Source organism: Actinocrinis puniceicyclus (assembly GCF_018283645.1).
GTDB lineage: Bacteria > Actinomycetota > Actinomycetes > Streptomycetales > Catenulisporaceae > Actinocrinis > Actinocrinis puniceicyclus.
In genome coordinates this window covers 1-45308 of the sequence record NZ_JAGSXH010000046.1, presented here as the reverse complement: position 1 = coordinate 45308, position 45308 = coordinate 1, and the positions used below count along the sequence as shown (strand labels likewise).

At 71.4% G+C, this 45308-nt stretch carries 39 protein-coding genes; 20 read left to right on the top strand and 19 right to left on the bottom strand.

Features of this window, described 5'->3' with window-relative positions; genetic code table 11:
* Positions 1–197: hypothetical protein (locus KGA66_RS14650; protein WP_211468661.1), on the top strand; the 197-nt coding region annotated here is incomplete at its 5' end.
* A gap of 26 nt (positions 198–223) precedes the next feature.
* Here KGA66_RS14650 and KGA66_RS14645 read toward each other — a convergent pair.
* Positions 224–1864: a recombinase family protein gene (locus KGA66_RS14645; protein ID WP_211468660.1), complete on the bottom strand. Its 1641-nt coding sequence runs from the start codon at positions 1862–1864 to the stop codon at positions 224–226.
* A 141-nt stretch (positions 1865–2005) separates the two neighbouring features.
* Between KGA66_RS14645 and KGA66_RS14640 the strand changes: the two genes are divergently transcribed.
* The 3 genes from KGA66_RS14640 to KGA66_RS14630 all read left to right on the top strand — a co-directional run bounded on the left by KGA66_RS14640 (position 2006) and on the right by KGA66_RS14630 (position 7167).
* Entirely contained in the window at positions 2006–4093 is a 2088-nt protein-coding gene (locus KGA66_RS14640) for a tetratricopeptide repeat protein (protein ID WP_211468659.1), read from the top strand.
* Positions 4094–4380: 287 nt separating this feature from the next.
* Complete coding sequence (locus tag KGA66_RS14635) at positions 4381–4581, top strand: DUF397 domain-containing protein (RefSeq protein WP_211468658.1); 201 nt, start codon at positions 4381–4383, stop codon at positions 4579–4581.
* A gap of 186 nt (positions 4582–4767) precedes the next feature.
* Positions 4768–7167 carry a tetratricopeptide repeat protein gene (locus tag KGA66_RS14630; RefSeq protein WP_211468657.1) on the top strand — a complete coding sequence of 800 codons (2400 nt, stop codon included), beginning with the start codon at positions 4768–4770 and terminating at the stop codon, positions 7165–7167.
* Here KGA66_RS14630 and KGA66_RS14625 read toward each other — a convergent pair.
* Entirely contained in the window at positions 7144–7467 is a 324-nt protein-coding gene (locus KGA66_RS14625; RefSeq protein WP_211468656.1) for a hypothetical protein, read from the bottom strand. The two genes, KGA66_RS14630 and KGA66_RS14625, sit on opposite strands and share 24 nt — an antisense overlap.
* A gap of 47 nt (positions 7468–7514) precedes the next feature.
* On the opposite strand from KGA66_RS14625, the gene KGA66_RS14620 reads away from it, so the two are divergent.
* Entirely contained in the window at positions 7515–8519 is a 1005-nt protein-coding gene (locus KGA66_RS14620; protein WP_211468655.1) for an ATP-binding cassette domain-containing protein, read from the top strand.
* Positions 8516–9304, top strand: coding sequence for an ABC transporter permease (locus KGA66_RS14615; RefSeq protein ID WP_211468654.1), 789 nt, complete (start codon positions 8516–8518; stop codon positions 9302–9304). The genes KGA66_RS14620 and KGA66_RS14615 overlap by 4 nt, the downstream gene beginning before the upstream one ends.
* Here KGA66_RS14615 and KGA66_RS14610 read toward each other — a convergent pair.
* Positions 9282–12512, bottom strand: a complete 3231-nt coding sequence (locus KGA66_RS14610) for an ATP-binding protein (RefSeq protein ID WP_211468653.1) — start codon at positions 12510–12512, stop codon at positions 9282–9284. The two genes, KGA66_RS14615 and KGA66_RS14610, sit on opposite strands and share 23 nt — an antisense overlap.
* Positions 12513–12676: 164 nt before the next feature.
* Between KGA66_RS14610 and KGA66_RS14605 the strand changes: the two genes are divergently transcribed.
* The 6 genes from KGA66_RS14605 to KGA66_RS14580 all read left to right on the top strand — a co-directional run bounded on the left by KGA66_RS14605 (position 12677) and on the right by KGA66_RS14580 (position 18272).
* Positions 12677–13681, top strand: coding sequence for an RNA polymerase subunit sigma-70 (locus KGA66_RS14605; RefSeq protein WP_211468652.1), 1005 nt, complete (start codon positions 12677–12679; stop codon positions 13679–13681).
* Positions 13678–13941, top strand: coding sequence for a hypothetical protein (locus KGA66_RS14600; RefSeq protein ID WP_211468651.1), 264 nt, complete (start codon positions 13678–13680; stop codon positions 13939–13941). The genes KGA66_RS14605 and KGA66_RS14600 overlap by 4 nt, the downstream gene beginning before the upstream one ends.
* A gap of 73 nt (positions 13942–14014) precedes the next feature.
* Positions 14015–15487 (top strand): DHA2 family efflux MFS transporter permease subunit, encoded by a 1473-nt coding sequence (locus tag KGA66_RS14595; protein ID WP_211468650.1) that lies wholly within the window; start codon positions 14015–14017, stop codon positions 15485–15487.
* Positions 15488–15650: 163 nt separating this feature from the next.
* The gene (locus KGA66_RS14590) at positions 15651–16403 is read left to right on the top strand and encodes an SDR family NAD(P)-dependent oxidoreductase (protein ID WP_211468649.1); all 753 of its coding nucleotides are present in this window, start codon (positions 15651–15653) and stop codon (positions 16401–16403) included.
* A gap of 159 nt (positions 16404–16562) precedes the next feature.
* The gene (locus KGA66_RS14585) at positions 16563–17300 is read left to right on the top strand and encodes an SDR family oxidoreductase (RefSeq protein WP_211468662.1); all 738 of its coding nucleotides are present in this window, start codon (positions 16563–16565) and stop codon (positions 17298–17300) included.
* A 225-nt stretch (positions 17301–17525) separates the two neighbouring features.
* On the top strand, positions 17526–18272 hold the full coding sequence (locus KGA66_RS14580; RefSeq protein ID WP_211468648.1) for an SDR family NAD(P)-dependent oxidoreductase: 747 nt from the start codon (positions 17526–17528) through the stop codon (positions 18270–18272).
* 85 nt (positions 18273–18357) lie between these two features.
* On the opposite strand, the gene KGA66_RS14575 is transcribed toward KGA66_RS14580, so the two are convergent.
* Positions 18358–19011 carry a DUF6461 domain-containing protein gene (locus KGA66_RS14575; protein ID WP_211468647.1) on the bottom strand — a complete coding sequence of 218 codons (654 nt, stop codon included), beginning with the start codon at positions 19009–19011 and terminating at the stop codon, positions 18358–18360.
* A gap of 110 nt (positions 19012–19121) precedes the next feature.
* Here KGA66_RS14575 and KGA66_RS14570 point away from each other — a divergent pair, with 110 nt between their 5' ends.
* Complete coding sequence (locus KGA66_RS14570; RefSeq protein WP_211468646.1) at positions 19122–20114, top strand: MerR family transcriptional regulator; 993 nt, start codon at positions 19122–19124, stop codon at positions 20112–20114.
* Between the two features lie 759 nt (positions 20115–20873).
* Entirely contained in the window at positions 20874–22949 is a 2076-nt protein-coding gene (locus tag KGA66_RS14565; protein ID WP_211468645.1) for an alpha-L-arabinofuranosidase family protein, read from the top strand.
* 21 nt (positions 22950–22970) lie between these two features.
* Here the strand turns inward: KGA66_RS14565 and KGA66_RS14560 are convergent, their stop codons facing one another.
* From KGA66_RS14560 to KGA66_RS14515, 10 genes are all read right to left on the bottom strand, one after another.
* Positions 22971–24518, bottom strand: a complete 1548-nt coding sequence (locus KGA66_RS14560) for a hydrogenase large subunit (RefSeq protein WP_211468644.1) — start codon at positions 24516–24518, stop codon at positions 22971–22973.
* Positions 24518–25999, bottom strand: coding sequence for a proton-conducting transporter transmembrane domain-containing protein (locus KGA66_RS14555; RefSeq protein WP_211468643.1), 1482 nt, complete (start codon positions 25997–25999; stop codon positions 24518–24520). Before KGA66_RS14555 ends, KGA66_RS14560 begins: the two co-directional genes overlap by 1 nt.
* Entirely contained in the window at positions 25999–26652 is a 654-nt protein-coding gene (locus KGA66_RS14550; protein ID WP_211468642.1) for a hypothetical protein, read from the bottom strand. The genes KGA66_RS14555 and KGA66_RS14550 overlap by 1 nt, the downstream gene beginning before the upstream one ends.
* 28 nt (positions 26653–26680) lie before the next feature.
* On the bottom strand, positions 26681–27625 hold the full coding sequence (locus KGA66_RS14545; protein WP_211468641.1) for a respiratory chain complex I subunit 1 family protein: 945 nt from the start codon (positions 27623–27625) through the stop codon (positions 26681–26683).
* On the bottom strand, positions 27622–29649 hold the full coding sequence (locus KGA66_RS14540; RefSeq protein ID WP_211468640.1) for a proton-conducting transporter transmembrane domain-containing protein: 2028 nt from the start codon (positions 29647–29649) through the stop codon (positions 27622–27624). Before KGA66_RS14540 ends, KGA66_RS14545 begins: the two co-directional genes overlap by 4 nt.
* Entirely contained in the window at positions 29646–30140 is a 495-nt protein-coding gene (locus tag KGA66_RS14535; RefSeq protein ID WP_369015873.1) for an NADH-quinone oxidoreductase subunit B family protein, read from the bottom strand. The genes KGA66_RS14540 and KGA66_RS14535 overlap by 4 nt, the downstream gene beginning before the upstream one ends.
* A gap of 73 nt (positions 30141–30213) precedes the next feature.
* Entirely contained in the window at positions 30214–30549 is a 336-nt protein-coding gene (locus tag KGA66_RS14530) for an ArsR/SmtB family transcription factor (protein WP_211468638.1), read from the bottom strand.
* A 5-nt stretch (positions 30550–30554) separates the two neighbouring features.
* On the bottom strand, positions 30555–30770 hold the full coding sequence (locus KGA66_RS14525; RefSeq protein ID WP_211468637.1) for a hypothetical protein: 216 nt from the start codon (positions 30768–30770) through the stop codon (positions 30555–30557).
* A gap of 184 nt (positions 30771–30954) precedes the next feature.
* Entirely contained in the window at positions 30955–32145 is a 1191-nt protein-coding gene (locus tag KGA66_RS14520; protein ID WP_211468636.1) for an RNA polymerase sigma factor, read from the bottom strand.
* Positions 32135–32476 (bottom strand): YciI family protein, encoded by a 342-nt coding sequence (locus KGA66_RS14515; protein ID WP_211468635.1) that lies wholly within the window; start codon positions 32474–32476, stop codon positions 32135–32137. The genes KGA66_RS14520 and KGA66_RS14515 overlap by 11 nt, the downstream gene beginning before the upstream one ends.
* Before the next feature lie 224 nt (positions 32477–32700).
* On the opposite strand from KGA66_RS14515, the gene KGA66_RS14510 reads away from it, so the two are divergent.
* The 4 genes from KGA66_RS14510 to KGA66_RS14495 all read left to right on the top strand — a co-directional run bounded on the left by KGA66_RS14510 (position 32701) and on the right by KGA66_RS14495 (position 38394).
* Entirely contained in the window at positions 32701–34131 is a 1431-nt protein-coding gene (locus tag KGA66_RS14510) for an MFS transporter (RefSeq protein ID WP_211468634.1), read from the top strand.
* A gap of 25 nt (positions 34132–34156) precedes the next feature.
* Positions 34157–34606, top strand: a complete 450-nt coding sequence (locus KGA66_RS14505; protein WP_211468633.1) for an SRPBCC family protein — start codon at positions 34157–34159, stop codon at positions 34604–34606.
* 431 nt (positions 34607–35037) lie between these two features.
* Complete coding sequence (locus KGA66_RS14500) at positions 35038–36078, top strand: dihydroorotate dehydrogenase-like protein (RefSeq protein ID WP_211468632.1); 1041 nt, start codon at positions 35038–35040, stop codon at positions 36076–36078.
* A 267-nt stretch (positions 36079–36345) separates the two neighbouring features.
* Positions 36346–38394, top strand: coding sequence for a phosphocholine-specific phospholipase C (locus KGA66_RS14495; RefSeq protein WP_211468631.1), 2049 nt, complete (start codon positions 36346–36348; stop codon positions 38392–38394).
* Positions 38395–38574: 180 nt separating this feature from the next.
* On the opposite strand, the gene KGA66_RS14490 is transcribed toward KGA66_RS14495, so the two are convergent.
* The 3 genes from KGA66_RS14490 to KGA66_RS14480 all read right to left on the bottom strand — a co-directional run bounded on the left by KGA66_RS14490 (position 38575) and on the right by KGA66_RS14480 (position 42197).
* Entirely contained in the window at positions 38575–39873 is a 1299-nt protein-coding gene (locus KGA66_RS14490; protein ID WP_211468630.1) for a citrate synthase, read from the bottom strand.
* Between the two features lie 152 nt (positions 39874–40025).
* Positions 40026–41393, bottom strand: coding sequence for an outer membrane protein assembly factor BamB family protein (locus KGA66_RS14485; protein ID WP_211468629.1), 1368 nt, complete (start codon positions 41391–41393; stop codon positions 40026–40028).
* A gap of 366 nt (positions 41394–41759) precedes the next feature.
* The gene (locus KGA66_RS14480; RefSeq protein ID WP_211468628.1) at positions 41760–42197 is read right to left on the bottom strand and encodes a hypothetical protein; all 438 of its coding nucleotides are present in this window, start codon (positions 42195–42197) and stop codon (positions 41760–41762) included.
* A 253-nt stretch (positions 42198–42450) separates the two neighbouring features.
* Here KGA66_RS14480 and KGA66_RS14475 point away from each other — a divergent pair, with 253 nt between their 5' ends.
* A complete protein-coding gene (locus tag KGA66_RS14475; RefSeq protein WP_211468627.1) occupies positions 42451–43635 on the top strand; it encodes an aminotransferase class V-fold PLP-dependent enzyme in 1185 nt (394 codons plus the stop codon).
* 77 nt (positions 43636–43712) lie between these two features.
* Here KGA66_RS14475 and KGA66_RS14470 read toward each other — a convergent pair whose 3' ends face one another.
* The gene (locus tag KGA66_RS14470) at positions 43713–44303 is read right to left on the bottom strand and encodes a hypothetical protein (RefSeq protein ID WP_211468626.1); all 591 of its coding nucleotides are present in this window, start codon (positions 44301–44303) and stop codon (positions 43713–43715) included.
* Positions 44304–44489: 186 nt separating this feature from the next.
* Between KGA66_RS14470 and KGA66_RS14465 the strand changes: the two genes are divergently transcribed.
* Positions 44490–44930, top strand: a complete 441-nt coding sequence (locus KGA66_RS14465; protein WP_211468625.1) for an SRPBCC family protein — start codon at positions 44490–44492, stop codon at positions 44928–44930.
* A gap of 191 nt (positions 44931–45121) precedes the next feature.
* Here the strand turns inward: KGA66_RS14465 and KGA66_RS14460 are convergent.
* Positions 45122–45308: hypothetical protein (locus KGA66_RS14460; protein ID WP_211468624.1), on the bottom strand; the 187-nt coding region annotated here is incomplete at its 5' end.

Sequence of the window (45308 nt, the reverse complement as noted above, 5' to 3'; positions counted from 1 at the left end):
AGCCTGAAGCAGTCCCCGATGATCTTGACGGCGGCGGGGACGTGGATGAGGTGCGGGCGTGGGCGCGGGAGTGGGCGAAGCGGTTGCCGCACTGGTCGGATGAGCAGTGGCGCAGCATCAATGCGGGGCTGGGCTACCGGGTGCGTACCCGCAAGACGGCCAAGGGTAAGAGGCCTGACACCCGCCCGCCCCGGTAGCTCGGCGGGCGGGGTCCGGCCTGCTGTCAGCCGCGCTGTGCGGGCACGGGGGTGAGCCGGTGGTGTGTGGGCACTCCCCGGCGGCCGTTGGTCGGGGCGACGATCACGGCGGAGAACGCGCGTTCCAGATAGACGCGCTGCTCGGTGAGCGACAGGTTCCCGCCCGTCCAGTCCTCTTCCAAGGTCACCGGCACGTCGGCGGCCACCTGGGCGGCCTTGATCGTGGCGTTCTTCTCTTTGAGCAGTGCGCGTTCCGCTGCTTCCTGCTCGGCCAGATCGGCGTAGTAGCGCTCTGCGGTGATCTTCCCGGCCTTGCGGGCGGCCTTGGCGGCGGCCATGTCCTCACGCACCATCGTCAGCTCGCCTTCGCGCTGCCACGGCTCGGGTTCGGCGCTGGCCTCGCGCTCGGCGGCCTGCTCCTGGTACATCTCGATCGCAAGCCACATCAGAGCCTCGTCGGTCTCCCACCCGTTGACCTTCACCCCGCCGCACCCGCCCTGGCCCTTGGACAGGCAGGTGTACCAGAAGAACCCTTCCGGCTTGTGCGCGCTGGGCGGGGCCTTGGTCGCGCGGAGCGGGGTGTCGCAGTCGCCTTTGCCACACCGCAGCGTGCCCGTGGCCAGATGCGACCGGGTGTTGTTGCCGTCGCCGCGCTGCGGGGTCTCCCCGATGATCGCAATCAGCTTGTCCCAATCCGCCGGGGAGATCATCCGCTCCCACTGGCCCATGACGGGGTTACCGTCCTCGTCCTTGAGGGTGATCACGTGGCGGGAGAGCGTTTCCCCGTTGTCCTCGTCGGCGTTGGCGATGGTGACCATGCGGTATCCGGCCATGCGCGGGTTGCGCAGTACGGCTTTGAGGTTCACCGCGCGCCACAGCTTCCCGCGCGCCGTGGGGATCCCGCGCCGGTTCCAGTCGGCGGCGACCGCCGTGACCGCCCGGCCGTTCAAGATCTCCGCTACGGCGGTGCGCAACAGCGGGGCTTCGACCGGATGCAGGGTGCGCTTGTCGTCCTGCCACCCGAACGGGCGGTGTCCCCCGGTCGGGATGCCCTCGCGCTGGAGCGCCTTGTGTTTGCGGCCCACCCGTCGTCCCGTATCAGCGCTCTGCGCGTTCTTGAACGCGGTGATCACCCGCGCGTTGGTCTGTCCGTTCTGGGTGTTCAGGTCCAGCGCGCCGGACAGGTCGATGATCGGGCGGTGGTGGTGCACCACGGTATCGATCGAGTCCTCAAGATCCCGGTTGTCCCGGGTGAGCCGGTCAAGGTCCGGGCAGATCGCCCCGTCCAGGCGCTCCCCGTTCGGGGCCTTGCCCTTCGCGAGATCCCTGAGCATGGCCGCGTACACGGGCCGTATCACGCGGTAGATGACGCTGCCGTCGCTCTGCCTGATCTTGCGGCGCTTGTAGGCGGAGGTGTGCTCCTCGTCGTAGATGTGAACGATCCGCCCGCCGCGCGACTCGACGTATTGCCTGCAATCGGTCACCTGCTCGTCGCGGTTGTTGATGTCCATCCCGGTGCGGGGCCGCGCCTTCGGGTCCACCCCCGCCGCTTCCTGGTCCTTCAGGTGCCGCCGCCGCTTGGACTCGTTCGACAGCCGGTCCAGAATCGCGAAGTTCAGGCCGGTCAAGTCGCCTGTCATGGTCTGTCGTACCGGATCAATGCTCATACATCTAGGATACATCTGCGAAAGCTCTGCCTGGCGGTTCACGCCGCACACCGCCTGCGCGCGAACTGCCCGGACGGCGCCCTGCAAATCAGCCTTCGCACCCATCACCCCCACCAACCGGCGGTCGATCCGCGCGAGGCGTTGACGCAACTGCTGGAGGCCGTCTCGACACCCGCCGGCGAACTCGGACGCGCCGGCTCCCTCGACGCCCTGGCAGCGCTGTGGCGCCGGCGCAACAGCGGGCGGCGGTTGCTGGTCCTGCTCGACGACGTCCTGGACGCGGAACAGATCGCGCCCCTGCTGCCCACCACTCCCGGCAGCGTCGTCCTGCTCACCTCCCGCCGCCGGATATCCGGCCTCGTCGGCGCCCGGCAGCACACGGTGCGGCCGCTGACGGACGCCGCGGCCAGCGCCCTGCTCACCCAGATCACCGGCCGCGACTTCACAGCCGACCGCGACCAGCTTGCGCGGTTCACGCGCCACTGCGGGGGCCTGCCCCTGGCGATCGCGGTCGCGGCCGCCTATCTGCGCTCGCGGCCGACATGGCGACTGAACGACATAGTCGAGCGCCTGACCATGGCCGTCGCATCCGCCGTCGACGACAGCCTGACCAGCCCCATCCGGGCGGCCTTCGCGATGTCGTACCGCGCCCTGGCCCCGGCCCATCGCACGCTCCTGCGACGGCTCGCCGCGCACCCGGGCGACGACATCGGCTTGCAGGCTGCGGCGGTGTTAGCCGCGATGCCCGTCGGCCAGGCCGATCTCGCGCTCGACGTGCTGGTGGAGCACCACTTGATCGAGGAGACCGCGCGCCACCGCTATCGCCTGCACGACCTGCTGCGTGCATATGCTCTGATTCAGATCCAGCTCGAACTGGACACCGGCGCGTCGGACGACGCCGTGGGCCGCGTGCTCGAGTTCTACCTCGCCTGCGCCGCGCACGCCGAAAGCATCCTGCGCCCCTACCGGCGCACCCTCGGCGAGCCGACGGCGATATCCGCGTGGGGCGCGGCCACACTCGGCTCGCCTGCCAAGGCGCAAGCCTGGATGGACGAGGAGTCCGCCAACCTCATGGCGGCCGCGGCCTACGCCCACGAGCGCGGCTGGAGCCGGCACACCAGCCGTCTGCCCTTCGTCCTGGCACAGCATCTGGACCGGCGCGGCCACTGGAGCCAAGCCGTGCAGATGCTGCGCAAGGCTCTCGACGCCGCCCGCGCGCAGCAAGGCGAAACCCGTAACGACACCGTATCGGGCCAACTCATGACCGACCTCGCCGCGGCACACGTCCGTACCGGTGATCTCGATGAGGCGCTGGACGCCGCCGAGCAGGCGCTGGACGCCTGGAGTGGCTGCGGCGACGAGCGCGGACAGGGCGACGCGCTCATCGAACTCGGACGGGTCCACTGGCACGCCCGCCGTCCCACCGTCGCCGCGCAGGCGTTCGGCCGGGCCGTGGCCATCTTCGGCCGGATCGAGGACCGGCGCGGCCAAGCGGTCGCGGGATACCACAAGGGCATCGTCCTGTTCGAACTCGGCGAAAGTGAAGCAGCGCTGGTACAGACTCGCGAGGCGCTGAAGATGGCGCGGCAGTTGAACGATCCGGTACTGCAATGCGACGTGCTGGCCAACCTCGGCGAGATGTACCGGCTCATCGAAGACCACGACAAGGCGCTGCACTACTTCCGGCAGGCGCAGAAACTCGCCGACCGCCAGGGCAACCCGCACAACATCGCCATCCTCGCCAGCAACATCGGTGCCGTCCACGACCACACCGGCGACCACGAATCCGCGCTGGCGTCGTTCCGCACCGCGCTGCGGCTCTTCCAGGCCGTCGGAGACCGGCGCAACGAGGTCGACGTCCTGGTCCACCTCGCCCGCGCGCACACCCGCCTGGGCGACTACGAGTCCTCACTCGTCAGCATCGAGCGCGCCACCGAACTGGCCGAGCAGATCCGAGATCCGCTCCGGCACGCCCGGGTCTGCCTCGAGACCGGACGCATCCGCCAGGCGCAAGCCAGATATCCGGCCGCGGTGCATCTCTACCGCGCCTCACTCGGATATGCGCGGCAAGCGGCCGCGCCACTCGACCAGGCCCATGCGCACCAGGCACTCGGTGACGCACTGCTCGCGCTGAACGAGCCGTCAGCCGCCCGGGAGCACTGGAACCAGGCGCTGGACCTGTACCGGCAACTGGGCTACCGCGACGCCGATCCCATTACCGCGCAATGACGTCGCGAACGTGAGCCCCGTAGCGCGCCGCCGTGCACTCCCGCATGCTCACGAACCCGTTCCCGCCGCCCGGTGTGAAAGCGCCGTGTCAAACGTCGTGTAAGCGCCGTGAAGGCGACCGCGGAATTTCTCTGATGGAGGGGACGAATAGAAGTCCCGCGGTGGCGATGGCGACTCGGCCGCACGGATCCCCGCTCACCTGCGCCCAGCACGGGTATCAGTGCGCAGCGACGCATCGGGGAACGGCGGCGCGACGAGCCGGAGCCGGAATTTCACGGAGGAAGGCGATGAACCCGCAGGAACGGGGTTGGTTCAAGAGCAGCTTCAGCGACGACAACGGCGGCTGCGTGCAGGTGCGTTTCACCCAGGGATGGGCGCAGGTTCGCGACAGCAAGGACGTCACCGGCCCGGTGCTGGTGTTCAACCAGGGCGAGTGGGAGGCGTTCCTGCTCGGGGCGTTCAACGGCGAATTCGAAATGCCGCTGTAGGTTCGCGCGAGCGAACGCTGAGCGGTGATCGGGTGGCGTCGCGCCGACGAACCGGCGCGGCGCCACTTTCGCGTCCCGCGCCGTCCTGGCAGGCCACGGCCCGAAGGCCGGGGTGGGCAACCACGGAATGCATCATTAGAGTGCTGAGAAAGAGGGTGGGTCGAAGACACCGAGGGGATTCGCGCCATGCGGCAGTCAGCCGGTGATCCGTCGCGGCCGGAAGGAGTGTCCTCGACACTGGCGGGAGCGGCGCATGACGTCGTGCAGGCCCGCGACATCGCCGGCGGGGTGCACTTTTACACCGCGCAGCGAACCGAAAACGCCTCGGCGGTACCGCATCAGCTCCCTGCCGACCTACGTGGATTCGTCGGGCGGCGCGGCGAACTCGACAAGCTCGAAGCCTTACTTTCCGGCGGCGACGAGCCGGTGACGCTGGTCGTCGTGGCGGGCACGGCCGGGGTCGGTAAGACATCCCTGGCCGTCCACTTCGCGCACCTGGTGCGCTCCCGGTTTCCGGACGGGCAGTTGTTCGTGAACCTGCGCGGCTACGATCCGGGCACGCCGCTGACCTCCGCAGGCGCGCTGGAGCGGTTTCTGCGGGCGCTGGGTGTGGCGCCCGGCTCGATTCCCGCGGGCGTGGAAGAACGCGCGGCGCTGTACCGGACCCTCCTGGCCGGGCGCCGTGTGCTCGTCGTACTCGACAACGCGGCGACCGCCGGGCAGGTGCGCCCGCTGCTGCCCGGCGAGGCCGGTTCGCTGGCGGTGGTCACCTGCCGGGGCCGGCTGTCCGGGCTCTCGGCCCGCGACGGCGCCCGCCGGATCACCGTGGGCCTGCTGACCGAGACCGAATCGGTCGCTCTGGTGAACACGGTTACCACCGGTTATCGGGCCGGGGACGATCCGGCGCAGGTCGCCCAGCTGGCCCGGCTGTGCGCCCGGCTGCCGCTGGCGCTGCGCATCGCCGCCGAACGCGCGGCGGCCCGCCCGCTCATGCCGCTTCGAGAACTGATCGCGGACCTGCGCGACGAGTCCTCGTTGTGGGACGCCCTGTCCATCGAGGACGACGCCGACGCGGACGCGGTGCGCACGGTTTTCGCGTGGTCTTACCGCGCGCTGCCTCCGGCCGCGGCGCGCGCGTTCCGGCTGCTCGGACTGCACCCGGGCACCGACTTCAGCCTCGCCGCGGCAGCCGCCCTGCTCGATGAGACTCCTGAACGGACCCGGGCGCTGCTCGACGTGCTCACGGGCGCGCATCTGCTCGAACAGACCGGCAGCGCGCGCCACCAGTTTCACGACCTGCTGCGCGCCTACGCCGCAGACCTCGCGGCCAGCCAGGAGGAGGAGGCCGCCCAGCGCGCGGCCCTGCTGCGAGCGGCGCACTGGTATCTGCGCACGGCGGACACCGCGATGCGTGCGACGCAGAGCCTGCGCCCCAGCGTGCTGACCGGCAGCCCCGGTGCTTATCCGCCGCCCTTCGGCCCGGATGACCGGACGGCGGCCAACGACTGGTACGTCGCCGAACGCGCGAACCTGCTCGCGCTCGCCCACGCGGCGGCGCAGGCCCGGCTCGACGAGATCGCCTGGCAGCTGTCGGCGTCCGTGCAGACGCTGCAAGCAGCGCACGGCGATACCGACGACCGCCTGGAAATGGGACAGCTCGGCCTTCAGGCGGCGCGGCGGCTCGGCGACCGGCGGGCCGAGGCCAGGGTGCTGCAAGGACTGGGTTTCGCCTGGAAGGCGGCCGGCCAGGGCGAACGTGCGCTCAGCCACCATCTCGCCGCGCTGGAGATCTTCACCGTTCAGCGCGATCGCCTCGGGGTCATCGAGGCGCACAACAGCATAGGTCTGATCCACCTGCGTCACCGGGAACTCGATGACGCGGCCGACCGCTTCGAGCAGACGGTACGCCTGGCCGAGGCGGACGGTCACCGCGCCTGGCACGCGGTCGCGCTCGACAACCTCGCGCGCACCCGGCTCGAACAGGGACGGCTCGCCCAGGTGGTCGAGTTGGCCGACAGGGCGATGCGGGTACACCGCGAGATCCGCACCGAGGGAGCGCCGCTGCTGGAAACCCTCATCACCCTGATCCGCGCGCACCGGGAGAGCGGGCGCCTGGACCGGGCGCAGGAGTGCACCGTCAGCGCCGAGCGGATCCTCGAAGGCGGCACGCGATACGCAGCCCTCGAAGTCGACATCGCCCTCGAACGCGCGGCGATCACGCTTGAGAGCGGCGACGCCGGCGGCGCCTCGGAAATGTACCTCAACTGCCTGCGCCTGCAACGCCGGCTGAACGATCCCGCCCGGGAGGCCGCGACCTATTGCGGGATCGGCACGGCCCTGCGCAGCCAGGGCCGCGTCGAAGAGGCGATCGACTTCCACCGCAGGGCCGTCGCCGCGCGACGCGCTCTTCCGGACGCCTACCGGCTCGCTGTCGAACTCGGACTCCTGGCGCAGTGCCTCGACGCGGCCGGCCAGACGGAGCAGGCGCGGCCGTTCCGGGCGGAAGCGCGGGAACTGGCAGGCGCGTTCACCGACCCGCGCGCCGCCGCACTGCATGCCCGCTTATCCGCGCTCGCCGACCCGTGACAGCGCGAACCCGCGGCGGTGAATGCGTGCGGCATCGACGACGCCGCGGCCCGTCGCCGGCGGTCCGAGAAGGCTGATTCGGCTGTGTGCACACGGAACCGCTGCGACGTTGTTGATCGAGAATATCCGCTCACGCGGCTGCGTGCGATCGAACGCGTATACCGCGCACTCGTCCCAGCGCCGCGCCCACTTCTCCTCCAGGCCGTCCACGGTGGGATCGGCCGGAATGTCGACTCTTCGCTGAATCTTGCGCGTGGCGCGAAAGCGCCGTGAAACAGCGGTGAATCCGCCGGCCCGCATCCTTACCGCAGGTGCGGCCCCCGGGCCGCGGACACGGAAGGAGAGGCATGACTCCCACTGCCGCCGCGCCCGGCCCGGCGATCACGGCGACCGGGCTGCGCAAGTCCTTCGGGCAGAAAGTCGTGCTCGACGGCGTCGATCTGAGCGTCGCCGAGGGAACGGTCTTCTGCCTGCTCGGCCCGAACGGGGCGGGCAAGACCACCACGGTCCAGATCCTGGCCACCCTGATACGCGCCGACGGCGGCCAGGCGCGGGTCACGGGCCGGGACCCGGCCCGTGAACCTGACGCGGTACGCCGTGCGATCGGCGTGACAGGTCAGTTCTCCGCGGTGGACGGCCTGCTCACCGGCCGGGAAAACCTGCGGCTGATGGCCGACCTGCACCACCTGCCCCGCGCCGAGGGACGCCGCCGCGCCGCCGACCTGCTGGGCCGCTTCGAGCTGCTCGACGCGGCCGACAGGAGGGCCGCGACCTACTCCGGCGGCATGCGCCGGCGGCTCGACCTGGCGATGACGCTGATCGGCGAGCCGCGCGTCATCTTCCTCGACGAGCCCACCACTGGCCTGGACCCGCGCAGCCGCCGCACGATGTGGCAGATCGTGCGGGACCTGGCGGCCCGCGGCGTCACGATCTTCCTGACGACCCAGGACCTCGACGAGGCCGACGAGCTGGCCGACCGGATCGCGGTACTCGACCAGGGCAGGATCGTGGCCGCGGGCACCCCCGCCGAGCTCAAGCGCCGCGTCCCCGGCGGCCACGTGAGCCTCCAGTTCGCCGATGATGCGCGATTGACGGCGGCCGCCGGCATCCTCGACGGCGCGTCCCGCGCGGACGACCTCTCGCTGCACGTGCCGGGCGACCGCGGTGTCAGTGCGCTGCGGACGCTGCTCAACCGGCTCGACGAGGCCGCGATCGAGGTCGACTCGCTCTCCGTGCACACCCCGGACCTCGACGACGTCTTCTTCGCGCTCACCGGCCACCCGCCCACTGAGAACAAGACCTCTGACAACACCGCCGCACCGCGCCCGGCCCGGGAGGAGCCCGTCCGATGAACACCCTTACTTACGCCGCACGCGATTCGGCGACGATGCTGCGGCGCAATCTGCGGCACACGGTGCGCTATCCCGCGACGATCATCGTCTCCCTGGCGGTGCCGGCCCTGTTGCTGCTGCTGTTCGTCGGGGTCTTCGGCGGTGCGTTGGGCGCCGGCTTGGCAGCCACGCCCTCCGGCGGCAGGTACGTCGACTACGCCGTGCCCGGCATCCTGCTGATGACCGTCGGCTACGGGGCTTCCTCCACGACGCTGGCGGTGAACCGGGACATGACTGAAGGCATCATCGGGCGCTTCCGCACCATGGCGGTCTCCCGAGGTTCGGTGCTCGCCGGGCACGTCGCCGCCGCCCTGATCCGCACGCTGGTCAGCGCCGCCCTGCTCGTCGCGGTCGCCCTGCTCATGGGCTTTCGCTCCGGCGCGGGCGCCGCCGGGTGGCTCGCGGCGGCGGCCCTGGTCGCGCTACTCAGCCTCGCCCTGAGCTGGCTCGCGGTCGCGGTCGGCCTGGCCGCCGGGAACGCCGAGGGCACCAGCGGCTTCACGCTCATCGTGCAGTTGCTGCCGTTCGTCAGCAGCGCCTTCGTCCCGACCGGCACGATGTCCGGGCCGGTGCGGTGGTTCGCGCACAACCAGCCGTTCACCCCGGTCATCGACACCCTGCGCGGGCTGTTGACGGGCGCGGCGATCGGACACAGCTGGGTGCCGGCCGTCGCCTGGTGCGCCGGACTGACAGTGCTCGGATACACCTGGGCGGGAGCGCTGTTCAGGCGGGGTTCGGTTCGGTGAACCGGTCGCGGCCCAGCACGGCCGCGGCCGCGGCGGCGCGCAGCGCGTCCGCGCCGAGGCCGGCGTATGCCGACACCGCCTCCGTGTACGCCTGCATGTCCGCTTGCTCGGCGAGGCGGGCGACCCGGGCGGCGGACATCGTCGGCTGGAAGCCGCAGTTGAAACGGAAGCGACCGGCCAAGGCGATCATGCGCGCGCCGGACCTGGCGGCGCGCGCGTCGCCGGTGCGCCGCCCCCGGTCGAGATCCAGCACGGCCAGGGCCACCAGCAGCGTGCCCACGATCGGGAAGTCCTCGTATGACATCGACGAGCCGTTGACCTTGGCCGTGATCAGCGTGGAGGCGGTTCGCGGCATGCGGCCCGCGAGCCGCCCGACCAAGGCGAGCCGGTCGTGCTGCGCGTGGGCGATCAGAGCCATCGCCTCGACTTGCAGACTCCAGGTCTGCGTGTGGAGCATCAGTTCTCCCGCGCGGGCGCGGCCGACCGGTTCGCTCAGCGCGTCGGCAGCCTGTCGCCACAGCCGCAACCCGGCCTCGACCTCGCCGCGCGCCAGCAGGATCTCCGCGCGCGCCGCGAGATCGAACATCGGCAGCCCGCAGCTGTCTTCCCCGTCCTCGCGCAGCATCGTCTCCAGCCAATGCTCGGCCTCGTCGACGGCGCCGCGCTGCAGATCGGCCAGGACCATCGCGCACCGCACCCGGGCCGCGCTGGATCCGCTCTCGAACCCGTTGAGCCCCGGCATCGCCTCCAGGAGCGAGAGCGTCGCCGCGAAGTGCTCGTGCGCCTCGTCGCCGCGGCCCAGTTCCAGGCACAGTTCACCGATCCGGCTGTGCGTGACGACCCGGAACCACGGCAGCCGCCGCTCGTGCCCGTCGAAGGCCGCGAGGGTGCGCCGCGCCGCCTTCAGCGCGCTGTCCGGGTCGTTGACGCTCTGCCACACGAAGCCGGCCACGGTGTTGGCCATGGCGGCCAGCAGCGGCTCCTGGCTTTCGCACAGCAACCGCAGCGTCGGGAGCTGCTCGGCGCGGGCCTCGGCAAGGACGGACAGCACGACCGCGGTCGCCCGCGCCGGGGTGTCGGGCGGGGCCGGAGGCAGCCGGCGCAGGCAGACCAGGGCGCGCGCGGCGGCGGGATGCCGCAGGATCAGCGCGCTGACGGCCGCCAGCACCGCGGCTGTCCTGACCACCTCGATGAAGACCGGTTCGGTCCGCACGTGTGACAGCACGGACGCGCTCTGCCCGACCAGAGACGCCATGCGCGCGAAGTCGGCCTCGAACATCCACAGGCCGCCGAGCACGGCGCTCGTGGCCGCGACGCAGACGCCGTCGCCGCGCTCGATCCCGAGGCGCAGCGCCGAGAGCAGGTTCTCCTGCTCCTGCCTGGTTCGCGCCGCGGAGGTGACCAGGTCCGGCCCGAACAGCGATTCGTGATGCGCCAGGCCGAACTCCCGCGCCCACTCGAGGAACCGGCCGGTGACCCGGTCGTCCTCACCGGCCTCGCGGCGGCGCGCCGCGCTGAACTCGCGCACGGTCTCCAGCATCCGGAAACGCGTGCCCGATCCGGCCTCGGCCGTCTGAAGCAGCGACTGGCCGACCAGCTGCTCAAGGATCTGCAACACGTCCCCTTCGTCTTCCCCGAGCAGGTGCCGCGCGGCCCCGGCGGTGAAGCCGCCGGGAAAGACCGACAGGGCGCGCATCGCGGCCTGCTCGTGCGGCGCCAGCAGGTTCCAGCTCCAGTCGATGACGGCGTGCAGGGTGCGGTGCCGCGGCGGCGCATCGCGAGGCGCCCCGCGCAGCAGGGCGAATCGGTCGTCCAGGCGCCGGACGATCTCGGCGACCGACAGCACCCGCACCCGCGCGGCCGCCAGCTCCACCGCGAGCGGCAGTCCATCGAGGCGGCCGCACAGCTCCCGCACCGCGTCCGGCGGTATCTCGACTCCCGGCCGGGCCGCGTTCGCCCGCTGCCGGAACAGTTCGCCGCTGGTCGCCGCGCTCAGCGCCGGCAGAAGGTATACGGACTCTGACGAGAGGGCGAGCGGGGCGCGGCTGGTGGTCAGCACCCGCAGATCCTCGCTCTTCGCCACCAGGTCGCGTACCAACTCGACCACGCCGCGGATGACGTGCTCGCAGTTGTCTAATACGAGCAGCGACGGGCTGTGGCCCAGGACGTCCGCGATCCCTGTGACCACGTCCGTCGGGGCGGCGCGGCCGACCGGCGCGTTCCCGCGCTGCGCGAGGCTGAGTGCGGACGCCACTTCCGCGACCACGTCGGCGTCGCGGGTGGCCCCGGCGAGGGCGACCAGATGAACCAGGCGCTGCTGCGCGCCGCGGGCGACGGCGTGCGCCAGCCTGGTCTTGCCCAGACCGCCCGAGCCGATGATCGAGACCACCCGGGAGGTGCGCAGCAGTTCGATCACCGCGGCGACGTCGTCGTCCCGGCCGAGCAGCGCGTTGGGCTCGTGCGGGACACCGCGCCGGACGACCGGCGTTCCGTGCTGCATTAGCTGCTCGTGCACCCGCTGCAACAACGGCCCCGGATCGCTGCCCAACCGCTCGCGCAATCCGCGCCGGTACGCCTCGTACCTCGTCAGCGCCGCGGACGGTCCGAGCGCCGCGGACTCGTGTAGCAGAAGTTGCGCCAGGACCTCCTCATCGCGCGGATGCCCGCGGATCAGTTCCCTGAGTGTCCCGGCGGCCTCGGCGCGCCGCCCGAGATGGCACAGCGCCAACGCGCGGGTGCGTGTCAGTGCTCGATACGTCGATGCCCGGGCGGCGCGAAGCTCGCAGAGCGGGTCGGCGGACTCGGCCTGTCCGCTCGGCGCGCCGTCCCACAGCTCCAGACCCGCCGCGGCCTGCGCGAGCGCCTGCGCGTGATCGCCGTCGTGCGAACATCGGGCGCTGGCCGCCGCGAATGTCAGTACCGCGGCGGCGTCGACCTGCTCGTCGTCGAGGGCAAGCCGGTAACCGATGGATGTCGCGGCGATAGTTTCGGCGCCCAGCTGTGCCCGCGCGCGCGAGACCAGCACCTGAAGCGCCCGGGTGGGGTGCTGCGGCCGCTCGTCCGGCCACAGCCCCTCGACCAGGCGCATCGTGCCACAGCCGCGGTGCAGGTCGCTGGCCAGCAACGCGAGCAGGCCGCCCATCCGCGCCCCGGCGATCTCCCGCCCGCGAAAGGCCACCCTCGGCAACAGGACCAGCTCAACACCCATCGCAGCAGGTTAACCCTTCGCTCGCGCGGCCGTGCGGCGACCGCACGCGGCCCGCGGTGGCGAGGTGACCGGGTGGCGAGGTGACCGGGTGGCGAGGCGGCTGTGACAAGGCTGCCGGGGCCGAGAGACCGATGACTTTGCGGGGTGCGGCGCGTCAAAGGTACATGGACCAAGTCGTGGAGGCGGCGCGCCCCGGGGACGAGGCGGCGTTCGCGCAGGTGATCGAGCCGTTGCGGCACGAGCTGCAGATCCACTGCTATCGCATGCTCGGCTCGATCGAGGACGCCGAGGACGCGGTGCAGGAGACGTTCCTGCGGGCGTGGACCCGCCGTGATTCGTACGCGGGCCGCGCACCGTTTCGGGCGTGGTTGTACGGCATCGCGACGCACGCGTGTCTCGACGCACTGCGACGCAAGAAGGCGCGCATGTGGCCGACGGACCTGGCCGGTCCGGCCGACCCGCGCAACTACGCGTTGGCGGCGCTGGACGTGCCGTGGCTTCAGCCGTATCCCGACCGGCTTCTCGACGCCGCGGCGGCCGCCCGGGACGAGCCGGAGGCCGTCGTCACGGCGAAGGAGACGATCGAGCTCGCGTTCCTGGCCGCGATCCAGCGGCTGCCCGCACGGCAGCGCGCTGTGCTGGTGCTGCGCGACACACTGGACTGGTCGGTCAGGGACACCGCGGCCGCTTTGAACGTGACCCAGGCGGCCGTCAACAGCGCTTTGCAGCGGGCGCACGCGACGCTGGCCGCGCACCTGCCTCAGCGCAGGGCCGAGTGGCGCTCGGATCCCACCGTGTCGGAACGCAGGGCGCTGGAACGGCTGATCGCCGCGTGGGAACGCGGCGACGCCGCGGCCCTGGTCGAGCTGCTCAGCGACGACGCCAAGCTGATCATGCCGCCCGGTAGCACCTGGTTCGCCGGGCGCCGGGACATCGCGACGTTCCTCGCAGAGCACGTATTCGGGCAGATGAGCGCCGGCTGGCGGTTGCTGCCCACGGCGGCCAACCGGCAGCCGGCGTTCGGGCTGTACTGGCGCCGACCGGGCGATGACGTGTTCCGCGCGTTCGCCATCGGGGTGCTGCGGGTGGACGGGGACGCCATCGGGCAGATCGCGCTGTTTCAGCAGCCTGAGTTGTTCGGCGCGTTCGCGCTGGCGCCCTGCCGGTGACGCTCCGGGGTCGGGTGCGGCGCTGGACGGTGCGCCTCGCCCCCGGTGCCGCGGTCGACTTCGTGGCCGCCGACTGGGCGGACGCGCTCGTGGTGGTGAAGCGCGGCGAACTGGAGGTCGAGTGCCGCAGCGGGCGGCGCGCCAGGTTCGCCGCCGGCGCGGTCCTGACGTTCGCCGGATTGCCTGTGCGGCGCCTGCACAACCCGCATCCCGAGCCGGTTGTGCTCTCGCTGGTGGCGCGCCGCAGTCCGGACCGATGACCGATCGGGTCGGCGCGCGTCACACAAGCGAACGTACCGAACGCACAGAACGCACAGAACGGGGCAGGTTTTCGTGACTACGATTCATCGCTGGCGAGCCTTCAGCGTGCTCGCCGTGGCTTACTTCATGACGATCGTCGACCTGACGATCGTGAACGTCTCCTTGCCGAGCATCGGCCGTGACCTGCGCTTCTCCGAGTCCGGGCTGCAGTGGGTGGTGACCGCCTACGGCGTGACGTTCGGCGGCCTGCTGCTGCTGGGCGGGCGTGCGGCGGACGCGCTGGGACGGCGGCGGGTCTTCCTGCTCGGGCTGGTCGTGTTCACGGCCGCGTCCCTGGCGTGCGCGCTTGCCCGCGACGACACGTTTCTGGTCGTGATGCGCGGCGTGCAGGGCGCGGGCGCCGCGATCGTCCTGCCGGCCGCGCTTTCGATCGTGATGAACATGTTCACCGAGGGCGCTGAGCGCAACAAGGCGCTCGGTCTGTGGGGCGCCATCGGGGCGTCCGGCGCGACCATCGGGCTGATCACCGGGGGGCTGGTCACCCGCTATCTCGGCTGGGAGTACATCTTCTACCTCAACATCCCGACCGGCCTGGCCGCGCTGATGCTCGCGCCGCGTGTGGTGCCGGAAAGCCGGATCGAGACGCTGCGGCGCCGGTTCGACTCCCTCGGCGCGCTGACCGTCACCGCCGGGCTGCTGCTGCTTGTCTACGGGATCTCGACCGCGCCGCAGGACGGCTGGGGCGCCGCGAAGAGCGTCGGTTCGCTCACCGCGGGCGGCGCCCTGCTGATCGCGTTCCTCGTCATCGAGGCGCGCGCGCAGTCGCCGCTGCTGCCACTGCGGATACTTCGGATGCGCACGGTCGCGGGCGCCGACTCGGCCGGATTCCTGCTCGGCGGCAGCTTCTACGCCTTCGTCTTCGTCGGGACGCTCTACATGCAGCAGGTGCTCGGCTACTCGGCGCTACAGACAGGTCTGGCGTGGCTCGCCACCTCGCTGACGTCGGTGGCGCTGGCCGGGTTGTCCCAACTCCTCGTCGGCCGGGTCGGATCGGCGCCGATCCTGGCCGCGGGAATGGCGATGATCAGCGGCGGGACGCTGTGGGCGGCGCACATCGGCGTGCACGGCCGGTTCTGGGCCGACCTGGCCGGCCCGCTGTTCGTCACCGGTGCGGGGACGGCGTTCGCGTTCATCCCGATCTCGATCGCCGGTCTCACCGGTGTGTCCGCGCGCGACGCCGGCCTGGCGTCCGGGCTGCTGAACACCGCGCAGCAACTGGGCGGGGCGATCGGCGTGGCCGTCACCTCGACGGTCGCGGCCAGCCGCGCAGGTGCACTCGCCGCGGCTGGCCGCGCGCCGGATGTGGCGCTGACCGGCGGATTCCGGGACGCGTTCTACGTGTGCGCCGCGCTCGCCGCGCTCGGCGTCTTGATCGGGGGCCTGATCATTCCGCGGCGCACCACGGCGCTGACACAGCGGCTGGAACCGGCGGTGGCGGCGAGCGCGGCGGACAAGGTCGAGTACCCGGACGCCATCGTCAACTGAACCGTTCACGCAGCACGCAGCACGCAGCACGCAGCACGCAGCACGCCGCACGCAGCACGCCGCGGTCCTCATTCCCGCGCACAGCAACTCCGCGCAGCCGGCCGTCCGCGCGCCGCGGGCGTCCGGACCTGCCGGCCCGTAGCCACTTATCCAGGAGGAACCGATGACGACAGCAGCAGCGAAGATCGCGGACCCGTTCGCGGACAAGGCCGTTCTGGTGACCGGGGCCAACCGCGGGCTCGGGCGGGAACTGGTCGCGCAGGCGCTGAGCCGTGGCGCGAGCCGGGTGTATGCCGGCACGCGCGGGCCCCTGGTCCATCCCGACCGCCGTGTCACGCCGGTGCGGTTGGACGTGACCAGCGCGCAGCAGATCCAGGCCGCCGCCGAACGCGTCGAGTCTCTTGACGTGCTGGTCAACAACGCCGGGGTCGCGTTCGTCGACGACCTCGGCGACCGCGCCGCGATCGAGCAGCATCTGGCGGTCAACCTGTTCGGCACCTACGCGGTTACCCAGGCGCTCCTGCCGAAGCTGCGCCGGTCTCGGGGCGCCGTGGTCAACGTGCTCTCGCTCGCGTCCCTGGCGACCGTGCCGGTCACCCCCGCGTACGCGATCTCGAAAGCGGCCGCGTTCTCCATGTCGCAGTCGCTGCGCGCCCTGCTGGCCGGCCAGGGCGTGACCGTGCACGTCGTCCTGGCCGGGCCCGTGGACACCGACATGATCCGCGGATGGGACATCCCGAAGAGCCCTGCGTCCTCGGTCGCGCACGCGATCTTCGACGGCGTCCGGAACGGTGAAGAGGAGATCTTTCCCGACCCCATGTCGGCGGCGTTGGCCGAGACCTGGCGCGACGGTGCGGTCAAGGCGCTCGAGCGGCAGAACGCAGCTGCGGTGCAGGCCATGGCCGTCCGGCGCTGAGAACCTGCCCGGGAGCGGCATCTCTCGGGGCCCGGGACCGCTGACAGGCGCACCCGAGGACGTGCCGCCCGGGCGCGGCGGCACAGCCCCGGCTCGGCGCCGCACGATCGAACCGGCGAACCGGTAAACCATGACGAAGAGGAGAACACTGTGAGTGACATGTCCGATCACACGACGCTCGTGGTCGGTGCCAGCCGCGGACTGGGCCGCGGCATCGCCGCCGCCTTCGCGCAAGCCGGCGCCCCCGTGGTGGCCGTGGCCCGCACCGCCTCCGCGCTCGCCGAACTCGCCGCGGCCACGAGCGGCATCGAGCCGCACGTCGCCGACGCGGCCGACGCCGCCGCGCCCGGCATGCTGATCGAGCGTTACCAGCCGCGCAACGTGATCGTGGTGGCCGGCGCCACGCCGCCGGTGCGGCCGCTGCACCAGCACACCTGGGAGACGTTCTCGGTGAACTGGAACTGCGACGTGCGCATCGCGTTCCACTGGCTGCGCGAAGCCCTGCGCAGGCCGCTGCCGCCGGGAAGCCGGGTCATCGTCGTCAGCAGTGGCGCGGCGCTGAAGGGATCGCCTCTCAGCGGTGGTTACGCGGGCGCGAAGGCCACCGAGCGTTTCATCACCGGATACGCTCAGGGCGAGTCGGAGCGCGCCGGCCTGGGGATCGCGTTCACCGCGGTTCTGCCTCAGCTCACGCCGGCGACCGATCTGGGCCTTTCCGCGGCACGCGCCTACGCCGAACGCGCGGGGCAGTCCATGGAGGAGTACCTCCAGCAACTCGGCGATCCGCTGACGCCACAAGGCGCCGGCGAGGCGCTGGTGAAATTGGCGCGAGCAGAGGCCGCCGGCCTGGCCCCCGCCTACCGGCTCACCAGCGTCGGCCTGCAGCCACTGCCGTGACAGGGCGCGCTTGTGCTTGGGGGCAGGTCGAGCGAGTCGCGGCATCCGGCGCGTGCGGCTGCAAGGCGAGGGGCGCGACGCGTGCGCACCAGATATCAGGCCACGATGGCGGCTTTCCACGCATTACCTTGTGTTCCGAGAACCGCTTAGCAGCACTCGATGACATTCCGGGCTCACCCGGCCGCATTGCAGTGCGAGAATGTACGAACCGGAAGGAATGACGCGATGACGCAGACCTCGTCGAGCTTTGCCGGCCAGGTGGCACTGGTCACCGGCGCCAGCGGCGGCATCGGCGGCGCTATCGCCCGGCGGTTGTCCGCCCACGGAGCCGCCGTCGCGCTCGGTTACTCCCACGGCAGGCAAGCAGCCGAGTCGCTGGCGGCCGAGATCGAGGCCGGCGGGGGCCGCGCCGTCGCCTTCGCCGCGGACCTCGCCGATCCGGCCGCGCCCGCCCGCCTCGTGCGCGACGTCGAGGAACGCCTCGGAAGCATCGGCATCCTCGTCAACAACGCCGGGCTGGGCCGTACCCTCCAGTTCGACGCGATCAGTGTCGAGGACTTCGACACGACTTTGGCCGTCAACCTACGGGCGCCGTTCCTGCTTGCGCAGCGTGTCGTTCCCGCGATGCGCGAACGGGGAGCCGGCCGGATTCTCTTCGTCTCCTCTGTGGCCGCGTTCACCGGCGGAATCGTCGGAGCGCACTACGCCGCGTCCAAAGCCGGCCTGCACGGTCTCACGCACTACCTCGCCACGTTGCTCGCCGCGCACGGCATCACGGTCAACGCCCTGGCGCCGGCGCTCGTCGCCGAGACCGGCATGCTCCCGGGCGCCGCCGACGAACTGGCCGAACGGATTCCGGTCGGTCGTCTCGGCCGCCCCGGCGAAGTGGCGGACCTCGCGGTCGCGATCCTGCGCAACGGATACATGACGAACCAGGTCGTCTCCCTCGACGGCGGCCTGCATCCGCGCTGAGCGGATTCGACGTGCGCGCCGGCCGCGAGCGCGACAGCACGGCTGGTGTCGAACGTCGGGGCGCGCGGCGGGTCTTCGGTATGCGTCAGGCTGATGGCTCTTGGTCATCGGGCGGGGGAAAGAGCTGCCACGCGGAAGTCCCCGCGTACCTGTCGGGATCGGGAATGCGCGCGCAGCGGATCGGCTCGGTGAACCAAGCGGATTCGATCCGCACACCCATCACACGTTCCGCAGCCAGGAACAGCCGCGCGCCACGCAGCCACACCTCCGCCTCCACATCGGTCAGCCCGCGGACCCAGGCGGGATCCCACCGTGAGTCGCCGGCGCGCAACGGCGTCGGCTCCCCCCAGGGCTCCTCACTAACCACAAGCTCGCCGCCGACCGCGTACGTCAGATTGTCGGCTGCGTTGACGTGGGTATAGACGCACAAGCAGCGCCCCTCGCGCGAAAGACTGCGCAGCACGCCGGGCACGTTCCCGGTATAGCCGTTCTCCTCGATCGCGAACACTACCCCGCCGGCGGTGCCGACACCGACGATGGCCTGTAGCTGCTGATAGCCCTCCGGTTGCAGGTCCCAGTATCCGGGCACGTCGAGTGCGAACGTCTCGCCCGGGTCGCCCCCGAACCGTCTGATCACTTCATCCTCGTCAACGCCCTCGATGAGCGTCATGCACATGGGGTCGAGTCGCTCAACCCAGGCCAGCCGCTGAAGATCCTGTTCCCGTTGCAGTTCGTCCACGCCGCCATGCATATCGGATCGGTTCGACACCCGCGAACGAGAAACCGGCAGAGAGTCACGACGCTTTTCCCCTTGACTCTCCAGCCGCTTGAGATCGCATAGTGACTGGTGTGAACGAGTCAGAGCTCTACTCCATCGGGGACGTCGCCCGTCGCACGGGCCTGAGCGTGAGCGCGATCAGGTACTACGCCGACGAGGGCGTGGTCGCGCCCACCGGCGTGACCGACGGCGGCTTCCGGCAGTACGACGTGCACGCCATCGCCCAGCTCGAACTCGTGCGCACCCTGCGCGAGCTGGGTGCCGGGCTGGGCGAGATCCGCCGGGTGCTGACCGCGCAGGCCACCCTGCACGACCTGGCCGTCACGCACCTGCGGCTGGTCGAGGGCCAGCTGGGGCAACTGCGGGCGCGCCGCGCCGTACTGCGCGCCGTCGTGCGGCAGAACACCACGACAGAACACGTGAGCCTGCTGCACAAGCTCGTGTCGATGTCCGACGACGAGCGTGACCGGCTCATCAACCAGTTCTGGGACTTCGTGACCGACGGCCTGGACGTGCACCCCGGCTACGTCGAGCGGCTGCACAATCAGCGCCCGCACCTACCCGAGGAGCCGTCCAGCGAGCAGTTGGAGGCTTGGATCGAACTTGCCGAGATCGTGCAGGACGAGGAATTCCGCGCGGCGCTGCGGGACTTCTTCCGCCGCGGCGTCGGCTCCGAGAAGGGCAAGCTGTTGGCTTCGCCTGAGATGATGGCCCGCGTCGAGCAGCATCTAAAGCTCCGCTCGGAGGCACGGGCCTCCCAGCAGGCAGGCGTGGCCGCGGATTCGCCGCAGGCCCGGGACATCGCCGAGCGCGTGGCCGCCGATTCAGCCGAGCTGGTCGCCGCCATGACCGGGAAGCACGACCTCGACAAGGCCCGGCGCGGCATCGCCGAGTTCGACCGGAGCGAGAAAGAGCCGCAGTGGCTCGCCAAGGCGCCCGGCCTGAAGCTGCTGACCAGATACCTCCGGCTGGTGGCGACGATCAACGGCACGCCCAAGCCGGACCCGGACCGGGCGGCGGCGATCCGCGAGTGGATGGCCGCCGCGCTGCGCTCCCAGGCCTAGGCAGTGTCGGGGGTGTATCAAGGCACCGATTCGGCCTAGATGACCGGGCCGGTGTCGGCGATCGGGATCAGCGCCAGACCGGCCCGCTCTCTTATGCTCGCCTCCACGGCCGGCACGTCGTCCGGGGTGATGAACGGCTTGACCGGCGACCGACCTCAAGGATGAGGGCACCAGCGGATCACGATCCCGTCTTCCGCGCAGGTGATCCAGCGATCGCGATAGAGCTCCGTCATACCGGGATCATGCCGCCGGCCGCGGGGCCGGGGAACAGAGGCGTCGGACCCGTGGTCAGCAGGCCGAAATCCGTCGAACCCGACCACTGCCGTTCGAAATGTTTCGAGGAATTCGGAATGCGCCGTGGTGCATCGTGTGTCAGGGCGCTGCCGGCGCAGTCGTGCCGCGCGGGAGACGTGAAAGTTTCCCCGCGACGCGGCCGATCGCGCGGCCGCTTTCGTGAAGCATTCCTGGTATCCACACCGCGGCACTCGTTCGGGGCGCCGCCGGACCGCACGGTTGCCGGGCGGTCGACAGCCCTTGCCGCTCCATGAGGCTGCGGCTGCCCGCGTGGATCGATCCGACAGGTGTTTACGACCGGACCCTGAGATGTTTCGAAATTATTGACGAAACATTCGACGCGCGCCATAGTGGCGGCCGTCGCTCCGCGTGCACATGCGACTCCGCCGGGAGTTCGGCTTCGCCGCGGCGCATCGCTTTCTGTCAGCGATAACAACGTGAATTGGCGGGAAAGGCGGCGGAGCAGTGAGCGAAGGTCGCAAGGGAATCACCCGACGGGCGGGCCTTCAGGGCTCTTTGGCGGCCGGGTTGGCGAGCGCGCTGCCGGCCAAGGCCGCCGCCGCGGCGTCATCGCAGGTCAGCGCAGTCATCGACGTGGCCAAGACCGGCGAGGCGATCCCGAAGTTCCTCTACGGCGCCTTTTCCGAACACATCCAGGGCTTCATCTACAGCGCCCTGTGGGCCGAGGTCCTCAGCGACCGGAAGTTCTACTACGCCGTCGACAACCAGGATCCGTCGGTGCAGAAATGGCGGCCGCTCGCGCAGCCCGAAACCGTGACGATGGATTCGACGGCCCCTTATGTCGGCGCGCACTCACCGGTCGTGTCGCTTTCCCCGTCGCAGCGGCGCGGAATAGCGCAGTCCGGCCTGGCGCTCGCCGAGACGGACTACGTCGGCCGGATCGTCCTCTCCGGCGACCCCGGGGCGCACGTGGTCGTGACGCTGTCCTGGGACAGCGGTCCGGGCCAGAGCGTCGTCGTGCCGGTCAAAAGGCACTGGGCGAGCGTCGCGCTGAGATTCTCCTGCCGGGCGGGCAGCACGAACGGGCGACTGGAGATCGCGGGCACCGGAACCGGGAGCTTCAAAATCGGAGCGGTCTCCCTGATGGCGGCGGACAACGTGCACGGCTTTCGCAAGGACACGGTCGCGCTGCTGCGGGCGATGGACTCCGGGATGTGGCGCTTCCCGGGCGGGAACTTCACCTCGGGACACGACTGGAAGGACGCCGTCGGCGATCCCGACCGGCGAGCGCCGAAATGGGACTACGTGTGGAACTATCCGCAGTCCAACGACATCGGCACGGACGAGTTCCTGACGCTGTGCCGCCTGATCGAGGTGGAGCCGTATCTCTGCGTCAACAGCGGCTTCGGCTCGGCCCGCGAGGCGGCGGAACTCGTGGAATACGTCAACGGGGACGCCGACAGCCCGATGGGCCGAGTGCGCGCGGCCAACGGACACCCGGAGCCGCGCAGGGTCAAGTACTGGAACATCGGAAACGAGATGTTCGGCTTCTGGCAGCTGGGCTACATGACGCCGTCGCAGTACATGATCAAGCACAACCTCTTCGCCGAGGCGATGAAGAAGGCCGACCCCTCCATCACCCTGGTCGCCTCCGGCGCGTTCCCGGCGAGCCTGACGATCCACAGCGAGCCGTTCTACATCGATCCGGACACCCGCAAGATCGTCCACCCCACGCCGGTCATCGTCGAGTACGGATCCGAAACCGACTGGAACCACCGGCTGATGAAGAACGCCTGGGGCAACTTCGACATCATCTCCGAGCACACCTACGGCGATCCGCGCCGCTACGACCTGACTCTGGGGGAGCGGGTCGACGTCACCGAGTCGGTGCTGGACTCGGTGCGCCGGGGAGCGAACTACATCCACGCGGTGCGCGAGGACTGGGAGCTGTACAAGAAGGACTTCCCGATCGAGCGCGACAACATCAAGGTGAGCATCGACGAATGGGCCTTCTTCGCGCGCGGGCTCAGGGGCGTGTTGGCCAACGCCCTGATGCTTCAGGAGATGTTCCGCAACACCGACTTCATCGCGATGGGCGCCTACACGACGGGAATGAGCTGGCTGTCGTACAACGGCACCGACTCGACCTACAGCGAACAGGGCTTGCTCTTCCTGCTCTACCGGCAGCACTTCGGCACCGTCCCGGTCGCGGTCTCCGGCGACTCGCCGCAGCCCGCGCCGAAGTGGCCGGCCGGCGGCGACCAGCCGAGCGTCACCTCCGGAAGCCCGACCTACCCGCTCGACCTGTCGGCCGCGCTGACCGCCGACCGCAGGACACTGACCATCGCGGCGGTCAACGCGACCGCGGACGCGCAAAGCCTTGAGGTCAGCCTGCGCGGCTTCAACCCGCGCGCCCGTGGCCGGCTGTGGCGCCTGACCGGACCGAGCCTGGACTCCGGCAACCAGGTCGGGCAGCCGCCGCAGGTGACGGTGACCGAGACCGGGTTCGACGTCGGCGAGGGCGCGCTGTCAGTCGAGCCGTACAGCGTCGAGATACGCGCCTACACCCGGCGCGACTGAACCGGCGCCGCGACGGCGCGCTCACAGGTCGTTGCCGGCGTAGGAGAGGTTGAAGCTCTTGTTGACCAGCGGGAAGTCCGGGACGATCGCGCCGGTCAAGGCCACGGGCAGCGCGGGCCAGTTGAAGAACGAGGGATCGGCGACCTTGACCCGTTCCAGCGTGCCGTCGGGGGCGAGCTCGATACGGTGCACGATGGTGCCGCGCCAGCCCTCTGCGATGCCGACCCCGCTTCGCTCGCGGCCGGGGGCGCGGATCTCGGCCGGGGTGTCGTCGAGGCCTGAAGCCGGCAGCAGCTCGCCGAGATCGTCGAGGTAGTCCACCGAGCCCTGGAACTCCCGGGCCCGCACCTGGAAGCGGGCCAGCACGTCGCCGCCGGTCTCCAGCACCCGCGGCGCGGCGGGCAGCTGCGGGTGGGCGGGGTGGTCGTGACGCGCGTCGGTGTCCAGGCCGCTGGCGCGGGCGACGTAGCCGAGCGTCCCGAGCGCCCGGGCCTGCTCGGTGGTCAGCGGCGCGGTGCCGGTGAACCGGTCGCGCACCACGCTGTGGCCGAGAGCGAGCTCGGCCAGCTCCTGCACGTCGCGGGCGAGGGCGCGCAGCCGGGCCGGGTCGGGGCGGGTGAGCAGCCGGGCGCCGCCGGGCACGATGCCGCCGCGCAGCAGCCGGTGGCCGGTGGTCTCGGCGTTGATGCGCAGCAGTTGCTCGCGGATGCGTCCGGCGTGCGCTCCCAGGATGCCGTGGCCGACGTCGGTGCACAGCGCGCCCAGGTCCGTGACGTGGTTGTAGAGGCGTTCGAGTTCGAGCAGGAAGGCGCGGGCGGCCTCGGCGCGCAGGTCCGGTCGCACCTGCGCGGCCTCTTCCAGCGCGCGGCAGTAGGCCAGGGCGTGGCCGACGGCGGTGTCGCCGCTGACGCGCTCGGCCAGGGGCAGGCCGCGCGCGGGTGTCCGGTTTTCGAAGAGCCTCTCGACGCCCTTGTGGACGTACCAGAGGCGGGCCTTGAGCTTGAGGATGGTCTCACCGACCACGCTGAAGCGGAAATGTCCGGGTTCGATCAGGCCCGCGTGCACGGGGCCGACGGGGATCTCATAGACGCCGGGGCCTTCGACGGTCAGGAACGGGAACGGGGCCGGATCGGGGTCCAGCGGCGGACGCGCCCCGGCGTCCGCGCGCATCGGATGCCAGGTGTCGGGCCACGCGGGGTGGCGCACCAGGGGGCGCGCCAGCGGATGCCCTACCGGCTCGACGCCGAACTGGTCGCGCATCTCGCGTTCGAAACGGGCCGCGGGAAAGCTGAGCGCGGCCAGGCTCGGCACGGCCGGGGCGGCAGGGTCGAGCGGCACGGTCAGTTCGACGCGGGAGTCCGGGCGCGCCGCCAGGAACAGGTACACCGCGTGCATCGCCTCGCCGCGCGCGTCCTCGGGACCGCGGTGGGAGGCGTGCGCGAGCGCCAGACGGTATCCGCGCTCCAGCAGGGCCGCGGCGCGGGCGGTCAGCTCGTGCGGCTCGGTCGCGACGGGCGCGGCCTGCTGCCCGCTGCGTTCGCCGCGCGGCAGGAAGTCCAGGTCGTTCATCAGCGCCCGCCCTGCGCCGCGAGACCCAGCAGGGTGGTGACGGGCCAGGCGGTGACGCCGAGGGCCGCCACCGTGACCAGGCCGGTGACCAGCGGGCCCCAGGCGGCCGGGCCGAGCCGGGCCGCCGCGACCGGTTGCGTTGCGCCGCCGGACGCGCCCGGGTCCTCGTCGCCGAGCAGCATCCCGGCGGTGTGCCGGGCCAAGGCGGCGAAGGCGAGCAGTGCGAGCAGGAACGCGGCGGTGACCGGGACGCCCAGGTGCGCGGCGAAACCGGCGCGGGCGATGCCGAGTTCGGAGGCGAACAGCGAGAACGGGGGCAGGCCGAGCAGGGCGAGGATCGCGGCGGCCAGGACCCCGCCGAGCGCCGGTCGCCGGATCGCCAGGGCCCTGACCTGGTCGATGCGGGTGGTGTGCTCGGCGCGCAGCAGGTGGCCGGAGGCGGTGAAGGCGACGGTCTTGGCCAGCCCGTGTCCGGCGATGTGCAGCAGCAGCGCGGCCAGGGCCAGGCGCGTGCCGATGGCGGCGGCCACCGCTATCAGGCCCATGTGTTCCATGCTGGAGTAGGCGAGCATGCGCTTGTAGTCGCGCTGGGCGAGCAGCAGCAGTGCGGCGACCGCGAGCGTGGCCAGGCCGGTGATCAGCAGCAGGGTTCTGGCGAAGGCGGGGCCGAGCGCCGCGTCGGCGATCTGCTTGACCCGCAGGATCTGGACGAAGGCCACCGCCAGCAGCACCCCGGACATCAGGGCACTGACGGGCGCGGGCGCCTGGCTGTGCGCGTCGGGCAGCCAGGCGTGCAGCGGCGCGAGCCCGGCCTTGGCGCCGAAACCCAGGATCATGAACGCGGTGGCCATCCTCGTGACCGCCGGGTCCAGCGCGCCGGCGTGGGCGGTGAGCACCCGCGGATTGAGCGCGGTGGCCTCGGAGAGCCCGGCGTGCCGGGCGGCGTCGTAGAGCACGACGATGCCGAGCAGCGCCAGGGCGATGCCGACCGAGCAGACCACGGTGTACTTCCACGCGGCCTCGACGGCGGCGCGGGTGTGGCCGAATCCGACCAGGAACGCGGTGACGATCGTGGTGGCCTCGATCGCGATCCAGGCCACGCCCAGGTTCCCGGCCAGCGCGCCCAGGCACATCGCGGCGAGGAAGAACTGGACCAGCACGCCGTAGCGCCGCCCCGATCCGCCGCCGTGGGCGTGCTCGGCGGCGAGGTAGCCGGGGGAGGCGGCGCAGGCCAGGGTCGCGACCGCGCCGACGACCAGGAGCAGGAACGCGGACAGGGCGTCGGCGTGCAGCCAGCCGCCCAGGGCGTCCAGCGGGGCGTCGCGGGTGACCCGGACCGCGAGCGCGATCGCGCCGCCGAGGATCACGGCCGCGGCGGCGGTGCCGAGGTGCGCGGTCGGCCGGCGCCAACCGGCCAGGGCGTAGCCGAGGGCCGCCAGCAGCGGCGCCGCGATCGGCAGCAGGAGCAGCAGGAGATCCATCAGTCGCGCAACTCCCGCATCTCGTCCAGGTCGCTGCCGCCGAACAGGTTGCGCATCCGGGCCGTGAGCACCCGCAGCACCAGGACCGCGAGCAGCAGGTCGAAGGAGACGCCGAATTCGACCAGCAGCGGAACGCCGGCGGCGGCGAGGAACGCGACCGCGGTGATCCCGTTGTCCAGCAGCAGGAAACCGACGATCTGCGACAGCGCCTTGCGGCGCGTCACCAGGATCAGCAGCCCGATCAGGACGACCGAGAGCCCCACGGGCAGCGCGCGTGCGGCGGGGGTGTCCTCCAGGCGCACCAGCGGCTGGGCGACCGTGTACGCGAGCAGCACCAGCGCGACGGCGGCCAGCAGCGACGCCCCGACGTTGATGAGGGGCGCGGACTCGCGGTCCTCGGCGCGCGCCGCGATCGCCCTGCGCACCAGCGTGGGAAGCAGCGCGGCGCGCAGCAGCGCGACGCCGGCGGCGACCCCGTACAGGTCGGGGCGCGCGTCCTGCGCGCCGAGGATCGCCGCGATCGCGGCGAGCGCGATGCCCTGCCCGCTGAGCCACGCGGTCTGCGCCCGCACGTCGCGGCGCCACAGGATGGCGACCGCGCACAGCAGGAACAGCCCCGCGGCCAGGTCGAGCAGTTCGGCGCGGTTACTCATCGGGCGTCTCTCACCGGGATCGTCATCCTCAGGCCAGGAAGAAGGAAGCGCTCACGGCGAGCACCGCGAGCAGGAACGAGCCGGCCAGCAGCTCGGGGACGCGGAAGAGGCGCACCTTGGCCATGAACACCTCGCCGGCCGCGATCAGGCAGCCGAGCAGGAGCGTCTTGCCCGCGAACGCGGCCAGGCCGAGCAGCAGGCGGGCCGGGTCGGCGGTGGTGGTGATGCCCCACGGCGCGAACAGCGCGCTCCACAGGCCGAGCAGCACGGTCAGCCGCATCGCCGCGCCGAGTTCGACCATGGCCAGATCGGGACCGGAATACTCCAGGACCATCGCCTCGTGCACCATGGTCAGCTCCAGGTGCGTGGACGGGTTGTCCACCGGCAGCCGCCCGGTCTCGGCCAGCACCACCACCGCGAGCGCCACGGCCGCCAGCAGGTTCGCCGGGGAGGCCGGGCGGGCGCCGTGGCTGAGCGTCGCGGCCACGATCGCCGGCAGGTTGGTCGAGCCGACCTTCGCGGCCAGGGCGCACACGGCGGTCAGCACGGCCGGCTCGGCCAGCGCGGTGATCGTCATCTCGCGGCTCGCGCCCATCCCGCCGAACGCGGTGGCGGTGTCCAGCCCGGCCAGGGCGAGCGCGGCGGTGGCGAGCGTGAGCAGCGCGACCACGGCGATCAGGTCCGCCCCCGCGCCCAGCCCGGTGCGTGTGGAGAGCAGCGGGATCGCCGCGGCGGCCACCCCCGAACAGGCCACGCCCAGCAGCGGCGCGAACCGGAACGCCGCGCCGGTGCCCTGCGGGTGCAGTGGCGCCTTGCGCAGCAGTTTGAGCAGGTCGCGCCAGGGCTGTAGCACCCCGCCGCCGGTGCGGCCCTCCATCCGGGCGCGCAGCCGGCGCATCGCGCCGACCAGCAGCGGCGCGCCGAGCAGCACGAGCAGCACCTGGGCGAGCGAGACCAGGACCGGGGCGCTCACCGGGCGGCCGCCAGCACCAGCAGGAGGATCACGACGCTGCCGAAGCCGTAGCCGAGGTAGCGGTGCACGCTGCCGTCGGCCAGCGCCCGCGCCGCGAGCCCGGCGCGGCGGACCGTGTGCACGACCGGGTTGTAGAGGCGGTGCTCGACCCGGTCCGGGACCGCGCGGCTGTAGGCGATCCGCTCGACCAGGTACGCGGACTCGGCGTGCGGGGTGACGTCGAGGTCCGACTCGGGCGCGAGCACGTCGTCGAACACCCGCTGTAAGGGCTCTGCGAACGAGGTCGCGGTGTACTCCATCCGCGCGGTGAGCGGCGGGGCGCCGCAGTCCCACAGCGGCGCCGTCGCCCGCTGTCCGGCGCGCCGGGAGACCAGGGCCAGCCCGGCGCGCAGCAGCACCAGGGCACCGAGTGTCACCGCGACGAGCATCAGCGGCCAGAGTGTGGAACCGAGCGCGGTCAACTGGCGCGCGACGCCGGCGGAGACCCGTGGGCCCCCGCCCGGCACCGCGCAGGCGGTGGCGCGGGCCAGCGCCGGGCCCGCGGCGCCCGGCAGCACCGCCAGGGCGGCGCACGCCGCGGCGGCCAGCCCCATCCCCGTGCGCATCGATCCGCGGGCCTCGTGGGCCTGTTCGGCCGCGCGCGACCTGGCCTTGGCGAGGAACCCGGTGCCCAGTGCCTTGACGAAGGTCGCCACCGCCAGGCCCGCGGACAGGGCGATCGCGCCGACCGTGACCGGCAGCACGACCACGACGAGCGTTCCGGGCACGGCAAGGCCGTGGATCAGCGATTGCAGCAGCAGCCACTCGGACGGGAAGGCGGCCCCGCCCGGCAGCGCGGCCGCGCCCAGTGCCCCGAGCGCGAACACCCCGGTGGTCACGGGCATCCGGGTCCGCAGACCGCCGAGCTCGTCGAGGTCACGGGTGCCGGTGGCGTGCAGCACGGATCCGGCGCCCAGGAACAGCACGGTCTTGAAGGCGGCGTGCGCGGCGGTGTGCAGCAGCGCCGCGGCCAAGGCGAGGACGGCCAGGGCCGGGTGCCCGGAGTCCTGGAACACCCCGGCGGCGCCGACGCCGACGAGGACCAGACCGAGGTTCTCCACGGTCGAATACGCCAGCAGGCGTTTGAGATCGTTCGCGACCGCCGCCTGTACGATCCCGTATACGGCCGAGAGCGCGCCCAGGGTCATCGTGGTCAGCCACCACCAGCGCGACCCCGCGCCCATCAGGTCCAGGCCGAAGCGTACGAGGCCGTATATGCCCAGGTTCACCATGGCCGCGCTCATCAGCGCCGAGACCGGGCTGGGCGCCTCCGGGTGGGCGCGCGGCAGCCAGGCGTGCAGCGGCGCCATGCCCGCCTTCGACCCGAACCCGATCAGCAGCAGCACGAACACGCCGCCGCGCACCGCCGGGGAGATGCCGGCCGCGGCGATCCGCAGGCCGGCGAAGGTCTCGGTGTGCGCCGCGGCGCCGAGCCACAGCAGCCCGGTGAGGATCGCCACCAGACCCAGGTGGGTCATGACCGCGTACCAGACCCCGGCCTCCCGTACCCGCCCGCTCGCCGGATCGCCCGAGACGACCAGCAGCAGCGAGCACAGCGCCATCAGCTCCCACGCGACCAGCAGCGTGGACACGCTGCCCGCCGCGGGCACGAGCAGCAGGCTGAACGCGAAAAGCGGCCACAGCGCCTGCGCCCACCTGCCGCGCCCCGGGCCGGAGGCGTATCCGATCCCGTAGATCGACGTCGCCGAGACGACCGCGCCCGCGATCGCGAGGAACACCCCGGACAGCGCGTCCACCTGCAGAGTGACTCCGGAGAGCGCGAACAGGTCCGGCAGGCGTGCCGCATAGGTGTGCCCGGCCAGGGCCGCGCCGCCCGCCACCGCCCCGGCCGCGCCCAGCAGCGCGCTGAGCGTCCCGACCAGTCGCACCCTGATGCGGTCCGGGGCGCACAACGCCGCCGCGGCCGCACCGGCGGACAGTCCCGCGGCCACCGCGAGCGCGGTACCGGGCAGGTTCACACTCACCGGCCGGTCACCCGGCGCAGAGCGGCCACGATCTGGTCCGGCGCGGGCGGGCAGCCCGGCACGGCCAGGTCCACCGGCACCACGTCCGCCACCGCGCCCTCGACCCCGTAAGCCCCGGCGAACTCACCGCAGTCGATCGCGCAGTCCCCGACCGCGACCACCACCCGCGGCTGCGCGGCGGCCTGATAGGTGCGGCGCAGCGGCTCGGCCATGTTGCGGGTGACCGGACCGGTAACCAGCAGCACGTCCGCGTGCCGGGGCGAGGCCACGATCCGGGCCCCGTAACGCTCCGCGTCGTATACGGGCCCGAACGCCTGGCCGATCTCGATCTCGCATCCGTTGCACGAACCCGCGTCGACGCACCGCACCTGCGCCGAGCCTCTCAGGGTTCGTATACGTTGGGCCGGATCCGCCGCCGCCGGCTCGGGCCGGGGCGGCGCCGGTTCGGCGACCCGGCCCACCGAGACGATCTTGCGTAACAGGCTGAGCACGGCGATACCCACTCACGACTTCGACGAGGACGAACACGACGGGACGGCGCTTCCCCCACGGGTCAGGGGCGGCTCATGGGGCGCCCGTCTCCTGCAACGCGGTCAGCAGCTCGCGTTTGTCCACCAGAAGCTCGGTCAGGATCCGCCGCGCGGCCAGCATCAGCTCCGAGACGTCCGCGCCCGCCAGCGCGTACACCACCGTCGAGCCCTCCCGCGTGGCGGTCACGATCCCGTACCGGCGCAGCACCGCCAGCTGCTGCGACAGGCTGGACGCCTCGATGTCGATCTCGGCCAGCAGTTCGCGCACCGGTTTGGGACCGTCACACAGCAGTTCCAGCACCCGTATGCGCACCGGATGCCCGAGCACCCGGAAGAATTCGGCCTTGGCCTGGTACAGCGGCACCGGCATCGCGCTCACACCCCGCCCGGCCCGGGCACCGCGCGGTCTTGCGGCGCGTCGTCGCCGGGCAGCTCGACCTGGTGCTCCGCGGCGATGTCCAGCAGATAGCGCAGCCTCTGCCCGTAGGACTTGATCCCGGCGTAGTCCCGGTCGGCGCGTGCGGCCGCGAGCCGGTGGCGCGCCTCTGCGACCTGCGCGCGCAGCACCGCCTCGAACTCGCCCGTCGCCATCCTCACCACACCGTTCCGCCGTTTCACACCTGTCCGCCGTCTGACGGGTCCATCATGAAGGAAAATGAAAAAGTCTTCAACTCGGCGACATTCAACTCAGCGACCTTCAACTGAGCGGGTCTTCAACTCGACGTGGCCCGGTGCTGTGCTTCGGTCTTCCTTCGCCGGCCGCCCGGCGGCGCGGTCAGCCGCCGGGTTGCAGCGCGGCGAGGCGGTCGCTCAGGAAGCGCCGCTCGGGATCGCTCTGCGCGAGCTCCAGCGCCCGCCGGTACGCCTCGCGGGCCTCGCCTCGGCGCCCGGCGCGGCGAAGCAGGTCGGCGCGGGTCGAGTGGAAGTAGCGGTAGTGATCCAGCGCGAGGCCGTCGAGGATGACCAGGGCGGCCTCGGGTCCGTGAATCTCGGCGAGGGCGATGGCCCGGTTCATCTCGACGATCGGCGATCCGGTCTGCCGGGCGAGGCTCTCGTAGAGCGCGGCGATCTGCGGCCAGTCACGGGGCTGGTGCATGTGCAGGTCGGCGATGGCCGCCTGGACGGCGTACGGGCCGGCGTGGCGCCCGCGGGCCAGCGCGGCCTGCAGGATCCGGCGCCCTTCCGCGATGCGCTCCTCGTCCCACAGCGCGCGGTCCTGCTCGTCGAGCGGGACGACCCGCCCGTCTCGGATCCGCGCGGATCGGCGCGCGTCGTGCAGGAGCATGAGCGCCAGCAGTGCCAGAGCCTCGTCCTGCTCGGGCATCAGCTCGGCCAGCGCCCGGCCCAGCGCGATCGCCTCGCCGGCCAGGTCGATCCGGCCGCCGCCCCAGCCCTCGTTGAAGATCAGGTACACGACGGCCAGGGCGGCGGCGAGCCGGTCGGGGAGCCGGTGTCCGGGCGGCACCGCGAAGGGTATGCCGGCGTCGCGGATCTTGCGCTTGGCCCGGGTCAGCCGCTTGCTCATCGTCTCGAACGGGACGAGGAAGGCCAGCGCGATCTCCTCGGTCGACAGGCCGCCGAGGGTGCGCAGGGTGAGCGCCACCTGCGCGTCGAGGGCCAGCGCCGGGTGGCAGCACATGAAGATGAGTTCGAGTCGTTCGTCCGGGATGGCCGCGCCGTCCGGCGCCGCCGTGGCCTCGGCTGCGGGTTCGATGTCGCGCGCCAGCAGTTTCGTCTTCGCGGCCAGCACCCGGCGGCGGCGGATCTGGTCGACGGCGCGGTTGCGCGCGGTCGCGACGAGCCAGCCGGCCGGGTTGGCCGGTTCTCCGTCCCGGGGCCAGCGCTCCGCCGCGATCGCGAAGGCGTCCGCGGCCGCTTCCTCGGCCAGTTCGATGTCGCCGAGGATCCCGGTCAGCGTCGCCAGCACGCGGCCCCAGTGATCGCGGAAGACGGCGTCAAGCGCCACGGAACGTTCCCTCGATGACCGGCCGTATCTCGATCCCGCCGCCGGTGCGGGTCTCCTGCAACTCCCGGGCGATGTCGAGCGCCTGGTCGAGGTTCTCCGCTTCGATCATGATCAGCCCGGCCAGGTACTCCTTGCTGTCGACGAACGGGCCGTCGGTCAGCAGCGTCTTGCCCCCGTCCGCGCGCAGGGTGGTCGCCGACTCGTCGGAGTGAAGGCGAACCCAGCCCGTGACGTACGGCCGGGCCAGCACCGCGGCGATGGCCTCGTCGATCGAACCCGGGGTGTCGCGCGGCGCGGCGGGGCGGCCGTAGGCCAGCAGTGCGTACTGCATCAGTCCTCCAGCGACGGTTTCAGTGCGGTCCAAGTATCTGACGAAGCAACGCCCCGCGCGCGGGCCGCCCCGATGCGCCGACGCGCCGCGGGGCGCGGGGCGCGGGAAGATCCCGCCCCGCAATAGAAGATTCCGCGGCGAAGGTGTCCGTCCGGCGCCCCGCTGTTCGTCATCGCTGGCAGACCCGCCCCGAGGAGGCGGCACGCTCGAAAGGATCCGAGCCGATGACGAACACGGCGACCGCGTCCGCGGCGGCCCGGCTGCGCTGGGTGCTGGGCCTGACCTCGACCGCTTATTTCATGGTCGTGCTCGACTCTCTGGTCGTGGTCACCGCGCTGCCCAAGATGCAAAGCGACCTGCACGCGGACGTGGCGTCCCTGCAGTGGACGGTCAACTCCTACGGCATCGCGTTCGCCGCGGGGATCATCACCGCCGCGGCGCTCGGCGACCGGTTCGGGCGCCGGCGCGTGTTCAATCTCGGTCTGGCGCTGTTCACGCTCTCGTCGGCGGCGTGCGCCGTGGCGCCGGGCATCGGCGCGCTGGTCGCCGCGCGCACCGCGCAAGGGCTCGGCGCCGCCGTGGTCATGCCGCTGAGTCTGACCATCCTGGCCACCGCGTTCCCGCCGCAGCGACGCGGCATGATCGTCGGCGTCTACGGCGGCCTGGCCGGTTTGGCCGTCGCCGCCGGCCCGATCGTCGCGGGTGTGGTGACCGAGCGTCTCGACTGGCACTGGATCTTCTGGCTCAACGTCCCGATCGGCCTGGTGGCCCTGGTGCTGGGCGCCCGGTTGCTTCCGGAGAGCCACGGGGCGCCGCAGCGGCTCGACCTGGTCGGCGTCGTGCTCGTCAGCGGCGGCGTGGTCGCTCTGGTGTGGGCGCTGGTGCGGGGCAACGAGGTGGGCTGGTCCAGCCCGCAGATCCTCGCGACGCTGCTCGCCGGGCTCGCGCTCCTGCCGGCCTTCGCCGCCTGGGAGCGCAAAGCGGCCGCGGCGATGGTGCCGGCGCGGCTGATGCGCAACCGGGTCTTCGCGCTCGGCACGGTCACGACCTTCCTGATGTCCGGAGCCACGTTCGCCGCGGCGTTCCTGGTCACGCAGGAGTTCCAGCTCGCGCGCGGGTACTCGCCGATCTCGACCGGCGTGCGACTGCTGCCCTTCTTCGGCACGCCGATGCTCGTCTCGCCGCTGGCCGGCGCGCTCTGCGACCGGATCGGGCGCCGGCCGATCATGCTGGCCGGCCTCACGCTGCAGGCCGCCGGCTACACATGGGTGGCCGTGCGCGGCTCCCTGGCCACCGGCTGGGTGGAAATCGTCGTCGCGCTGCTCGTGGCCGGCATCGGCATCTCGATGGCGCTGCCCACCGTGCCCACCGCCGTTCTCAACGCGGTCGCCGAGGCGGACGTGGGCAAAGCGTCCGGGGCCAACTACATGGCGCAGCGCTTCGGCGCGGTCTTCGCGGTCGCGATCGCCAGCGCCGTGTTCGCCGCCCACGGCCACCTCGGCAGCCCGGCCGGCGTGAGCGCCGGGTTCCGCCCCGCCCTGTGGTCCTGCGTGATCTTCGCCGTGCTCGCCGCGCTGACGGCGGTCGCGATCACCGCGCGTGCGTCCGGGACGCCCGCCGAAACCCCCCGGGCCGACGTCCTCGTCGCCGCCTGAACCCGAATCACCGAAAGGAACGACTATGCCTGACATCCTGCACCGCATCAGCATCGACGCCCCGGTCGCGCGCGTTCACGACCTGATCGCCGGCACCGAAGGCATCGCCCGCTGGTGGACCGGACGGCCGCTCGACGGCAGCGCCGGGATCGGCGGCCGCTTCGGCGTCTACTTCGCGGACGCCGACAAACCGGCCGCGGTCATGCGGGTCACCGCCGACACGCCCGGCGAGATCAGCTGGCGCGTCGAGCAGGGCCCTGGTTCATGGCTCGACACGCTCATCACCTTCACCCTGCGTCCCCACGGCGAGGAGGGCACGACGCTGCTGTTCACGCACGCCGGCTGGCAGGAGGCGAGCGAGTTCATGAGCGGTTGCAGCACCAACTGGGGCGCCTATCTCACCAGCCTGAAGACCGGCGCGGAAAGCGGCCGGTTCACCCCGTACCCGCAGGGAGAGATCAGCCGCTGGAGCTGAGCTGAGCTGAGCTGAGCTGAGCTGAGCTGAGCTGAGCGGCCGCGACGCCGCGGGCGCCATCCCCGCCCGCGGCGTCCTGCGTCGGCTGCGAAACGCCGCGTCGACCGGCCGCCTGCCGGGCAGTGCGGGGCGCCGCCGGGAACCAGGTCCGGCGCACTCGGCCGGAACCACGTATCCGTTGCGTCTCAGGGCACTTCCGCAGACCGCTGATGACAAGGCCGCGCGCCCGCGACTTGCCGTGGCGCGAGGTGCGATCCGGACCGCAGTATCAGAGGTCAAACACGGCGGAAACGCACGCCCACGTGCCGGTCCCGGTGCGCGCCGCCGGTGTCTGACGCCCGGCCGGGACCATCGTCCCTGGCGGCGCGCGATCTCGCATGGTCTGCTGGACGGGAGAAGCAGTTCGCCGAGCCCGCAGCGCGGAGGCACCCATGGACTTGACCACCCGCTACCTGGGTCTACAACTGCGCAACCCGATCGTCGCCTCGGCCGGGCCGCTGGCGGGCACCGTCGCGGGGGTGCGCCGCCTTGCGGACGCCGGCGCGGCCGCGGTGGTGCTGCCGTCGCTGTTCGAGGAGCAGTTGCTGCGCGAGCCGGGCGGCGAGGCGGAGCACACCGTCCTGGGCACCGACGATCTCGCCGCGACGCTCGACTACCTGCCCCCGGGCGGCCAGCGGCACGGCCCGCGCGGCTACCTGGAGCTGATCAGGAAGTCGGCGGCCTCGGTGGGAGTCCCGGTGATCGCCAGTCTCAACGGCTTCACGACGGGCGGATGGACCGACTACGCCGCCGCGATGCAGGAAGCCGGCGCCGCGGCGATCGAGCTGAACCTGTACTTCCCGCAGGCCGATCCGCTCATGTCGGGCCAGGAGGTCGAGCTGCGCCACGTCGAAGTGCTCACCACGGTCAAGGCCGCAGTCAGCATCCCGGTCGCGGTGAAGATCGGACCGGCCTTCAGCTCCCCGGGGCAGATGGCGATGCGGCTGGACCACGCGGGCGCGGACGGCCTGGTGCTGTTCAACCGGTTCATGCAGGTCGGCGTCGATGCCGAGACCCTGTCGGTGAACGCGGCCTTCGAGCTGTCGCGCCCGGCGGACGCGGCCGTCGCGCGAGCCTGGATCGCCCGGCTGCGTGGCCGGGTCAAGGCCAGCCTTGCCGCCAGCAGCGGCGTGGACCAGGCTGGAGACGTCGCCGCGTATCTGCTGGCCGGGGCCGACGTGGTGATGACCACCTCGGCGCTGCTGCGGCACGGCCCGGAGCACATCGGTACGCTGTTGGACGGCTTGAGCGCCTGGATGGGGCGCAAGGGATTCACCGGCCTGGTCCAGGTGCGCGGCATGCTGGCCGACGCGGCGGCGGGCATCGGGGCGCAGGATGTGGCGGGCCGCGGCGTTGTGCCCGAGGAGCAGCAGCGCGCCGCGTATCTCAATGCGCTGCAGAAGGCGACCTCGCTCTACGGCCCGCACGCCTGAGAAAGCCGCGCGGCGCCCGCTTCTCGTCGCAGTCGCAGTCGCAGTCGCGCTCGCAGCCGCAGCCGCAGTCCCGGCCACCGTCAGTGCCGTCGCCACCATCGGCTCGCGGCGAAGTCCGCAGAGCGCTGAGGTGTGAGTCCACGCATCAGTTCGCTGCGGCTTCATCCGGTCTCCACCTTAACTTGTCTGGACAAGTCACCGCCGACTGAGAGACCTTCTCAGTGCGCCCCGCCCACGGGCACCCTGAGGAAAGGTCCTGATTCGACGATGTCACCGCTCTCCCGCCGCGCGCTGCTCGGCGTCGCCGCCGCCGGCGCCGGAACCGCGCTCGGCGCCCTGCCGCTGCGCGCCGCCCGCGCCCGGGCCGCCGCCACCGGGTCCATCACCGACGTGCGCCACGTGGTGATCCTGATGCAGGAGAACCGTAGCTTCGACCACTACTTCGGCACCCTCAAAGGCGTGCGGGGTTTCGGCGACCGCGCCACCGTGCCGCTCTCCGGCGGCAACTCGGTGTTCAACCAGCCGAACGGCAGCGGCCGGCAGTACCCGTGGAACCTGAGCAACGGCTCGGGCAACTTCATCGCCGGAGCGGAGACCCTGGCCCAGTGCGACGGCTCGCTCGACCACGGCTGGAACACCCAGCACCAGGCGTGGAACGGCGGCAAGATGGACGCCTGGATCGCCGCCAAGGGCTCGAACCGCACGATGGGATACCTCACCCGCTCCGACATCCCGTTCCATTACGCGCTCGCCGACGCTTACACCGTCTGCGACGCCTACCACTGCTCGATCCTGAGCGCCACCGGGCCGAACCGCACGTACCTGTGGAGCGGCATGATCGACCCGGCCGGCACGGCCGGCGGACCGGCCTACGACGGCGGCTCGGAGTCCGGACTGCGCTGGCAGACCTACGCCGAAGCGCTCCAGAACGCGGGCCTGAGCTGGAAGGTCTACCAGGTCGCAAGCGACAACTTCGGCGACAACGGGCTGGCTTACTTCACGCAGTTCGCCAACGCCTCCACCGGTTCCCCGCTCTACGCCAACGGCATGAGTTCGGTCCCGCGCACCACCGGCTCCACCCCGACCGACATCGCCGCCGCCATCAAACAGGACGCGCTGAGCGGCACCCTGCCGCAGGTTTCCTGGGTGGTGGCCAACCAGCAGTGCTCCGAGCACCCCGACGCCCCGCCGGAGGACGGCGCGCAGTTCCTGCACGAGGTCATCCAGGCGCTGGCCGCCGACGCCTCCGTGTTCGACTCCACCGTGCTGTTCGTCAACTACGACGAGAACGACGGGTTCTTCGACCACGTCCCGCCGCCGGTGCCGCCCGCGGGGACCGCGGGGGAGTTCATCCTCGGCGGCGTACCGATCGGGCTGGGCTTCCGGGTGCCGATGATCGTCGTCTCGCCGTGGACCCGCGGCGGCTGGGTCGATTCGCAGACCTATGACCACACGTCCGTGATCCGCTTCCTGGAGACCTGGACCGCCGCCCTCGGCACGCCGGCCGCCTGCCCGAACATCAGCGCCTGGCGGCGGCAGGTCTGTGGCGACCTGACCGGCGCGTTCGACTTCGCCAACCCGGTCTACGGCCTGCCCTCGACGCTGCCGGCCACCAACTCGTCGATCAGCATCTACTACTGCGACCTGATGGTGAACCCGTCCGCGTCGACGAACGCGCTGCCCGCCCAGGAATCCGGCACCAAACCCGCCCGCGCGCTGCCTTACCAGCCGAACGGCTACGTCAGTTCGATCCAGTACGGCGCGAACGGCCAGATCCTGCTGTGGATCGAGATGGCGAACCAGGGGCCGCAGGCGACCAGCGCCGCCGCGTTCTCCATATACGCCGACGCTTACCGCAGCGGTGGCCCGTGGCAGTACACGTGCGCGGCCGGCGGCACGGTCAGTGACTACTTCAACATCGGCACCGGATACGGCTCCGGCAAGTACGACCTGACCCTGACCGGCCCGAACCGCTTCCTGCGCCGATTCCAGGGCGACGCCACCGCGGCCGGACAGCACGCCGAGGTCGCCACGTCCTACAGCCCGGCGCCGGACACCGGAAAGCAGGCGGTCTGGTTCGCCATGACCAATTCGGGCTCTGCCGCGGCCACCTTCACGATCACTTCGAACCATTACCGCGGTGACGGGCCGTGGACGTACACCGTCCCGGCGGGCGGCAGCGTCTCCGACTACTTCAACCAGGTCGCCTACTGCGGTGGCTGGTACGACTTCACGGTCACGGTGAGCACCGACGCCTCCTGGTCGCGGCGCTTCACCGGCCACCTGGAGACGGGGCAGGCGAGCGTCACCGGCTGACCGGCGGCGCGGCCCGGCGGTACCCCGCGGACACGGCCTATCTCACAGCGCTGATTCATAGGCCGGTTGTGGTCGCGGCGCTTCAGAGGCCGGTGCGCGCACGTCTGTTTCATCGGGGGCATGTACGCCGCCGATGAAGCAGGCGTCGGAGGCCGGGCGGCCGGTCGCGGGCCGGCGGCGTCAGCGTTCGCCGAGCGGCGTGAAGTCCCTGACCGTCGCGCCGGTGTACACCTGGCGCGGCCGGCCGATCTTGGTGGCCGGATCGTTGATCATCTCGCGGTAGTGGGCTATCCAGCCGGGCAGCCGGCCGATCGCGAACAGGACGGTGAAGAAATCGGTCGGAAAACCCATCGCGCGGTAGATCAGCCCGGTGTAGAAGTCGACGTTCGGATACAGGCGCCGTTCGATGAAGTAGTCGTCGGACAGCGCGGTCTCCTCCAGGTCTTTCGCGATGCCCAGCAGCGGGTCGTCGGGGGCCAGGCGCGCGATCAGCGCGTCCGCGGTGCGCTTGACGATCGTGGCGCGCGGATCGTAGTGCCGGTAGACCCGGTGGCCGAAGCCCATCAGCCGCACGCCGTCGTGCTGGCCCTTGACCTTGCGCACGAACTGCGCGACGTCCACGCCGGTGGTGTTGATCTCCTCGAGCATGTCCAGCACGGCCGCGTTCGCCCCGCCGTGCAGCGGGCCGAAGAGGGCGTTGATGCCCGCGGAGACGCTGGCGAACAGGTTCGCCTGCGCGGAGCCCACCATCCGGACCGTCGAGGTCGAGCAGTTCTGCTCGTGGTCGGCGTGCAGCAGGAACAGCAGGTCCAGTGCCCGGGCCACGTCGGGATCCGGCTCGTACTGCTCGGCGGGCAGCCCGAAGGTCATCCGCAGGAAGTTCTCCACCAGGCCCAGGGCGTTGTCCGGGTAGAGGAACGGCTGGCCGATCGACTTCTTGTAGGCGTAGGCGGCCAGCGTGGGGAGCTTGGCGAGCAGACGCACCGTGGACAGGTCCACGTTCGGCTCGTCGAACGGGTTGAGGCTGGCCTGGTAGAACGTGGAGAGCGCGGAGACGGCCGAGGCGAGCACCGGCATCGGGTGCGCGTCGCGGGGGAATCCGTCGAAGAACCGCTTCAGGTCCTCGTGCAGCAGGGTGTGCCGGCTGATCTTCCCGGTGAACTCGGCGTACTGCGCCGCGGTGGGCAACTGCCCGTAGATCAGCAGGTAGCAGACCTCCAGGAAGTTCGACTGCTCCGCCAGCTGCTCGATCGGGTAGCCGCGGTAGCGCAGGATGCCCGCCTCGCCGTCGATGTAGGTGATCGCGGAGGAGCACGAGGCGGTGTTGGCGAAGCCGGGGTCGAGCGTGACCGCGCCGGTCCGCGCGAGCAGGCTCTTGATCTCGATCCCGCGCGCGCCCTCCGTGCCCGCGAGCACGGGGAACTCGACCTGCGAGCCGTCGATGCTCAGCGCGGCGGTGGATGCTGGTGAGTCGGACATACGAACACCTCGCGCGGTCGTTGCTGCCAGGGCGTGTCCCGATCCACGCTAGCGGCGCGGGCCGCTGCCGCCATCGGGCCATTCGGCCCAAGCATCAGCGACCCGGCGCTTGCGTCACCTCGTGGTGCACGGTGCGGCTGCCGCGCCTGACGTCACGCGCCGCCGACGGCGACGACCCCGTGGACGGTGCCCACGAACGCCTGGTCTCCGACCACGGTGGGCGTCACGAAGTTCGGGGCCGTGCTGCCGAGGTAGATCTGCGCCTTCGTCGCCCCGGTGGCCGGGTCGAGGGCGTAGAGCTCGCCGCCGAAGTAGTCCACGGCCCACACCGCGCCGCCGCCGAGCACCGGCGAACCCTCGGCCGGGACCGTGGACTTCCACAGCAGCGTCGGTGTTCCGTCGGCACCGATGGTCACCGCCTGCGGGCCGGTCGCGCAGGGCAGGTAGACGGTGTTGCCGGAGACCGCGGCCGTGCCGAAGGTCTGGCAGGTGTTGGCCAGCTCGGCGACCTGGCCTCCGACGCCGCCGAGAGCGCCGTTGCGCAGCACGTAGCCGTTGTTGGTCTTGCCGTCGACGTAGATGTACTGCCCGACCAGGGCCGGGGTCATCGAACCGAGGTCCGCGTCGCCGCCGTTCTGGGTCGCCCAGTCCGTCGGGGCGAAGTAATCGAGCCGTTGAAGGGTGGGCGACAGCTCGATTACCGAGTCGCTGCCGTCGTAGGATCCTGACGTGGCCTGGCCGTTTCCGGATGCGTAGAGCAGGTTGGCTCCGTCCACGACGCCGCCGCCGGTCTCCCAGATGCCGCCCTCGCGTGTGGTCGGCACGGCGAAGCTCTGCATGCCCGTGCCGTCAGTGGCCACCGAGAGCACCTGGCCGATGTAGTTGCCGCAGTCGCCGAACAGCCCGCCATAGGGTATGTAGATGCGGCCGTTGAGCAGTGTCAGGGCGCCGCGCTGCTGATACGTGATCGCGTCGCCCAACGGCGGCTCGATCTCGGTCTGCACCTCGATCGCCCCGGTTCCGGCATTGAGACCGAACAGGGTGTGGACACCGCCGGTCGTCTCCGCGACGGCGAAGACCCGGTTGGTGCCCGGGTCGTACACCATCGTGCTGGTGATGCCCAAGGGGGAGATGTCACCGCAGGGCAGGCTGGCGAGCGGTTCAGGCGAGCCGACGTGCGCGGACCAGAGAACGGCGCCGGTGCTGCGGTTGAGCGCGTAGATGGTGTCGTTCTCGGTGGCGGCCAGGACGCGGCCGCCGACGAGCAGCGGCTCGCCGTACACGGCACCGTCGAGCGGCGCGCTCCAGTCCACCGACAGCGTCGAGACGGGGTTGAGCTTCGTCTGGTTCCCGTCGCGCGTGTTGTTCAGGTGGTAGGTGGGCCAGTCGCCGGCGGTGACCTGTCCGAGGGGGACCGTCGCGGCTGCCGCCGCGTGGACGGTGGCGCTGGCGGTGGTGGCGGCGGCGCCACCACCGGCCAGAGCGGCGTATGCGACGAAGATCCCTGATGCCGCGATCATGCGTAAGCCAATCCTTCTCATGAGCTGCGACCCTCATCCGCTGCGGTGAACCTGGGCTGGACCGTGTTGAAGAAGCACGCCGGGCGCGCGACGCCACTTCTCCGGCACGGCCTGACCGGGCGGCTCACGTGGCCGGCCCACCGTCAGGCTTAGGGAGTAGGGGGGATTTGCGCCAGTGCCGTCCCCTTCGCAATCCGCACGGCCACCCGAATCCGCCTACTGACCCGTGCCGACGCGATGCGTGCAGACGCGGCGAGCTGAAACTTTCCTTCCGACCAGGCAAGTAGCGTCGCACCGGTGGCTGGGACACGGCCTGTGCGGCCGGCGAGACGCCCGAATCTCCGGACGCCGCGGCCCTATCCGCCACTACCTCTCAAACGCACCTGAATCAGCTTGTTTCGACAGGTGCGCGCGTATCGGGCGCATCTCGGCCCGTTCCGCCGCGCGCAGATCGGCGACCACCCGGCCGATGGGCTCACCGCCCCACTGCCGCGCACCGGGATACGTGCGCACGACATAGTCGTCGAACGCCCGCAGCGCGATCGTCCCGAAAGGCTGCGCGCCGATCCGCTCGGCATAGCTGACATGCTGGTCCGCCCGGAACGGCCCGACCAGGACGCGCGCGCCGCCGCGCCGGGCCGCGGACATCCGCCGCTGTATCGCCGCGAGATAGGCGCCGTACTCGGGCTCGGTCAACTCGCCCTGACGCGGTATCAGCTCCAGGTACTCGGATTCGTCGAGAACGATCGCGAAGCCGCGCCGGTTCGCGTTCCCGGCCGCCGCCGCAAGAGGAAAAGTGCGCATGATGCCCGCCTGAGTCGATTGAACCCGGACCGTTTTCGAGCCGGTCACTCCAGCATGCACGTTGTCTTCTCTTCGGGGGTGGAATTCTGTCTCTTCATATTAAAGGTCTAATACAATGCTTCGGCGACTGTCCTGGCTGCCCTCGCCGGGTGAGCGACACCGAACCACCCGGATGCGGCGCCGTTCTTTGTGCGGACCGGCTCTGTATGTGCTCGGGTGCCCCTTGGACCACCGTCGGATAGTCTCGACCGGCGTGAAGACGATCGCCTCCTCAGCCGCGCCGGACCGCCTGTACCACCCCGCACTCTGGCCCCTGGATCCGAAGCGAGCGCACGTGAACCACGGTTCGTTCGGAGCGGTTCCGTTGCCGGTGCTCGCCGAGCAGCAGCGCTGGCGCGAGCGGATGGAGGCGAACCCGACGGGGTTCTTCCGCCGCGAACTACAGCCGGCGCTGGAGGAGGCGCGGCGCGCGGCGTGCGCCTTCCTGGGTTCGGACGCCGAGGACCTGACGTTCGTCCAGAACTCGACAGCCGGAGCCGGCGCGGTCCTGGCCGGGTTCCCGCTCGCCGCCGGCGACGAGATCCTGGTCACCGATCACGTGTACGGCGCGGTGCTGCTCGGTGCGCGCAAGGCGGCCGCGCGGGCCGGAGCGTCGGTGGTCACGGTGCCGGTGGCGCTCGGGGCCTCGGATGAGGCGATGGTCGCCGCCCTGGCCTCCGGCGTGACGCCGCGTACCCGCCTGGCCGTGGTCGACCACGTCGCCTCCGCGACCGCGCAAGTGTTCCCGGTGCGGCGAATCGTCGCATCGCTGCACGCGCTCGGGGTCGCGGTGTTGGTGGACGGCGCGCACGCGCCCGGCCTGCTGCCGGTCGACCTGGGCGCGCTGGGCGCGGACTTCTGGGTGGGCAACTTCCACAAGTGGCCGTGCGCGCCGCGCGGCAGTGCCGGGCTGTACGTGGCTGAGCGGTGGCGGGACGCGGTGGGCTCGTTTCCGGTGTCGTGGCGCGAGCAGGAGGGGTTTCCGTACTCGTTCCTGCAGCCGGGCACGGTGGATTCGTCAGCGTGGCTCGCGGTGCCGGCCGCGCTGGAACTGTTCGGGGCGTGGGGCTGGGACGAGGTGCGCGAACGCAACGGGGCGCTGGCCGCGCACGGGCAGCGGCTGGTCGCGCAGGCCGTAGGCGGCGACGTGAGCGGGATGCCCGGCGTCGGCGAAGGCGTCGGCGCCGCCGGGTTGGCGATGCGACTGGTCCCGTTGCCGCAGGTGCCCGCAGACCAAGCGGTAGCGGACAGCCTGCGTGACCGGATGGCGGACGAGTTCGGGGTCGAGACGGTGATCAACGTGTGGGGCGGGTACACGCTGCTGCGCGTGTCGGCGCAGCTGTACAACGACCAGAGCGATTACGAGCGTCTCGCCGATGCGGTGCGAGCGGTGGTGTGAACCGGCCGAGCCGCGGGGTTCGCGGCACGGTCGGCGGGGCGCCCGCCTTCGTCGCGGTAGGTACTCATTCGTCGCGGTCAGGTGCTCAGCGGCCGCGTTTCGTCGAGGCCCCGGTCGGCCTGCGCCGCCCGCGCCGTGGTGTTGTTCGCGCTGCGTGACGAGCCGGAGCCGAGGAACACGCTGGCGGCGATCGCGGCGAGCACCCCGATGAGGAACCCGAGCAGCAGGCCCCCGGCGAGGGTGTCGCGGTAGGTGTCGGCGGTGGCCATTCCGGAAACGCCCGCGTAGGCCAGGGGCGTGCACAGCAGCCCGGCCGCGGCGCCGGCGAGCGTGGTCGCACCCCAGACACCCAGGAACAGGGCGATGCGGCCGCGGTTGTGGGCCGCGGCCGTGGCGAGCAGGGCGGTCAGCACGACGAGGGCGGCATCGAAGACCAGGGGCGCGAGCCAGTGGGCGGTGGCGTTCGCCCCGGAGCGCGGGGTGAAGCGCCAGCCGGTGAGAGCGATCGGCTGGAACAGGTCGGCGATCCAGTGGTTGGCGCTGCTCGCGCGGCTGTTGCGCCAGCCCTGCAGGGCCTGGTTGCCGAGGGCCGCGGTGACGATGAGGGGGACCGCGGCTGCTGCGGCGACCGCGGCGGTGGTGCGGATGCGTGACGCTGCATCGGCCATGTTGTCTCCCAAGAACTTTTGCGGGCAGTGTCCGCTCTGGTGGGGGCGGTGGCAAGCGGCGGGCCGCCGCGGGTGCGCCGAGCGGTGGCGGGCGTGCGTCGTGCGGGCGGATGTGTCGCAGAACGGGGATAGGGTGGGACAAAGCCGAATCGGGTGAATTGTGTGAGTGCGTGAGGGAGCGGCGGAATGGGACGGGTGCGGGCCGTGACGAGCCGTCAGATCGGAGTGTCGGCGCAGGCGGTGTTCGAGGCGCTCGCGGATTACGCGCAGGTGCGGCCGAAGATCCTTCCGGCTCAGTACAGCGGGTATGCGGTGCGTGAGGGCGGGGTCGGCGCGGGGACCGTGGCGTCCTGGCGGTTGGCCGCGACGCAGCGGCGGTCACGGGACGTGCTGGCGCGAGTGTCGCAGCCTGCTGCGTTAACGCTGGTGGAAGTGGATGAGAATTCGTCGCTGCGGGTGACGTGGACGGTCAGCGGCCAGGGGAATGTGGCGTTGGTGACGGCGGAGGCGGTCTGGAGCGGCGCGCGGGGGATCGGGGGCTTCTTCGAGCGCAGATTCGCGCCGAAAGGGATGAACCAGATCCACGACCGGGTGTTGGCGGGGTTGGCTGAGTACGTCGGGGGGTGATCGCCGGATGGCGAGGACGTCCCGGCGCGATCGCGGGGCCGAAGCCCGGTGACGGGAGAAGTCTGGTGACGCGGGAAGCCCGGTAACGCGAGTCGCCCCCGGCGTGGCCGGGGGCGACGATGCGCGGGTTGTCCTGTCCGCGGGTTGAGGCGCCGGTCAGGGCGCCTCAACCGCGCGGCGGGGTGTGGCTGCTAGGAGACCGGCGGGTAGGCGTCGGTCACCAGCTGCTGGAACTGCGCGGCGAACCAGTTGCCGGCGGGGACGTTGTAGCCGGGGATGGCGTCGGTCGGGTAGGTGCCGCCGTTGCCGTCGCTCTGGGTGCCGTTCGGGTCGCAGTGCGGGTCGCCGTGCGTGTGCGTGGCGGTCGGGTAGTCGCCG

Bases quoted from the DNA above. Each gene is read 5' to 3' on its own strand.
- KGA66_RS14550 (WP_211468642.1), bottom strand. From the start codon at position 26,652: ATGAGTAACCGCGCCGAACTGCTCGACCTGGCCGCGGGGCTGTTCCTG.
- KGA66_RS14555 (WP_211468643.1), bottom strand. From the start codon at position 25,999: ATGGATCTCCTGCTGCTCCTGCTGCCGATCGCGGCGCCGCTGCTGGCG.
- KGA66_RS14580 (WP_211468648.1), top strand. From the start codon at position 17,526: ATGACGCAGACCTCGTCGAGCTTTGCCGGCCAGGTGGCACTGGTCACC.
- KGA66_RS14590 (WP_211468649.1), top strand. From the start codon at position 15,651: ATGACGACAGCAGCAGCGAAGATCGCGGACCCGTTCGCGGACAAGGCC.
- KGA66_RS14560 (WP_211468644.1), bottom strand. From the start codon at position 24,518: ATGAACGACCTGGACTTCCTGCCGCGCGGCGAACGCAGCGGGCAGCAG.
- KGA66_RS14625 (WP_211468656.1), bottom strand. From the start codon at position 7,467: ATGCGGGCCGGCGGATTCACCGCTGTTTCACGGCGCTTTCGCGCCACG.
- KGA66_RS14470 (WP_211468626.1), bottom strand. From the start codon at position 44,303: ATGGCCGATGCAGCGTCACGCATCCGCACCACCGCCGCGGTCGCCGCA.
- KGA66_RS14510 (WP_211468634.1), top strand. From the start codon at position 32,701: ATGACGAACACGGCGACCGCGTCCGCGGCGGCCCGGCTGCGCTGGGTG.
- KGA66_RS14490 (WP_211468630.1), bottom strand. From the start codon at position 39,873: ATGTCCGACTCACCAGCATCCACCGCCGCGCTGAGCATCGACGGCTCG.
- KGA66_RS14495 (WP_211468631.1), top strand. From the start codon at position 36,346: ATGTCACCGCTCTCCCGCCGCGCGCTGCTCGGCGTCGCCGCCGCCGGC.
- KGA66_RS14645 (WP_211468660.1), bottom strand. From the start codon at position 1,864: ATGAGCATTGATCCGGTACGACAGACCATGACAGGCGACTTGACCGGC.
- KGA66_RS14620 (WP_211468655.1), top strand. From the start codon at position 7,515: ATGACTCCCACTGCCGCCGCGCCCGGCCCGGCGATCACGGCGACCGGG.
- KGA66_RS14585 (WP_211468662.1), top strand. From the start codon at position 16,563: ATGTCCGATCACACGACGCTCGTGGTCGGTGCCAGCCGCGGACTGGGC.
- KGA66_RS14500 (WP_211468632.1), top strand. From the start codon at position 35,038: ATGGACTTGACCACCCGCTACCTGGGTCTACAACTGCGCAACCCGATC.
- KGA66_RS14485 (WP_211468629.1), bottom strand. From the start codon at position 41,393: ATGATCGCGGCATCAGGGATCTTCGTCGCATACGCCGCTCTGGCCGGT.
- KGA66_RS14615 (WP_211468654.1), top strand. From the start codon at position 8,516: ATGAACACCCTTACTTACGCCGCACGCGATTCGGCGACGATGCTGCGG.
- KGA66_RS14465 (WP_211468625.1), top strand. From the start codon at position 44,490: ATGGGACGGGTGCGGGCCGTGACGAGCCGTCAGATCGGAGTGTCGGCG.
- KGA66_RS14480 (WP_211468628.1), bottom strand. From the start codon at position 42,197: ATGCGCACTTTTCCTCTTGCGGCGGCGGCCGGGAACGCGAACCGGCGC.
- KGA66_RS14610 (WP_211468653.1), bottom strand. From the start codon at position 12,512: ATGGGTGTTGAGCTGGTCCTGTTGCCGAGGGTGGCCTTTCGCGGGCGG.
- KGA66_RS14605 (WP_211468652.1), top strand. From the start codon at position 12,677: ATGGACCAAGTCGTGGAGGCGGCGCGCCCCGGGGACGAGGCGGCGTTC.
- KGA66_RS14635 (WP_211468658.1), top strand. From the start codon at position 4,381: ATGAACCCGCAGGAACGGGGTTGGTTCAAGAGCAGCTTCAGCGACGAC.
- KGA66_RS14515 (WP_211468635.1), bottom strand. From the start codon at position 32,476: ATGCAGTACGCACTGCTGGCCTACGGCCGCCCCGCCGCGCCGCGCGAC.
- KGA66_RS14530 (WP_211468638.1), bottom strand. From the start codon at position 30,549: ATGCCGGTGCCGCTGTACCAGGCCAAGGCCGAATTCTTCCGGGTGCTC.
- KGA66_RS14525 (WP_211468637.1), bottom strand. From the start codon at position 30,770: ATGGCGACGGGCGAGTTCGAGGCGGTGCTGCGCGCGCAGGTCGCAGAG.
- KGA66_RS14630 (WP_211468657.1), top strand. From the start codon at position 4,768: ATGCGGCAGTCAGCCGGTGATCCGTCGCGGCCGGAAGGAGTGTCCTCG.
- KGA66_RS14505 (WP_211468633.1), top strand. From the start codon at position 34,157: ATGCCTGACATCCTGCACCGCATCAGCATCGACGCCCCGGTCGCGCGC.